Origin of the sequence: Enterobacter sp. RIT418, from assembly GCF_003057745.1 — a bacterium.
In the GTDB taxonomy this organism is placed as follows: Bacteria; Pseudomonadota; Gammaproteobacteria; order Enterobacterales; family Enterobacteriaceae; genus Enterobacter.
Window position 1 is genome coordinate 1 of sequence record NZ_QBJD02000019.1, and the last position, 57160, is coordinate 57160.

Genomic DNA, 57160 nt, shown 5'->3' on the forward strand with positions numbered 1-57160 from the left:
TGTAAGCCGTTGTTCCGTGTCAGTGGAGGCGCATTATAGGGAGTTATTCTGAAGTGACAAGCATAAAATACAAAAAACTTTTCATTCGCTTACTTTTCAAACATCGCGTTTATTTAACCCGCGAATCGATGGTTAAATGCGCGATTTCACGGGCAAAACTCGCGACCTGCGCCCAGTCGGTATAAACCACCTCTTTGCGCGTATCCGTTTCACCTCCCGTCATCTTCATAATCAGACGGATCATAAAGCGGTCATACCAGCGATAGCGTGGATAACGGAGCGCGCCTGCAAACACCGCGGACAGATCCGGCTGCCATGGCGAGTTCAGTAAAAACTTGCGCGTGTAGCTATTGGTCTGCGGAGTACGCTTCTCCGCTTTCCGCGCCACCAGGTTTACCGAAAAGAACGCGCCGGGTAGCGCATTCAGCACCGTCATGTGCTTTTTCACAAAACGATCCAGCGCTGGATGGAAATGCCCATAGCGAATAGATGCGCCAATAACGACGCGGTCATACTCCTGCCAGGCGATGTCTTCAGTGCGGTTCAGGTTCACCACGTCAGCATAAACGCCGAGCTCCTTTAATTCAGAAGCAATATAGGAGGCAATTTCACGCGTTTGCCCGTCTCGGGTAGAGAAAAGAATAAGTGTTTTCACCGACGTCTCCTTACTCGCGCCAGAATGTTGGGGTAAACAGCACCAGCAGCGTAAAGACCTCAAGGCGCCCAAACAGCATATTGGCGATTAAGATCCACTTCGCGACCGGGTTCATGCTGGCAAAGTTATCCGCTACTACGCCCAGCCCGGGGCCTAAGTTATTCAGCGTCGCTACCACAGAGGCAAACGCCGAGAAATCATCCACGCCGGTTGCGATAATGGCCAGCATGCTGACGATAAACACCAGCGCATACGCCGAGAAGAATCCCCATACCGCTTCCAGAATACGTTCCGGCAGCGCGCGGTTCCCAAGCTTGATGCTGTAAACCGCGTTCGGATGAACCAGACGCTTGAGCTCGCGATTCCCCTGCTTAAACAGCAGCAATATGCGAATCACCTTCAGACCACCGCCCGTCGACCCCGCACAGCCGCCAATAAACGCAGAGCAGAGAAGCAGAACCGGGAGGAACAGCGGCCAGCGCGCGATGCTGTCCGTGGTGAAGCCTGCGGTAGTGGCCATTGACACCACCTGGAAGAACGCCTGGTTTAGCGTGGTGACCGCAGAGCTGTAGACGTCATGGAACCACAGCACCAGAGTACAGATGATCACCAGCGTCAGCTGGACGCCAATAAACATGCGAAATTCTGGATCGCGCCAGTAAACCTTCAGGCTGCGCCCGCTCAGCAGGGAGAAGTGCAGGCCGTAGTTACAGCCGGAGATCAGCAGGAAAATAGCAATAATGGTGTTTATCGTCGGGCTATCAAAGTAGCCGACGCTGGCATCGTGAGTAGAAAACCCGCCGATGGCAATGGTCGCAAAGCTGTGCCCGATGGCGTCAAACGCGGGCATCCCGGCAAACCACAGCGCCAGCGCGCAGGCGACCGTCAGCAATACGTAGATGAGCCACAGCGTTTTTGCCGTCTCCGCGATGCGCGGGCGCATTTTGTTATCCTTCAGCGGGCCGGGCATTTCCGCGCGATAAAGCTGCATGCCGCCTACGCCCAGAATGGGCAGGATGGCCACGGCCAGGACGATGATCCCCATCCCGCCGAACCACTGCAGCATCTGGCGATAAAAGAGAATGGCGTGCGGGAGTGAATCCAGCCCCACCAGCGTCGTCGCGCCCGTGGTCGTTAACCCGGAGAAAGATTCAAAGAAAGCGTCGGTAATCGTCAGGTTCGGCTGCTCGGCAAAGATAAAGGGCAGCGCACCCACGCTTCCCAGCACCGTCCAGAACAGCACCACAATCAAAAAACCCTCGCGGGATTTGAGCTCTCCCTTTTCGCGGCGGTTGGGCCACCACAGCAGCGAACCGATGGCCAGCGCGACAAAAAACGTCTGGGTAAACGCACGCCCCGCACCGTCCCGGTAGATAAGCGCCACCAGCCCAGGGACAATCATCGTCCCGGAAAAGAGTATGACCAGCAGTCCAACGATTCGGGTTATGGCACGAAAATGCATCTCTGCCGCTTCCTTTGGTATTCAAAAAGTAAGGTGGGGATTATTCTTCAATCGGCAGCAATTGCAACGAACCGCGACTAAAATCCGCCAGTTTTGCTGAAAAAGCAGCCAGCTCAGCCTGAGGAAGCGCCACGCGTAATTGCACCATCGCCTGATATTCACTGTGCGCAATCACGCCGTTGAACTGTTTAAGCAACGATTCAATACCCGATAGCTGAGCGTAATCGCACAACAAAGTATATTCGGTCAGCGGCGTTTTGCGGACGGTATTAAGCAGATTGAGCGCCTGCTGGACACCTCCACCGTAGGCTTTGACCAGCCCGCCGGTCCCTAACAAAATACCGCCGTAGTAGCGAACCACCACGGCGGTAATTTCACCCACGCCGCTGCCCATTAGCTGGGAGAGCATGGGTTTACCGGCCGTGCCCGCCGGTTCACCATCATCGGAAAAACCCAGCTGCTGCGAGTCATTCGGCGGCCCGGCGACCCACGCCACGCAGTGGTGGCGCGCGTCAGGATGCTGCGCGCGAACCGATTCGACAAACGCTTTTGCTTGCTCAACGCCGTCTGTATGCGCCAACAGCGTGATAAAGCGGCTTTTCTTTATTTCCTCGACGAAGGTGACCGGTTCAGCCGGTATCAGCCAGCTTTCCATCAGGCCAGCTTCAGATCTCGCGTCATGTTCTCAACGCCGTTTTCGTGGATAACCACGTTATCTTCGATACGAATGCCGCCGAACGGCTTCAGCGCTTCAATTTTGTCCCAGTTGAAGTGCTTGCTGAACTCGCCTTCGCGCCACGGAGCCAGAAGAGATTCGATGAAGTAGATGCCCGGCTCGATGGTCAACACCATGCGCGGCGCAAGCACGCGGGTGCAGCGCAGGTAAGGATATTTAGACGGGGCCGCGAGGTGCGTCCCGGTATCATCCTGCATAAAGCCCGCGACGTCGTGAACCTGCAGGCCCAGCGGGTGACCAATGCCGTGCGGCATAAATGGCCCGGTCAGATTGTTCTCGACCATCGCCTCTTCGCTCATGTCCTTCACAATCTGATGCTTACGCAGCAGCTTGGCGATGCGCTGATGGAACTGGATGTGATAATCCACGTAGCTGGTTCCGGCTTTCATGGTGCCGATAAGCGCCAGCTGTTCGTCGTTCACGTCTTTAATCAGGTGGGCAAAATCGGTATCCGCATTTGCCGCCCAGGTGCGGGTGAGATCCGCCGCATAGCCGTTGTACTCTGCCCCCGCGTCCAGCAGGAAGCTGCGCATTTCGGACGGCACGTGGTGGTCGAGTTTGGTGTAGTGCAGAACGGAAGCATGCTCGTTCAGCGCGACGATGTTGCTGTAGGGCACATCGGTGTCGCGGTGTCCGGTTGCGGTCAGATAGGCCTGGTTGATATCGAACTCGCTCATCCCGGACTGGAACGCTTCGTGCGCCGCGCGATGGCCAATCACGGCCGTTTTTTGCGCTTCACGCATGCAGTACAGCTCGTAATCGGTTTTGTACGCGCGATAGTAGTGCAGGTAGTCCAGCACGCCTTTCGGGTTGAGCTTATCGGCAGGAATATCCAGCCCCAGCGCACGTTCGGCGACCGGGCCAATATAAGCGATGTTGCCGCGCGCAGCAGGCAGCTGGCCGCCAATGCCATCCGCTTTTGGCAGCGCAATAACGTCAATTTCTTCCGTCCAGAAAGAGGTCGGCAGAGGCTCCACGTTATGCCAGTAATCCACCGGCAGGTAGAACCACAGCTTCGGCTTGTTGACGCCGTCCACCAGCAGCCAGCAGTTAGGGACCTGCGTCACCGGCACCCAGGCTTTGAACTGGGGGTTCACCTTAAACGGGTAGGCATGGTCGTCCAGAAACGTGTTCATTAGCTCGCCGGAGTGAATTAATAGCGCATCCAGCTTAAAACGGGCCAACACGTCGCGGGTACGTTCCTGTAGGGTAACGATATGATTTTTATAGAGCGAAGCCAGTGAGTCCATCATTCTTCCTTTCGATTTTATGACCTCAAGTCCTCGCATCTTAGCACACCTCGCTCCGACTGCGTGATCTCCACCAACCGTGATCGGCGCAGCATTTTCTTAATGACTAATTTGCATTTCTTTAACATAAATTCCACACTCGGTCTCATCTGGTATGACCAGATCCCCTTGCTGGATTCAGGAGACTGACATGCTCTACAAAGGCGACACCCTGTACGTAGACTGGCTGGAAGATGGCATCGCCGAACTCGTGTTCGATGCGCCCGGCTCAGTGAACAAGCTTGATACCGCGACGGTGGCCAGCCTTGGCCATGCTCTGGACGTGCTTGAAAAGCAATCTGATTTAAAAGGGCTGCTGCTGCGCTCAAACAAAGCGGCCTTTATCGTCGGTGCCGACATCACCGAATTTCTTTCGCTGTTTCAGGTGCCTGAAGAACAGCTCAGCCAGTGGCTGCACTTTGCCAACAGCGTCTTTAATCGTCTGGAAGATCTGCCGGTTCCGACCCTCTCCGCGGTTAACGGCTACGCGCTGGGCGGCGGCTGCGAATGCGTCCTGGCAACGGATTACCGCCTGGCTACCCCCGACCTGCGCATCGGCCTGCCGGAAACCAAGCTGGGCATTATGCCGGGCTTTGGCGGTTCCGTGCGTATGCCGCGCATGCTGGGTGCCGATAGCGCCCTCGAAATCATTGCCGCAGGTAAAGACGTGGGCGCAGAACAGGCGCTGAAGATTGGCCTCGTCGACGGCGTCGTTAAGCCAGAAAAACTGGTCGAAGGTTCCCTCGCCATACTGCGCCAGGCGATCGATGGCGACCTCGACTGGAAAGCCAAACGCCAGCCGAAGCTTGAACCGCTCAAGCTCAGCAAAATTGAAGCCACCATGAGCTTCACCATCGCCAAAGGCATGGTGATGCAGACGGCGGGTAAACACTACCCGGCGCCCATTACCGCCGTTAAGACCATTGAAGCCGCGGCCCGCATGGGGCGCGATGACGCGTTGAAATTAGAAAACCAGAGCTTTGTTCCGCTGGCGCACACCAATGAAGCGCGCGCGCTGGTTGGTATCTTCCTTAACGATCAGTTCGTAAAAGGGAAAGCCAAACAGCTGACCAAAAGCGTTGAAACGCCAAAACACGCGGCGGTGCTCGGCGCGGGCATCATGGGCGGCGGCATTGCCTACCAGTCCGCCTGGAAAGGCGTCCCGGTGGTGATGAAGGACATCAGCGAAAAATCGCTGACGCTCGGCATGACCGAAGCGGCCAAGCTGCTGAATAAACAGCTTGAGCGCGGCAAGATTGACGGACTCAAGCTCGCTGGCGTGATCTCTACCATCCAGCCAACGCTGGAATATAGCGGTTTTGACCGCGTTGACGTGGTCGTCGAAGCGGTCGTTGAAAATCCGAAAGTTAAAAAAGCCGTGCTGGTCGAGACGGAAGATAAGGTTCGCCCGGGAACCGTTTTGGCCTCTAACACATCAACAATTCCTATCAGCGAGCTGGCAGGCGTGCTGAAGCGCCCGGAAAACTTCTGCGGCATGCACTTCTTTAACCCGGTGCACCGCATGCCGCTGGTTGAGGTGATTCGCGGGGAGAAAACCTCCGACGAGACCATTGCTAAAGTGGTGGCCTGGGCCAGCAAGATGGGCAAAACGCCAATCGTAGTAAATGATTGCCCTGGATTCTTCGTTAACCGCGTGCTGTTCCCGTACTTTGCCGGCTTCAGCCAGCTGCTGCGCGACGGCGCGGACTTCCGCAAGGTTGATAAAGTGATGGAGAAACAGTTCGGCTGGCCGATGGGCCCGGCCTATCTGCTGGACGTGGTCGGCATCGATACCGCGCACCACGCGCAGGCGGTGATGGCGGCGGGCTTCCCGCAGCGCATGCAGAAAGATTACCGCGACGCGATCGACGCGCTGTTCGACGCTAACCGCTTTGGCCAGAAAAACGGCCTCGGCTTCTGGCGCTATAAAGAAGACAGCAAAGGCAAACCGAAGAAAGAAGAAGACCCGGCTGTGGATAGCCTGCTGGCAGAGGTAAGCCAGCCGAAACGCGACTTCTCCGATGACGAAATTATTGCCCGCATGATGATCCCGATGATCAACGAGGTGGTGCGTTGTCTGGAAGAAGGCATTATCGCCAGCCCGGCAGAAGCGGATATGGCGCTGGTCTATGGCCTCGGTTTCCCTCCGTTCCACGGCGGCGCGTTCCGCTGGCTGGATACGCTCGGCAGCGCGCGCTATCTCGACATGGCCCAGCAGTATCAGCACCTTGGTCCGCTTTACGACGTGCCGGAAGGCCTGCGCAATAAAGCGCGCCATAACGAACCCTATTATCCAGCGGTTGAGCCAGCCCGTCCGGTTGGCGAGCTGAAAACGGCTTAAGGAGTCACAATGGAACACGTAGTCATTGTTGATGCGATTCGCACCCCGATGGGCCGTTCAAAGGGCGGCGCATTTCGCAACGTGCGCGCCGAAGATCTGTCCGCACACCTGATGCGCAGCCTGCTGGCGCGCAACCCGGCGCTTGACGCCGCCGCGATCGATGATATTTCCTGGGGCTGCGTACAGCAGACCCTGGAACAAGGCTTCAATATTGCCCGTAACGCCGCGCTGCTGGCGGAGGTGCCTCACTCCGTTCCGGCCGTTACCGTTAACCGTCTGTGCGGCTCGTCAATGCAGTCATTGCACGATGCGGCGAGGATGATCATGACCGGCGATGCGCAGGTCTGCATGATTGGCGGCGTAGAGCATATGGGCCACGTGCCGATGAGCCACGGCGTGGATTTCCATCCGGGCCTGAGCCGTAACGTCGCAAAGGCTGCCGGCATGATGGGGCTGACCGCCGAAATGCTCGCACGCATTCACGGTATTAGCCGCGAAATGCAGGATGCTTTCGGCGCGCGATCTCACGCTCGCGCCTGGGCAGCAACGCAGTCCGGCGCGTTTAAGAACGAGATCGTCCCCACCGACGGTCACGATGCTGACGGCGTGCTGAAGCAGTTTAGCTACGACGAGGTGATCCGCCCCGAAACCACCGTTGAAGCGCTTTCCACGCTGCGCCCGGCGTTTGACCCGGTGACCGGCACCGTTACGGCGGGGACATCCTCGGCGCTGTCCGACGGCGCCGCGGCGATGCTGCTGATGAGCGAAAGCCGCGCCCGCGAGCTGGGCCTCACGCCGCGCGCCCGCATTCGCTCAATGGCGGTTGTCGGCTGCGATCCGTCCATTATGGGTTACGGCCCGGTCCCGGCGTCGAAGCTGGCGCTGAAAAAAGCGGGATTAACCGCCGGCGACATTGATCTGTTCGAGATGAACGAAGCCTTCGCCGCGCAGATCCTGCCGTGCATTAAAGATCTGGGGCTGATGGAACAGATCGATGAGAAGATTAACCTCAACGGCGGCGCGATTGCGCTCGGCCACCCGCTGGGCTGCTCCGGGGCGCGTATCAGCACGACGCTGATTAATCTGATGGAGCGCAAAGACGCCCAGTTTGGCCTGGCAACGATGTGTATCGGTCTGGGGCAGGGGATCGCAACGGTGTTTGAAAGGGTGTAAATCAGTAAAAGTATCTCAAAGCCAATGACGTCAGAACAAGGCGGCAAGCGAGCGAATCCCGATGATCTTACTCAAGTAAGTGATTCGGGTGAGCGAGTGCAGCCAACGCGGTTATGGCGTCATTGGCGAAGAGAGACAGTTTAGTTGCCGTTCTTCCCGCCTGTCAGGGGCGGGTTTTTTATTTAGATAAACGCAAACGCATCGCCGAACAGGCGATCTTCACGCGCGCCGCGCTCGTTGCAGAACAGGTCGCGGGCAATTTTCGCCATCTCAAAACGTCCGGCAATATAGATATCGTGTCCCGCCAGCGTGCCGTGATCCTGCAGGACCGCCGTCAGCACCGTGCCGCTGCGGCCGCGCCAGCCCTCTTCCGGCTGTTCAACCACCGGCTCGATGCGCAGGTTCGAATGCGTCACGCTCAGCGCTTCCAGCTCGGACAGGTCATAGAGGTGTTTTTCCTCACGACCGCCCCAGTAGATGGTGATGTCCCGATTCGGATTGCGCGCCAGCGCCGTAAGCAGAATTGAGCGCACGTAAGAGAAGCCCGTGCCGCCAGCAATCAGGATCAGCGGGCGGTCTTCGTCATCGCGCAGCCAGGCTTCACCGTGAGGAATATCAACCACGATTTCACGATCTTTCAGAATGCGATCCATCACGGCCATCGCATAAAGATTAAGCTCAGACGCCCCAATATGAAGCTCAATAAATTCCTGCTCTGCTGGCGTAGAGGCCATAGAGAAAGGACGCTTATCACGCTCGTCCATCACCACCATCAAGTACTGGCCAGCGCGGAAAGAGAACGCCGCTTCTGGTACTAAACGGACGCGATATACGGTGTCGGTGATAGCATCTACCGAGGTCACTTTACAGCTTAAGGTTGTCATTCGCTCTCTCTGTCGGGAAGTCTATAGGGCTTAACGGTCAGTCTCTGGCTTACCGTTACTCATTATGGCCAACTCGTTCCAGATCGCGTCAATTCGCGCGGTCACGGCAGGATCTTTTTTGATCGGGCGGCCCCATTCACGTTCGGTTTCGCCTGGCCATTTGTTCGTGGCATCCAGTCCCATTTTTGAGCCAAGCCCGGAAACCGGCGAGGCAAAGTCCAGATAATCTATCGGCGTATTTTCGACTAACACCGTATCACGCGCCGGATCCATGCGCGTGGTGATAGCCCAAATGACATCGTTCCAGTCGCGGGCGTTGACGTCATCATCGCAGACAATAACAAATTTGGTATACATAAACTGGCGCAGGAAAGACCAGACGCCCATCATGACGCGTTTCGCGTGGCCCGCGTACTGCTTTTTCATCGTCACTACCGCCAGGCGATAGGAACATCCTTCCGGCGGCAGATAGAAATCAACAATTTCCGGGAACTGCTTTTGCAGAATCGGAACGAACACCTCGTTCAGCGCCACGCCCAGTACGGCCGGTTCATCCGGTGGGCGACCCGTATAGGTCGAATGGTAAATCGCATCTTCACGCTGGGTAATATGCGTAACGGTAAACACCGGGAAATTATCCACTTCATTGTAATAGCCCGTGTGGTCGCCGTAAGGCCCTTCCGGGGCAAGCTCGCCCTGTTCGATATAGCCTTCAAGGACGATTTCAGCGCTGGCAGGCACTTCAAGATCGTTAGAAACGCATTTTACCACTTCGGTTTTCGTGCCGCGCAGCAGCCCGGCAAAGGCATATTCGGAAAGGGTATCAGGAACCGGCGTGACCGCGCCCAGAATCGTTGCCGGGTCAGCGCCCAGCGCCACGGAGACGGGGAAACGCTCACCGGGATGCGCCGCGCACCACTCCTGGAAATCCAGCGCGCCGCCGCGATGCGACAGCCAGCGCATGATAAGTTTATTTTTACCGATCCGCTGCTGGCGATAGATGCCAAGATTCTGGCGCTCTTTGTGCGGACCGCGCGTCACGGTCAGGCCCCAGGTGATGAGCGGCGCAGCATCTTCAGGCCAGCACTGCATAATCGGGATTTTCGTCAGGTCGACCGCCTCGCCCTCCAGCACTTTTTGCTGGCACGGCGCGCCGCGCAGGCGTTTGGTGGGCATGTTCAACACCTGCTTAAACTGCGGCAGCTTGTCGAACAGATCGCGGAAGCCTTTAGGCGGCTCCGGCTCTTTCAGAAAGGCCAGCAGCTTGCCGACTTCACGTAACGCCGTGACATCCTCTTGCCCCATGCCCAACGCCACGCGCCGAGGCGTGCCAAACAGGTTGCACAGCACCGGCATTGAGTAGCCTTTGGGGTTTTCAAACAGCAGCGCCGGGCCACCGGCACGCAGGGTGCGGTCGGCTATTTCTGTCATTTCCAGATAGGGATCAACAGGTAGCGTAATGCGTTTGAGTTCGCCCTGCTTTTCCAGCAGCGTCAGGAAGTCGCGAAGATCGTGATATTTCATGCAGTTAGTCATGGCCTCTCTGTAAGCGCTTCATTATACGGCGTAAGGCGGCGTGATGCTGTAATTTTGTTAAATTAGCGTGAACTACCGCGGCTTACGGCCATTATAATCACCTTAGCGATCCCGCAGGGTTTTTGGTATGCTTGCGCCCCGAACAAAGGGAAAAAGTGATTATGCAGGCCTGGTATTTACTGTATTGCAAACGCGGCCAACTTCAGCGCGCGCAGGAACATCTTGAACGTCAGTCTGTAAATTGCCTGACGCCCGTTATCACGCTTGAAAAAATACAGCGTGGAAAGCGCACGACCGTCAGTGAACCGCTTTTTCCCAACTATCTGTTCGTCGAATTTGACCCGGAAGTTATCCACACCACAACCATCAGCGCAACGCGCGGCGTCAGCCATTTTGTGCGCTTTGGTGCGCAACCGGCGACGGTTCCGTCAAAGGTTATCCATCAGCTTTCTGTCTATCAACAGCCCGAAGACATCACCGACCCTGACACGCCTTATGAAGGCGACAGCGTGGTGATTACCGAAGGTGCGTTCGAAGGATTGCAGGCCATCTTCTCCGAGCCGGACGGCGAAGCGCGCTCTATGCTGCTGCTTAACCTGCTCAACAAGCAGGTGCTGCAGAGCGTCAAAAACACCGACTTCCGCAAAGTTTAAAATTGCACGCCGAACAGGCGGCGCACGTTTTCGTCCGTTTGCGCTGCCAGCTGCTGCACGTTTTCTCCGCGCCAGTGCGCGACGCGCTCAACAATATGCCCCAGATACGCCGGTTCATTGCGCCGGGATGCAGGCTTAGGCTTCATATCGCGCGGCAGCAGATAGGGTGCATCGGTTTCGACCAGCAGCCGCTCGGCCGGAATTGAGGGCAGCAGTTCTCGGAGTGCCAGCCCGCGGCGTTCGTCGCAGACCCAGCCCGTAATGCCCAGATAAAGCCCCCGCTTCAGGCAATCCTGCGCCTCCTGATATGAACCGGTGAAGCAGTGCAGCACCGCGCCGGGCAGTTTATCGAGCCACGGTTCCAGCAGCGCCAGAAAACGCTCGTGCGCGTCTCGGCAGTGCATAAACACCGGCATCCCCAGCTCTGCCGCCAGCGCAAGCTGCACGGTAAAGGCGTACTCCTGCTCCTGAGGCGTGGAGAAGTTGCGGTTAAAATCCAGCCCGCACTCGCCGATCGCCACTACTTCAGGCGTTTGTGCCAGCGCGCGGAGCGCTTCAGCGCTTTCATTGGTCCACTGGCTGCTGTCATGCGGATGCACGCCCGCGGTCGACCAGCATCGCGCGTAGCGATGCGCCATCTGCTGCGCCTGTTCACTTTCGTGAAGATTCGTACCGGTCAGTAACAGCCCCTTCACGCCTGCATCAAACGCGCGCGCCACAACCTCATCGCGATCTTTAGCAAACTGCGAGCTGGTCAGATTGAGCCCGATATCAAACATGCTGGTCCCCATGTAAAAACCGCCCTGACGGGCGGCTGGAATTATTCTTCGGTGGTCTTTTCAGACTCGTCGTCTTCGTCGTCCCGCCGACGTCCTTTACCCACGTAGAAACGGGAGAAGAAGACCCCCACCTCAAACAGGCAGTACATCGGAATGGCTAACAGCGTTTGCGAGAAAACGTCCGGCGGCGTGAGCAGCATACCGACCACGAACGCGCCAACCAGAATATACGGACGCTTTTTGCGCAGGTCTTCAGGCGTAGTCACGCCAACCCAGCAGAGCAGCACGATCGCTACCGGCACTTCAAACGCCACGCCGAACGCCATAAACAGCGCCATGACGAAGCTAAGGTAGCTTGCGATGTCGGTAGAGACCTGCACCCCAACCGGCGCGGTATGCGTCAGGAAGCCAAAGGCCAGCGGGAACACCACGAAATAGGCAAACGCCATGCCGATATAGAACAGCAGGGAGCTGGACACCAGCAGCGGGATAACCAGCTTGCGCTCGTGTCTGTACAGCGCGGGTGCCACAAACGCCCACACCTGGTACAGAATGACCGGGGCAGAGGCAATCAGTGACACCCAAAACGTCAGCTTAATCGGGGTAAAGAACGGTGAAGCAACATCCGTTGCAATCATCGTCGCACCCAGCGGCATCTGTTTGATCAGCGGCGCGGAGACAACCTGGTAGATATCGTTGGCGAAATAGACCAGGCACAGGAAAATGAGGAAAACCGCAATAATGCAGTTTAACAGGCGCTTACGCAGCTCAATAAGATGCGTAATAAGCGGTTGAGTATCATCTACTGCCATGGTTACGCTTTATCACTCGACGAGGGGGATGATTCGGAAACGGGCGCTGCGGGTTTGGCTTCAGCCGTTTTGCCGACGGCCTCTCCCGGCTGTACCTGTTTTTTGAGTTCAGATTCCTGCGGCGTCTGCTCCGGCGCATCGGCCTGATGCTCCGCGCTGGCAGGCGTGACGCCCTCTCGCTGCGCTTCGCTGTTCTTCACCACCGGATTATGGATAGTGTTAGCTTCATCGCTCGCTTTTTCAGGATCGTTAACGCTGTATGAGCGCTTCATAGATTCCGCCGCTTCGCGCAGTTCATCCATTGAGGCTTTCAGCTCCGGCGTCAGGTTGTCCATGCTCGCCTTCTCAACCTTTTTCAGGCTGTCCTGAAATTCCTGAAGCTTAAGCTCCTGCGCCAGCTCGTTCTGTACGGTGGTTGCCAGCGAGCGAAGCGCGCGCACCCAACCTACCACGGTTTTCACCGCAACAGGCAAACGCTGAGGCCCAAGCACAATCAGGCCAATCACGAAGACCAATAGCAGCTCACCAAAACCAATATCGAACACGAATTACACCTGCTCTTTATCGTGGCGTTTAGCGTCTTCCTTTTTGGCTTCTTCCTGCTTGTCGGCAATAGATTTAGCAGTGAAGTCAGCGTCCTGGCTGGATTTATCCTGCTTATTCTCATCATCGCTCATGGCTTTTTTGAAGCCTTTAATTGATGCACCAAGGTCGGAACCAATGGAACCGAGTTTCTTCGTGCCAAACAGCAGCACGACGATGACGGCAATAATGACCAATTGCCAGATACTGATACCACCCATACATATTCCTCAGTGATAGATGATTAATTAATCAGATCGCATTATACGTATGCGACCTGGTGATAGCGATGCAATTTCAGCGCGTTTTTCTCCAGCCCGCGAGCCAGACGACAACACCAGCGGCCATTAGCCAGGCGGGCATCATTTCCCAATCTGGCCGATTGATCAGCAGAAGCGTTCCGCTTAGCAGCAGCGTCGCGCCAATACCGAAGAGATAGCGCGACTGCCCCTGGCGAACGCGACTAGCCTGCAACTCGCTGGCGATTTTATCCATGCTGTGCTGAAGATTCTTGCTCTGACGCAAACTGTCGTAAACCAGTTCAGGTATTTCGGGCATTTTTTCGATCCAGAACGGTGCTTTCTCCTTAAACGAGCGCACCAGCGCCGGAATACCAACCTGATCCTTAATCCAGGATTCCAGGAATGGCTTTGCCGTTTTCCACAAGTCTAACTGAGGATAGAGCTGGCGGCCTACGCCCTCAACGTAAAGTAATGTTTTCTGAAGTAAAACTAATTGCGGCTGGACTTCCATATTGAAGCGGCGCGCGGTGTTGAACAGGTTCAGCAGAACGTGGCCAAAAGAGATCTCTGACAGCGGTTTTTCAAAAATGGGTTCACACACCGTACGAATAGCAAACTCAAACTCTTCAACGTTGGTATCAGGCGGAACCCAGCCGGAGTCAACGTGCAGCTCAGCCACCTTGCGGTAGTCGCGATTGAAGAAGGCGATAAAGTTCTCGGCGAGATAGCGCTTATCTTCTTTGTTCAGCGAGCCAACAATACCGCAGTCGATACCAATGTATTTTGGGTCTTCAGGATGTTCATAGCTGACGAAGATATTGCCCGGATGCATGTCCGCATGGAAAAAGCTGTCGCGGAACACCTGGGTAAAGAAGACCTGCACGCCGCGCTCGGCCAGCAGCTTCATGTTGGTACCCTGTTTTTCAAGCGCGGCCACGTCAGACACTGGAATACCGTAAATGCGTTCCATCACCATCATATTCTGGCTGCAGTAGTCTGAGTAGACTTCGGGGACGTACAGCATGGGGCTGTCTTCGAAGTTGCGTCGTAACTGAATAGCGTTCGCGGATTCACGCAGCAGGTTCAGCTCATCAATCAGCGTTTTTTCATATTCACGCACGACTTCCATAGGTCGCAGACGGCGTCCATCAGGCAGCAGGCGCGGCACCCAGCGGGCCAGGCGGTAAATTAGCTTCATGTCCGCTTTAATAACCGGCAGGATATCCGGGCGGATCACCTTGATGACGACCTCTTTGCCGTTCTCCTTCAGTCGAGCGGTGTGAACCTGGGCGATTGACGCGGATGCCAGCGGTTTAATATCAAAATCATCAAACCAGGTATCGACGGGAATGTTGCCCATCGCCTCTTCAATCTGTTTCTTCGCTCTCTCTCCGTCAAACGGGGCAACGCGGTCCTGCAGCATCGCAAGCTCATCGGCAATCAGCGGCGGGAAGAGATCGCGCCGGGTAGACAGCATCTGTCCAAACTTGATCCATACCGGGCCAAGCTCCTGCAGCGCAAGGCGCAGACGTTCACCTAACGGCTGATCTTTGTGGCGGTTTGGCATCCAGAATAACATCCGCCGCCAGATGCGAAGCGGCAGCGTGATACGCATTTTGGGGATAAGCTCGTCGAGCCCGTAACTCAAAAAGGTGCGGATGATAAAATAGAGGCGCCGAATTTCACCAGGCGTCATTTGCCCTCCAGTTTTTCCAGCCGTTTGGTCAATGCATCAACTGCGCGCTCAACGGCTGCGGTCTCTTCCGCAAACCATGCCATTTCAAGTGGCCCGGGCGCCATGCGCCACTCTTCGGTTAATACTTCAGCCGCGTAGCGCTGCTGGCGCTGCAGGCTTTTACGCAGGAACGTCGTACCGCCGTGGACCGCTTTGCTGATCCCTTCGGCGGCGATATCGCCGATATAGGGGGCAAGCAGCTCTGCCGGATCGAACTCCGCCAGATCGCCGAGCGCAACGAAGTTCTGTACCACCTGGATATCGCCCTCAACCTGCAATTCACCGCTGCGGATCAGCGCCGTCAGCTGCTGGCGATCGCGCAGTTTTGGCAGCACGCTCATGCGCGTGATAACAGAGCAGTCGGCTTCACCTTCCCACTCGCCCAGCACGTCGAGCTGGCGCTCGCTGAAGACCAGCACAAGCGGCGTTGAAAACTCGCTTAACGAAATGCGTAACACCTTTCCGTTGAGGCGCTGGCGCGCGGACTTTAACGCTGGCGCACGGTACAGGAAGGCATTAAGCACATTCTCGATGCCTGCGGTGACTAAGGGTTTAAAGGGCACAGGAGACCTCCACTCAGAACTTATAACCGCGATGCAGCGCAACGACACCCGCCGTCATGTTGAAATACTCAACGTTTTCAAATTCTGCATCCTGCATCATCGCTTTCAGGGTGTCCTGATCCGGGTGCATACGGATGGATTCCGCCAGATAGCGATAGCTCTCCGCGTCGTTTGCCACCAGCTCGCCAATGCGCGGAAGCACATGGAACGAATAAGCGTCGTAGGCTTTGCTCAGCGGATCGATAATCGGTTTTGAAAATTCCAGCACCAGCAGGCGTCCGCCGGGCTTAAGCACGCGGTACATGGAGCGCAGCGCTTTGTCTTTATCGGTAACGTTACGCAGGCCGAATGAGATGGTGATGCAGTCGAAGGTGTTATCCGGGAACGGCAGTGCTTCGGCGTTGGCCTGCACATACTCCACGTTGCCCACCACACCGATGTTACGCAGCTTTTCGCGTCCCATTTTCAGCATGGAATCGTTGATGTCGGCCAGAACAACGCGGCCGGTTTCGCCTACCAGACGGGAAAACTTCGCTGTCAAATCGCCCGTGCCGCCCGCCAAATCAAGTACCGTTTGCCCGCGACGCACGCCGCTGCAGTCGATGGTGAAGCGCTTCCACAAGCGATGAATGCCGAACGACATCAGGTCATTCATTACATCGTACTTCGCCGCCACGGAATGAAATACGTGGGCCACCATGTCTGCCTTCTGCGCCTTGGCGACAGTCTGAAAGCCAAAGTGCGTCGTGTCTTGTGAATCTTCAACCATCTCAGAGCCTGCTTATCAGTAAAATGTTTGTGAAGTGTAACAGATTGGGCGCGTTTGCCCTACGATTCAACCGCCGCGAACGTAACGTTCCGTTGACTCATCTGGTGGTAAATTCGCCGCTAAATCGTTGTCTCCACCGCCTGTTTTATGATTGTCAGAGGCTTCCCGGAGCCGGAACTCTTCATCCTGCGCCGTCGCCTGCTCCACCAGTTCCGGATTAATCTCGCGTTTTACTTCCACCCCCAGGCTACGAAATGCCTCAGCCTGCGCTAAAAGATTACCGCGCCCGGAAGAGAGCTTTTTCATTGCCTGCCGGTAGTTATCCTGCGCGCGATCCAGGCTTTGCCCAACGGAGGACATGTCGTCCACGAACAGGCGCATTTTGTCGTACAGCTTGCTGGCGCGATCGGCGATTTGCTGTGCGTTACGGCTCTGATGCTCGTAACGCCAGAGATTCGCAATGGTGCGCAAAGCCACCAGCAGCGTCGTCGGGCTAACCAGCATAATGTTATTTCTCAGCGCTTCGGTAATCAGTTCGGGCTGTCTGTCGAGCGCCAGCAGAAACGCGGGCTCTACCGGAATAAACATCAGCACGTAATCTAACGAGCGCAGCCCCGGAAGCTGTTGATAATCTTTTCTGCCCAGCAGGCGAATGTGGTTACGCACGGAGGCAATATGCTCCTGCAGCGCCGCCTCGCGGGTATAGTCGTCTTCCGCATTGAAATAGCGCTCGTAGGCCACCAGCGTCATTTTGGCATCGATCACCACGTCCTTGCCCTGTGGCAGGCGCACGATCACGTCAGGCTGCATACGCGAGCGGGCGTCGTTCTCAATGCTAACCTGTGTTTCGTATTCATATCCTTCACGCAGGCCGGACGCTTCGAGCACGCGCGTCAGCACCACCTCGCCCCAGTTGCCCTGCGTTTTATTGTCGCCCTTAAGCGCGCGCGTCAGGTTAACCGCCTCCTGCGCCATCTGCGCATTCAGCTGCTGGAGATTGCGGATCTCATGCGCCAGCGTGTGGCGCTCGCGCGCTTCCTGGCCAAAGCTGTCCTGCACCTGACGGCGAAAACCGTCCAGCTGCTCGCGCAGCGGCGTTAATAGCCCATTCAGGCTTTGCCTGTTTTGTTCGTCAACGCGCCGGTTGCTCTGCTCAAATATTCGGTTGGCGAGGTTCTCAAACTGCTCGCTCAGGCGCTGTTCGCTGTTGATCATCTGACGAATTTTGTCTTCGGCGTGCAGCTGCGTGGATTCGAGGCGGGTGGTGACTTCGCGGAGATCGGCCTCCAGCGAGGTGTTGATATCGCGAAGGTTTCGCAATTCGTTGTTGAGCAGTTCACACTCGTCGCGCCAGTGGGCACTTTGCGCAAGCTGTTGCTTTGTCGCGCTTAGCTCCGCAACGATCTCTTCGCGCTCTGCAAGCTGGTCGGCTTTTTGCTGCGCGTGTTGATAGCTGGAGATTAGCCAGCCAACGCCTGCGCCCACCAGCGCTATCACCGCATAAATCAGGAATGAGATGTCCACAATGCCCCCTGCATCAACGAATTACCCGCACAACATAGAATTGTGCTGTATAAACGTCCAGTTTGAAAGGGTTTTCCTGCGAGGCGTTACGCAAAAAAGAAAAGGCCGAACGTGTCGGCCTTTTGTCACTGAAGAGAGAACTAGATCAGGCGGCGAGCCGCTTCCACCACGATTTTCACCGCATGACTTTCGGTCTGCTTCATGGTTTCAGCGTTCGGGATCTCCTGCTGGGTACGGTTGACGATAACGCCCGCCACCATACCGGCACGCAGACCCTGGCTTGCGCACATGGTCAGCAGCGTTGCTGACTCCATTTCATAGTTCATAACGCCCATGGACTGCCACTCTTCCATAGAGCCTTTGAAGCGGCTGACCACGCGGCCAGAGAAGGTGTCGTAACGCTCCTGACCAGGATAGAAGGTATCGGAGGAGGCGGTTACGCCCACGTGGGTGGTTGCACCTACGGATTTCGCGGCTTCAACCAGCGCGGTTGTACAGGCGAAGTCCGCCACTGCCGGGAATTCCATCGGCGCGAAGTGCAGGCTTGCCCCGTCCAGACGCACGGATGCGGTCGTCACCAGCACGTCGCCCACGTTGATGTGCGGCTGAATAGCGCCCGTTGTACCGATACGCAGGAAAGTACGAATGCCCAGCTGCGCCAGTTCCTCAACGGCAATAGAGGTAGACGGGCCACCGATGCCGGTAGAACATACGATCACCGCTTTGCCATCCAGCTCTGCGCGCCAGGTGGTGAACTCGCGATGGGCTGCCAGCTTAACCGGCTTATCCATCAGCGCGGCGATCTTTTCCACACGCTCAGGATCGCCCGGGACGATAGCCAGCGTAGCCCCTTGTAGATCGTTTTTAGTGAGGCCGAGATGAAAAACATCAGACTTAGACATAGGTGACTCCTCTGTGGGTCGGTTAGTCAGAAGAAGCAAAACGGTACTTTACAGAAGCACTACGCACATTTTCGTGATGGATCTCACTGCAAGTGAAAATGATTGCAGTGATTTTCCATAAAAAGGTGATTCACATCACATTAACAAGTTATATCGTCGCGTGTTGCACAAAAGATAGACCGTTTCGGGCAGTGTGGGTTGTTATCTTGAGGTCTATATTTATATGCACTTACGGGTACGGAGAATACCATGATTCAGAAAACCAATTTTGCACCTGCCGCCGCCCCGCATGCTTCAACCATTGTTTCTACTTCTGAAGAAGCCATCGTGGCGGGTGAGACCTCCATTCCCTCGCAGGGGGAGAATATGCCTGCCTATCACGCGCGGCCAGAATCTGCCGACGGCCCGCTGCCGATCGTGATTGTGGTTCAGGAGATTTTCGGCGTTCATGAACACATCCGCGACCTCTGCCGCCGCCTGGCGAAGGAAGGCTATCTGGCCGTGGCGCCGGAGCTCTATTTCCGTCAGGGCGATCCGAATGATTACAGCGATATCCCCACCCTGTTCAGCAATCTGGTGAGCAAAGTGCCTGACGCGCAGGTGCTGGCGGATCTTGACCACGTAGCAAGCTGGGCGGCACGTAACGGCGGCGATCCGCACCGCTTAATGGTGACCGGCTTCTGCTGGGGCGGGCGCATTAGCTGGCTGTATGCTGCGCACAATCCGCAGCTAAAGGCCGCCGTTGCCTGGTACGGCAAGCTGGTGGGTGAAAAGACGCTGAACTCTCCTGAGCATCCTGTTGATATCGCAACCGATCTTAACGCGCCGGTTCTGGGGCTGTATGGCGGACAGGATACGGGCATTCCGCTCGACACCGTGGAAACCATGCGCCACGCGCTGCGCGCCGCTAACGCAAAGGCGGAAATAGTGGTTTATCCGGATGCCGGGCACGCGTTTAACGCCGACTACCGGCCAAGCTATCACGAAGAGTCGGCCAAAGACGGCTGGCAGAGGATGCTGGCGTGGTTTAGCCAGCACGGTGGCAAGAAAGCGTAATAGCAAAAAGCCCGGTGGCGGCAACGCCTTACCGGGCCTGCTGGTAGGCCGGGTAAGCGTTAGCGCCACCCGGCAGTCCACACTACTACGCCTGACGCAAATTCTGCGCCGCCTTGACCATGTTCGCCAGCGCGGCGCGCGTCTCCGGCCAGCCGCGGGTTTTGAGGCCGCAGTCCGGGTTCACCCACAGGCGTTCTGCGGGGATCCGCTGGGCAGCCTTCTGCAACAGCGCTTCGATCCACTCCACGCTTGGGACGTTCGGCGAGTGAATATCGTACACGCCCGGCCCGATTTCGTTCGGGTAGTCGAACTCCTCGAACGACTCCAGCAACTCCATGTCCGAGCGCGAGGTCTCGATGGTGATCACGTCGGCGTCCAGGGCGGCAATAGAATCCATGATGTCGTTAAACTCGCAGTAGCACATGTGGGTGTGGATCTGGGTATCGTCCTTCGCCACCGCGGCGTTGATGCGGAAGGCTTCCACGCCCCACTTCAGGTACGCATCCCAGTCGCTGCGGCGCAGCGGTAAACCTTCGCGCAGCGCCGGTTCGTCAATCTGAATGATGCCGATGCCCGCCGCCTCGAGGTCCGCCACTTCGTCACGCAGCGCGAGCGCGATTTGCTTCGCGATGGTTTCACGGCTGACGTCTTCACGCGGGAAAGACCAGCAAAGAATGGTCACCGGCCCGGTCAGCATGCCTTTCACCGGCTTGTCCGTCAGCGACTGGGCGTACTTCGCCCATTCGACGGTAATCGCTTCCGGGCGGCTCACGTCTCCAATAACCACCGGCGGCTTCACGCAGCGGGAGCCGTAGCTCTGCACCCAGCCGTTCTGGGTAAAGACGAAGCCGTCGAGATGCTCGCCAAAGTATTCCACCATGTCGTTACGCTCGGCTTCGCCGTGGACCAGTACGTCCAAGCCAAGACGCTCCTGCTCGATAATCGCCTGCTTGATGTGTTCGGCGATGCCGGTGCGGTAGTGATTGGCATCAAGGTTGCCCTTTTTAAAGTCCAGGCGCAGGCCGCGGATCTCGGTGGTCTGCGGGAAGGAACCTATGGTGGTGGTCGGCCACGCGGGCAGGTTAAAGCGAACGCGCTGGGCTTCGGCGCGCACCTCATACGGGCTCTGGCGCTGGCTGTCCCGGGCGGTGATGGCCGCCAGGCGTTTCTCGACCGCCGGGTTATGCACGCGCGCCGAGTGGCGACGTGCCTGAATCGGGGCGCTCCACTCGGCAATCGCCGCCGTGTCGCCCGAGTTCAGGGCGTCGCGCAGCAGCGCAAGCTCCTCACATTTTTGCAGGGCGAAGGCAAACCAGCTTTTCACTTCCGCATCCAGACGCGTTTCGACGCTCAGATCGATCGGGCTGTGCAGCAGCGAGCAGGAAGAGGCTACCCACAGCTCGCGCTTGTCGACGATCTCTTTAATTTGGCCATATTTTTCCGTGAGATCGGCGCGCCAGACGTTACGACCGTTGATCAGGCCAGCGGAGAGCAGCCAGTCCACGGGCAGGCGCTTGTGGAGTTCAGCCACATCATCTTTGCCGTGGACCAGGTCAACGTGCAGGCCCTGAACCGGCAGCGCGGTGAGGGTATCGAGGTTTGGCGTGACGCCCTCGAAATAGGTGGTCAGCAGCAGCTTCACCTGGCCGGTGAGCGCATCGTACGCCGGTTTGAAGGCATCAAGCCAGGCCTGGGGCAGCTCCAGCACCAGCGCCGGTTCGTCGACCTGTACCCACTGGATGCCGCGCTTGCCCAGCTCGCTCAACACCTGTTTGTAGACCGGCAGAATATCGTTTAGCAGGCTCAAACGGTCGAACTGTTCGCCTTTGACTTTGCCCAGCCACAGGTACGTTACCGGCCCCAGCAGCACCGGCTTTACCTGATGGCCCAGCGCCAGCGCTTCGTCCACCTCGTCCAGAAGCTGCGTCCAGGCCAGCCTGAACTGCTGCCCCTTTACGAACTCCGGCACCATATAGTGATAGTTAGTGTTAAACCACTTGGTCATTTCCGCCGCTGCAGCTGGCTCACCCGTCGGCGCACGGCCGCGGCCGATGCGGAAAAGGGTATCGATATCTACCGATCCATCTTTGTTCTGATGACGAGCCGGCACGTTGCCCAGCAGCAGGCTGGTCGTCAGAACATGGTCGTACCAGGCGAAATCGCCCACCGGCAGCAGGTCAATGCCCGCCTGCTTTTGCTGCTCCCAGTGGCGGGCGCGCAGCTCGCGGCCAACGGCCAGCAGCTCTTCGCGGGTAGCATTGCCCGCCCAGTAGCTTTCCTGTGCTTTTTTCAGCTCGCGGCGCAGGCCAACGCGAGGGAAACCGAGAGTGTGAGTGCGGATTGTCATGGTATGCCCCTTGTGAATTTTTACGTTTTAGACGTCCAGATGTTTACACTTCCATAATGTAAAGGTACTGTATATTCCTCAAGCGCAAAATGTTCATGGCGAAGTGAAGGACTTTCATGATCGAGATAAAACACCTGAAAACGCTACAAGCGTTGCGGAACAGCGGATCGCTCGCGGCGGCGGCGGCCACGCTGCACCAGACCCAGTCCGCCCTTTCCCACCAGTTCAGCGATCTGGAACAACGCCTTGGCTTTCGTCTATTTGTGCGTAAGAGCCAGCCGCTGCGCTTTACGCCGCAGGGCGAGATTCTTCTACAGCTGGCGAATCAGGTGCTGCCGCAGATTGCCAGCGCGCTGCAGTCGTGCAATGAGCCGCAGCAGACCAGGCTGCGTATCGCCATTGAGTGCCATAGCTGCATTCAGTGGCTGACGCCCGCGCTTGAGAACTTCCGCCAGAAGTGGCCGCAGGTGGAGATGGACTTTAAATCCGGCGTGACCTTTGACCCGCAGCCCTCGCTCCAGCAGGGCGAGCTGGACCTGGTGATGACGTCAGACATTCTGCCGCGCAGCGGCCTGCACTATTCGCCGATGTTTGATTTTGAAGTGCGCCTGGTGCTGGCGCCGGATCATCCGCTGGCGGCCAAAACGCGCATTACGCCAGAAGACCTGGCGACAGAATTGCTGCTGATTTATCCGGTACAGCGCAGCCGCCTGGATATCTGGCGCCACTTCCTGCAGCCGGCAGGCGTGAGCCCGCAGCTGAAAAGCGTGGATAACACCCTGCTGCTGATTCAGATGGTTGCTGCCAGAATGGGCATTGCGGCGCTGCCGCACTGGGTGGTAGAAAGCTTTGAGCGCCAGGGTCTGGTGGTCACCAAAACCCTGGGTGAAGGCCTGTGGAGCCGGCTGTACGCCGCCGTGCGCGACGGCGAGCAGCGCCAGGCCATTACGGAAGCGTTTATTCGCTCAGCGCGGAATCACGCCTGCGACCATCTTCCGTTTGTGCGGAGCGCGGAGCGACCCAGCGTCGATGCACCCACAGCGAAGCCAGAATCACCGCTCCCCCAATAAGGAAGCTCGGCCAGTGCGGCTGCTCCTGCCAGATGGCGAGGTTCACCAGCAGCCCCGCGGGCACATGTACGTTATTCATGATCCCCAGCGTACCGGCGTCGACCTGCGTCGCGCCGTAGTTCCACATGAAGTAACCCAGCCCTGAGGCCACCACGCCCAGCCAGACCAGAACGCCCCACTGTAGCGACGTGGTCGGTAGCTTCTGCGGGTTGCCGAGCATAAACCACGCCGCTACCGCAACGATCGCCGCGCCCATATAGAACCAGGCGAAGGCGTTGTGCTGAGGCATCGGGCGGGTTTCCATCAGGCGCTTATAGCCCACCATGCCGATGGCAAAGCTGATATTGGCAAGCTGGACGAACATCAGCCCGGTCCAGAAGTGATCGCTTACCTTGTCATAGCGAATAATCGCCGCGCCGATCACCGCCAGCGCGGCGCTCAGCAAATATCCCCAGCGCAGACGACGCCTGCTGAGCAGGTCGTATATCAGCGTGATATAGAGCGGCGTGAGCACGGTGAAAAGCAGAAACTCCGAGACGGACAGATAGACATAGGCCCGGAAGCTAAACAGATACATGATGCCGAGCTGCATCGCGCCCACCAGCATGTACAGCAGAATGGTTTTCAGCGACTGCCCGCGCGTACGCAGAAACGGCAGGAACACCAGCGCGGCCAGCCCCACGCGCATCAGCACCGAAAAGTAGCTGTCGACCGAACCCGCAAGGTATTCGCCAATCAGGCTAAAGGAGAAGGCCCACAGGATGGTGGTGATAATGAGTAGCGCCACAATGCTCGTCTCGCAAAAAGAAGGAGGAGCATTGTAGCGAACTCTTTAGTTGACAACTGAACGATAAATAACCGCTTGAGGATTATTCAAGGAACAGCTTGCGCAGATACTTCGGAACAGCGTTGTCGCCGTTGGTGCCGATCACTTCCAGCTCCGGGTGCAGGTCTTTCAAACGCTGGTGCGCGTTTTCCATGATGCAGCCTTTGCCCGCCATGGAGAGCATTTCGGCGTCGTTCATGCCGTCGCCGAAGGCGATGCAGTCCTTCAGCTCAAAGCCCAGACGCTTCGCGACGGCTTCCAGGGCGTGACCTTTCGACACGCCGCCCGCCATCACTTCCAGGCAGGTCAGCGTCGAGAAGCTCACGTTCACGCGATCGCCCCAGCGCGCGTTGATCGCCTGCTCCAACGGAAGAAGTTCCTCGTGGCTTTCACAGGTAAAGAACACTTTGCTGATCCCTTCCGGCTCCAGCAGGCCCGGCTCGTAGAGAGAATACTGAAAGACCGCCTCTTTGAAGAAGCGCATCTCATCCGGGCGGTGGCGGTTCATAAACCACTCGTCGTCGCGGTAAACGTTGGTGACGATCGCCGGGTTGTTATGCACCACGCCGAAGAGATCGGCGGCGATGTCGCGGTCGAGGTTATGGGTGAAAATCAGGTTACCGTCGGTATCGTGCACGCGTGCCCCGTTGGAGGTGATCATGTACGATTTGATCTCCAGATTATCGCGGATCTGCCCCACGTCTACGTGATGACGACCGGTGGCAAACACAAAATTCACGCCACGGGCAGTCAGGAGCTTTAGGGTCTCTTTCGCGTAAGGCGAGAGGGTGTGGTCGGGCGAAAGCAGCGTGCCATCTAAGTCAGATGCAACAACCTGGTACATAGGGATCTCAACCTCTGGTAAAAAAAATAATCAGTTATGCCTGTCGAAAAACTCGACGATGGCGTTCAGCGCGACTGAGCGCATAGCGTCCTTTTCGAAAAGGATCTCATGGTACGCGCCGTGGATGACCAGCGGTTTCTCCCCCTCACAGGGATGACCAGCGGCGGCGCGCAGTTCACAAAAACGGTCGTGCATGCGGTTATCCACCACACGCTCGTCTTCTGCCTGAATCAGAAGCGTCGGCGTGGCATCGTTTGCCACGCCGGCCAATACCTGCTCACCGGCTAAAACACCTTCACGCACCCAGTGCCAGGTAGGGCCGCCCACGCGCAGGCGCGGCTCATCGGCGTAAAAGCGCAGGTTGCGGCGATAGCGCTGTCGGCTGTGGGTGAGCACGTTGAGCGCAAACGGCAGCGCGCGCCAGCGGCCCGTGCCGATGGCATATCCTTCCCGGATGCGCTGATGGCCCTCAGCCCAGTCGAGAAGTGGACGTACCATCCAGTCTGGAAAACGGATCACGATGCCGTACATCGGTGCGGTCAGCGCGATGGCATCGCACTGATGCGCATGACGCTGCAGGAAAAGCGTGGCGATAGCGCCGCCCATCGAGTGCGCCAGGATGTAGCGCTTGCGCCACGGCCCCGGCTGAACCTCCTGCTGCCAGAAGGCGGCGAGATCGTCGACGTAATCGCTGAAATGATCCACGTGACCGCGGTGCGTATCCGACAGCATGCGCCCGGAAAGGCCTTGTCCGCGATGATCGATAATCAGGACATCAAAGCCCATGTGAACCAGGTCATACGCCAGCTCGGCGTATTTGACGTAGCTTTCGATACGGCCAGGGCAGACCACGATGACGCGGTCGTTTTGCTCGTTACGAAAACGAACAAAGCGCACCGGAACGTTATCGACGCCCGTAAACTCATCTTCCTCGCGCTGACGCCAGAAATCGGTCAGCGGCCCCATAGAGAAAGCAGCAAATGCGTTTTCTCGTGTTTCCCAGTCCTTTTTCTGCTGCAACATTGGGTTTCCACCCCTGTAAGCCAAGGAATATCGTTTTTTCTTAACCGGTCACAAAATGACTCAACAATAGCGTATTGTGGCATAAAAACAGACGATTCGGGAGCTTCAAATGACCTTCGAGTGGTGGTTCGCGTACCTGCTGACATCCATTATCCTCAGCCTTTCCCCCGGCTCTGGCGCCATCAACACCATGACCACCTCGATTAACCACGGGTATCGCGGGGCGGCGGCGTCGATTGCCGGTTTACAAACCGGGCTGGGCATCCACATCGTCCTGGTGGGGATTGGCCTCGGCACGCTGTTCTCACGCTCGGTGCTGGCGTTTGAGGTGCTGAAATGGGCCGGTGCGGCGTATCTGATTTGGCTCGGCATTCAGCAGTGGCGCGCGGCGGGCTCGATTGATCTCAATACCCTCGCCCACACGCAAACCCGCGGCCGCCTGTTTAAGCGCGCGGTGTTTGTGAACCTGACTAACCCGAAAAGCATTGTCTTTCTCGCCGCGCTGTTCCCACAGTTCATCGTTCCGCATCAGCCGCAGGTGATGCAGTACGTGGTCCTCGGCGCAACCACCATTATCGTCGATATTATTGTGATGATTGGCTACGCGACGCTGGCGCAGCGGATTGCGGCATGGATTAAAGGGCCTAAGCAGATGAAGGCCCTCAATAAGGTATTTGGTTCGCTGTTTATGCTGGTGGGCGCGCTGCTTGCGTCAGCGCGTCACGCTTAGCGAGAAATGATGAGGTGGATGCCGAAGCCCGCGAACAGCGCGCCGGCGAAGCCGTCGATCCACTTCGCAATGCGCTGGTAGCCGCGGCGCATCGCCGGTAAGGCAAACAGGCTGGCGACGACGGTGAACCAGGCAAAGGTTTCAACGACGATCAGCAGGAAGATGCCCCAGCGCGCGCCCGCGCCGACGCTATCGCCGACGAACAGAGAGAACACGGACCCGAAGTAAATAATCGCTTTCGGGTTCGCCAGGTTGGTCAACAGCCCTTTCACAAAGCTGCGGCCGCCCGTTGCCAGCTCCACCTGTGGCTCTTCCGCTTTTTTCTCTTCTTTCTTCAGCGCCCCGCGCAGCATCTGATAGCCCATCCAGCACAGATACAGGCCGCCGCCGACCATAATGATGTTATGCAGCCAGGCCATCTTCGCCAGAATCAGGTTCAGGCCAAGCAGCGCAACCGCCGCCCAGACCATTACGCCCATGGTAATGCCCAGCACGCCCATCATCGCCTCTTTACGAGAACGGCTGACGGCAGTTTGCGATACGAAGAAAAAGTCAGGGCCGGGGCTCATCAGCGCAACGATGTGCACTAACGCCACGGTAAGAAATAGCATCAACATAATTAACTCGCGGGGGAATAATTCAGTGAGTCACCATCCTGGCACTTTTTTGCCCGGCTGACTACTCCTCATCATCACCATCGGCGTGAGAGCGAATAAGCGCCATAAACTCCTTGCCGAAACGCTCGAGCTTGCGCGTGCCGACGCCGTTGACGCTGAGCATTTCGCTTGCGCTAAGCGGCATCTGCTCGGCCATCTCGATAAGCGTCGCGTCGTTGAACACCACGTACGGCGGAATGTTCTCTTCGTCGGCAATGGCCTTACGCAGCTTGCGCAGCTTGGCAAACAGCTTGCGATCGTAGTTGCCGCCGTAAGATTTTTGCATCACGCGCGGCTTGAGCGCGACCACGCGCGGAACGGCAAGCTTCAGTTCAACCTCACCGCGCAGCACCGGCCGCGCCGCTTCCGTCAGCTGAAGCGCAGAGTGTTGAGCAATGTTTTGCGTGGCAAAGCCAAGGTGGATCAGCTGGCGAATAATGCTGACCCAGTGCTCGTGGCTCTGCTCTTTACCTATGCCGTAGACGGGCAGCTTGTCGTGGCCCATATCGCGGATGCGCTGGTTATTGGCGCCGCGCAGCACTTCCACCACGTAGCCCATCCCGAAGCGTTGATTCACGCGACCAATGGTCGAGAGCGCTTTTCGCGCGTCCATCAGGCCATCGTACTGCTTTGGTGGGTCGAGGCAGATATCGCAGTTGCCGCACGGCTCCTGTCGTCCTTCGCCAAAGTAGTTGAGCAGCACCAGGCGGCGGCAGGTTTGCGCTTCGGCAAACGCGCCCATCGCGTTAAGCTTGTGGCGCTCGATATCCTGCAGCTGGCCCTGGGGCTTCTCTTCCAGACAGCGGCGCAGCCACGCCATATCGGCCGGATCGTAAAACAGCATCGCTTCCGCAGGCAGCCCGTCGCGCCCGGCGCGGCCCGTTTCCTGATAGTAGGATTCGATGTTGCGCGGAATGTCGAAATGCACCACAAAGCGCACGTTGGGCTTGTTGATCCCCATGCCGAACGCCACCGTGGCGACCACGATTTGCAGATCGTCGCGCTGGAATTTTTCCTGCACGTCGGCGCGGATGTGGTTTTCTAACCCGGCATGATAGGCCGCGGCGCTAAAGCCGCGGTTTTGCAGGCGCGCGGCGGTGTCTTCTACCTTCGCGCGGCTGTTGCAGTAGATGATGCCGGATTTGCCGCGCTGCTCCTGCACGTAGCGCAGAAGCTGATCCAGCGGCTTGAATTTTTCCATCAGCATGTAGCGGATGTTCGGGCGGTCAAAGCTGCTGACCTGGATAAACGGATCGTTCAGGCCCAGAAGCCGGACGATATCCTGACGCGTGGTGTCATCCGCCGTGGCGGTGAGCGCCATAAACGGCAGCTCGGGGAAGCGCTGGCGCAGCTGGCCTAGCGCGGCGTATTCCGGGCGGAAGTCGTGCCCCCACTGGGAAATACAGTGCGCTTCGTCCACCGCCAGCAGCACCGGATTCCAGTGCGACAGATGGTCGAGGAAGTTATCCAGCATCAGCCGTTCAGGCGCGATATACAGCAGGCGGACCTGCCCGGTGCGGCAGCCGGCCATCACCTCTTGCTGCTGCTCGCGGGTCTGGGTGGAGTTCAGGCAGGCCGCCGCTACGCCGTTGGCGAGCAGCTGATCGACCTGGTCCTTCATCAGGGAAATGAGGGGGGATACCACCACCGTCAGGCCGTTAAGCACCAGCGCGGGAACCTGATAGCACAGCGATTTCCCGCCGCCCGTCGGCATCACCACCAGACAATCACGGCCTTCCAGCACGGTTTCAATGATGGTTTCCTGGCCGGGGCGGAACTGCTGATAGCCAAAGGTTTCTTGCAAAACCTGTTTAGCCAGCGATTCCTGATTCAATACTTCCGCCTGCGCCACGTTAACCCCATATGCCAGAAATGAAACAGGCGCTATTTTCAGCGCCTGAGAGAGAAACTTCAACGTTTAACGCAAAAACATTCGACCAGCTTAGAGAATATCGTTCAGCATCACGCCGACACCGACACGGGTCTGGTTGAAGTTATAGTCGATCAGCGACTCGCCGTAACCGCTGTACACCTGCGTATACAGGCGCACGTGCTTCGTCACCGGGTAGCTCAGGCCCACTTCCGCACCACCGTAGCCGGTATTCCAGTTGTACTGACCTTTCGCACTCAGCACGGCGTCACCCAGCTGGTAGCCGACTTTGAGCTGGTAGTAACCCATATATTTGGTGATATCCGGATTATCGTCGGTGCTACCCACCACGTACCACGGCTTCACTTCCACCATGTAATTGCCGTTCTGCGCCATCAGGCGGGTATAGGCGCGGTTCCAGCTGCGCGAAGTGGGATCGGAGCGCCCGTTAGAGTCATGGTTAAAACCAACCTCGACGTCGCGCAGCGTCCAGCCGGCAAACTCGTAGTCCGTCGCGAAGCCCAGGAACAGCTGCGGCTCGTAGTTGGTCTCACGGAACGGTGAAGATTCACCGCTGTTCGAGAGCTGCCACCAGGATTTTTGCGTATACGATGCGCCGAGCACCGAGTTCGGCCCCAGGATCCCGCGCCAGAACGGAAACGCCAGGCTGAGCTGGTATTTCACCTCGTCCTTACGCGCATTCTCAGCCCAGTCATAGGAGCGAATCGCTTCTTTATTGAGATCGCTGGTCCAGGTGTAGAGCAAATAGTTGGTGTCGTACGGATAAAGCGTGAACGGATTGTCATGCTCCTGAAGCAGGTTCGCAATGATGCTGCCGCGCACGGCAGGCGTATCATGTACCTCGTTAACCGTTGCTTCCTGCGCATATGCTGTGAGGGGCAGCGAAACCGCCGCCAGTAACCAACCCAGATACGTCCGCATCGGTGGTGTTCTCCTGAGATTGTGACGTCTAATGAATAGTTTTGTAGACGCATTCTACATTTTTCCGCGCGAACTTCCCCTCCTGGTTTCTGAAAGTGGAATTTCTCCGTAGCGAAGCATAAAATCAACATTTTATTAACAACAAGGATGCTTTACCGATGTCAGCCATGCTTACCGCTGAAGAAGCGTTGAAACTCGTGGGCGAAATTTTTGTTTACCACATGCCGTTTAACCGCGCGCTGGGGCTGGAGCTGGAGCGTTACGAGAAGGACTTTGCGAAGCTTAACTTTAACAACCAGCCGATGATGGTAGGTAACTGGGCGCAAAGCATTCTGCACGGCGGCGTGATTGCCTCGGCGCTGGACGTTGCGGCCGGGCTGGTCTGCGTGGGCAGCACGCTGACGCGCCACGACACTATCAACGAGGACGAGCTGCGCCAGCGCCTGTCGCGGATGGGCACGATCGATTTACGCGTCGACTACCTGCGTCCCGGCCGTGGAAACCGCTTCACCTGCACCAGCAGCCTGCTGCGCGCGGGTAACAAAGTCGCCGTGGCGCGCGTTGAGCTGCACAACGAAGAGCAAGTTTATATCGCCAGCGCAACTGCCACTTATATGGTGGGTTAACGCGGTAAAAGCGGGTAAAATTGCCCCACACTTTTGTAATGGATTTTCCCGATGGATGCTAAACAGACGCGGCAGGGCGTTTTACTCGCCCTTGCCGCTTATTTTATTTGGGGCATCGCGCCTGCCTATTTCAAGCTGATCCACTACGTCCCCGCCGACGAGATCCTGACTCACCGCGTCATCTGGTCATTTTTCTTTATGATTGCGCTGATGAGCATCAGCCGGCAGTGGTCAGGCGTCAAAACGCTGCTGAAGACGCCGAAAAAGATTTTCCTGCTGGCGCTCTCGGCGGTGCTGATTGGCGGCAACTGGCTGCTGTTTATCTGGGCGGTGAATAATCACCATATGCTCGAAGCGAGCCTCGGCTACTTTATCAACCCGCTGGTGAATATCGTGCTGGGGATGATTTTCCTCGGCGAACGCTTCCGGCGCATGCAGTGGCTGGCGGTAATACTCGCCTTCTGTGGCGTACTGGTGCAGCTGTGGACGTTCGGCTCGCTGCCGATCATCGCCCTGGGGCTGGCGTTCAGCTTCGCGTTCTACGGCCTGGTGCGAAAGAAGATTGCCGTTGAAGCGCAAACCGGGATGCTGTTCGAAACCCTCTGGCTGCTCCCCGTTGCCGCCATTTACCTGTTTGGCATCGCCGACAGCGCCACCAGCCATATGGGCAGCAACCCGTGGTCGCTGAACGTGCTGCTGATGGCCGCGGGCGTGGTGACCACCATTCCCCTGCTGTGCTTCACCGGCGCGGCAACGCGCCTGCGCCTCTCGACGCTGGGGTTCTTCCAGTACATTGGCCCAACGCTGATGTTCCTGCTGGCGGTGATGTTCTACGGGGAAGTACCGGGCGCGGATAAGATGGTGACGTTCGCATTTATCTGGGTCGCACTGGCGATCTTCGTTGCGGATGCGATTTATACCCAGCGCAGGACGCGCAGAGGGTTGTAGAATTGTGATATTGCCCTCACCAAAGGGAGAAGGCGTTCGATCGTAGGGCGGGTAAGCGCAGCGCTACCCGCCCGATTTTTACAGCCAGTTCCGGCGCTTAAAGTACAGATACGGCGCCAGCCCGGCGAGGATCATAAAAATAATCGCGCCAGGGTAGCCAAAGCTCCACTTCAGCTCCGGCATAAACTCGAAGTTCATTCCATAGCTTGAGGCCACCAGCGTCGGCGGCAGGAACACCACGGATACCACCGAGAAGATCTTGATGATGCGGTTCTGCTCGATGTTAATAAAGCCCATCGCCGCCTGCATCAGGAAGTTCACCTTCTGGAAGAGGGACTCGTTGTGCGGCAGCAGGGATTCGATATCGCGCAGGATTTCACGCGCCTGCTCCAGCTGGCCGCCAGGCAGGCGGGCTTTACGCACCAGGAAGTTCAGCGCGCGCTGGGTATCCATCAGGCACAGGCGCACCTTCCAGCCGATATCTTCCTGTTCAGCCAGCGTCGAGAGCGCTTCGTCATACTCATCGCCCTGATGGCCTTCCATGATCACGCGGCTCAGCTTTTCCAGATCGCTGTAAATGTTTTCGATTTCATCCGCCAGCTGTTCAATTTTGGTTTCAAACAGGTCGAGCAGCAGTTCGTAGGCGTTGCCTTCCACCATCGCCTGGCTGCGGGCGCGCATGCGGTAAAGACGAAACGCGGGCAGCTCGCGCTCGCGCAGGGTAAACAGGCGGCCGTCGCGAATGGTAAACGCCACGGTGGAGTTACCGGCGTGATCGTCAGCATCTTCAAAAAAGAAGAAAGAGTGAATGTGCAGGCCGTCTTCGTCTTCAAAAAAACGCGCCGATGCCTCAATGTCTTCCAGTTCCGGACGGGTTGCCAGGCTTTGCCCCAGCTCTGATTGTACGCGAAGGCGCTCATCGTCGTCCGGCTCGACCAGATCCACCCATACGGCGTCACTGAGGGGCTGCGACTCTTCGGCTTCAAGCCGAATCAGTCGATTATTTTCGAGTTGAAATGCGCTCAACATGACCGGGACTCCCAATGCAAAAAATATCGGACAGTTCGGTGGGCACACAGAAACAAAATGGGTTTCAGACCATTAAAAGCCTGACTCAGCGCGACGGGAATAATGCAGGTCGCTGACAACCACTAAGGCCATCAGCAAGAGGAGATAGCCTTAGGAGTTGTTCCTGGATGACAGGGAATTGAGCCAGTATCTACTGGGTGTGTCCAAGGCGAATGTCCTCTTAGCGTAATCGTGCGCGCATGTTACGCCAGCATTAACGGCGGCGTCAACACGCAACGGAACGCTGAAGGGTAATAAATCACCTTCAATGTATAAGGCTAGCAGATTATTACAAAATAATGATATTTTTCTGAAAGTTACACAGTTTCCAGCTTGGCATATGCCGCCACCAGCCATTTGATCCCCTGCCCCTGAAACGCGACCTGAAGACGGCTGTGCTCGCCGCTGCCTTCCAGGTTGACGATGGTGCCTTCGCCGAATTTTGAGTGGCGAACGCGCTGGCCCAGCTTGTATCCGGTGTCGGTTTCCGCGATAGGCGAGCCCATGCGCTGATGGCTGACCGGGCGGCTGATGCTGGCGCGCAGGCGTACCTCTTCCACGCACTCCTCCGGCAGCTCGCCGATAAAGCGCGACGGACGGTGGTACACCTCTTTACCGTACAGGCGGCGGGTTTCGGCGTAGGTGAGCGTGAGTTTCTGCATCGCACGCGTCACGCCCACGTAGGCAAGACGACGCTCTTCTTCCAGACGCCCGCCTTCATCCAGCGACATCTGGCTCGGGAACATCCCCTCTTCCATCCCGACGATAAACACCTGCGGGAACTCCAGGCCTTTGGCGGAGTGCAGGGTCATCAGCTGCACCGCATCCTGCCAGGTGTCCGCCTGCCCTTCGCCCGCCTCCAGCGCGGCGTGGGAAAGGAACGCCTGCAGCGGCATCAGGTCTTCATCTTCTTCGTTGTAGCTGAACTGGCGCGTTGCCGTGACCAGCTCCTCTAAGTTCTCAATACGGGTCTGGCCCTTCTCGCCTTTTTCCTGCTCGTACATGGTGCGCAGGCCGGAATCTTTAATTACCCGGTCGGTCTGCACGTGCAGCGGCATATCGGCAGTTTCTTGCGCGAGCGCGTCGATAAGCTCCATAAAGCGCTGGAGCGCGCTGGCCGCACGTCCGGCGAGGGCTTTTTCCTGCAGCAGCTCGCGGCACGCCTGCCAGAGCGTCAGCTGACGATCGCGGGACGCCTGACGCACCACGTCCAGCGTGCGGTCGCCGATGCCGCGCGTTGGCGTATTCACCACGCGCTCGAACGCGGCGTCATCGTTACGGTTGGCGATCAGGCGCAGATACGAGAGCGCATCTTTGATTTCCTGACGTTCGAAGAAGCGCATGCCGCCGTAAATGCGGTACGGCATGCCCACCTGCAGGAGCGCCTCTTCCAGCACGCGCGACTGGGCGTTGCTGCGGTAGAGAATGGCGCACTGCTCCAGCGCGCCGCCGTTGTCCTGCCAGGTTTTGATGCGGTTCACCACGAAGCGCGCTTCGTCGAGTTCGTTGAACGCGCAGTAGATGGAGATCGGCTCGCCGTCGACTCCGTCGGTCCACAGCTTTTTACCCAGACGCCCGTTGTTATTCTCAATCAGGGCGTTGGCCGCGCTCAGGATGTTGCTGGTTGAGCGGTAGTTCTGCTCCAGACGAATGGTCTGCGCGCCGGGGAAGTCGTTCAGGAAGCGCTGGATGTTTTCCACCTGCGCCCCGCGCCAGCCGTAAATTGACTGGTCGTCATCGCCGACGATCATCACCTTGCCGGTGTCGCCCGCCAGCAGGCGGATCCACGCGTACTGAATGTTGTTGGTGTCCTGGAATTCGTCCACCAAAATGTTGGTGAAGCGCTCGCGGTAGTGCTGAAGAATGTGCGGCTTGTTAAGCCAGAGCTCGTGCGCGCGCAGCAGCAGCTCGGCAAAGTCCACCAGTCCGGCGCGGTCGCAGGCTTCCTGGTAAGCCTTGTAGACGTTCTGCCAGGTCTGCTCGACCGGGTTGCCGAAGCTTTGAATATGATGCGGGCGCAGCCCTTCATCTTTTTGACCGTTGATGTACCACATGGCCTGACGCGGCGGCCACTGCTTCTCGTCGAGGTTCATCGCCTTGATCAGGCGCTTAAGCAGGCGCAGCTGGTCTTCGCTGTCGAGGATCTGGAAATCCTGCGGCAGGTTGGCGTCCATGTGGTGCGCGCGCAGCAGGCGGTGCGCCAGGCCGTGGAAGGTGCCAACCCACATGCCGCCCTGGCTGGTACCCATCAGCTGTGCGATACGGTGGCGCATCTCCGCCGCCGCCTTGTTGGTAAAAGTCACCGCCATGATGGAATACGGGGAGCAGTTCTCCACGCTCTGCAGCCAGGCGATACGGTGAACCAGCACGCGCGTCTTACCGCTGCCCGCCCCAGCCAGCACCAGCATGTTGGTGCGCGAGGCGGCTACCGCGTCACGCTGTTTGTCATTAAGGCTGTCGAGCAGGTAAGAAACGTCCATTGGCACCGTCACGTCATGTCGGGCTGGCGAATATGACCCGCCAAAACCCTGTTAATTTATACAGAACAATTGATGATTATATCAGCGTCGTGAGGGATGCCAACCGCGAAATTTCCACGTGCGGCAGCAGGCGGCTGTCCTGCGCTGTCATCAGGTCGGCGCTTTCCGGCTTGATCCAGCACGCCTGCATGCCGCAGCGGATGGCACCGGCGACGTCCGTCGTCAGGTCGTCGCCCACGTGCAGGATCTGGCCGAGCGGCAGATTTAGCTTTTCGGCCGCCAGGTGGTACATATCGCTAAACGGCTTGGCGCGCCCGTGCGGACCCGCGCGGAGCACAAACTCAAAGTAGTCGCCCAGGCCAAACAGCTCCGGCTGCGCGTTGCCGTTGGTGATCGCGACCAGCGGCCACTTTTCGGCAAGCTTCGCCAGCGTCTCGTGGGTTGCCTGCGGCACGTCGATACGGCTGCGCCATTTGGCGAAGTTTTCCATTGACGCTTCGGCCCCGATCGCCGCGTCGCGCGCGCTCAGCCCGACGTTCAGCATCGCCTGCTCCACCGCGCGGCGGCGCCATTCGGTCACGTCGTGATAAATCTCCGGCTCGGTTTCGCGCAGGGACTGGCGCAGCTGCTGGAAATCCTTGTTCTGCATGGCCTTTAGCGCCGGGTGGTAGTTTTGCACAAACGCCAGCGACTCCTGCTCGGTGCGCAGGATCACCTGGCGGTTGTCATAAAGGGTGTCATCAAGGTCAAAGGTGATTGCGGAAATCTGGCCCAGTGGGCGGTAAAAACGCATTATTTCCCCCGTTTGGCGCGTGGATGCGCCGCGTCATACACCGAGGCAAGGTGTTGGAAGTCTAAGTGGGTATAAATTTGAGTCGTCGATAAATTCGCATGGCCGAGGAGCTCCTGCACGCCGCGCAGATCGCCGCTCGACTCCAGCATGTGGGTCGCAAAGGAGTGGCGCAGCTTGTGCGGATGCACGTGGCTGTTCAGCCCCTGCTTGATGCCCCACTCCGCAAAGCGCTTTTGCACGTTGCGCGCGGAGATACGCTTGCCGAGCTTCGACAGAAACAGCGCGTTCTCCTCAGCGCCAAACAGCCCGCGCAGATCCAGCCAGTGCTCAATCCACGAAACGGCGTTGCGGCCAATCGGCAGGCGGCGCTCCTTGCTGCCTTTCCCCATCACCCACACTTCGCCGGATTCCAGATCGAGATGCTTGAGATCGAGGTTGACCAGCTCGGAAAGACGCAGCCCGGCGCCGTACATCACCTCCAGCATCGCGCGATCGCGCACGGCCAGCGGATCGTTAAGATCGATATCCAGCAGGCGGTTCACGTCGTCAACGTCGATATTCTTGGGCAGATGGCGTGGGGCTTTAGGCGTGGCGATACCTTTTGCCGGATTGGCCTTGAGCGTGCCCTGGCTCACCAGCCAGTCGAAGAAGCTGCGCAGGGCCGAGAGCCGCAGCGCCAGGCTTGCCGGGCTGAGGTTTTTTTTACGGCTGCGCACGACAAAACCGCGCACCGTTGCCGCGTCGCAGCGCTCCCAGCTTTTCAGGCCGATCTCGTCGGCAATCTCCATAATGGCATCAAGCTGGCGCTGGTAATTCAGCAGCGTGAGGGGGCTAAGCTGGCGCTCAACGCCCAGATAGCGCAGGAACCGCGTAACGTCAGTTGAAAGCAGCGTGTCCGTCATATCCGTTCAATCCAGCGCTCCAGCAGCTCCGGCAGCATCAGCGCAAGCTCCTGCAAGAGGTGCGTGGCCTGGCCCGGCTCGTAATGATGCGCGTCGCGGCTGGTAAAGAGCATCACGCCCAGATCGCCGTCGCGACCCATCAGCGACATCGCCACCGAGCCAATCGCTTTGGCTTCCGGCAATACCACCAGCAGCTCAGGTCCGTTCAGCGGCCCGAGATAGTGGTGTTCATGCCCAAGACGCTGAATGCGCAGCGGTTCAAATGCCTGACGGCTGAGCGCCAGATGGGTAAACCCGGACGGTGCGCCAATGCGCCAGCGGTCAGGAAAGAGGCGAATCGTTGCGCCCGCCAGCCCAAGCTCGCGCGCCCAGCGGTGGAAGCGGTTGAGGAACTCTTCCAGGCTGTGCGCCGACGCCAGCCGCGCCTGTAGATTCAGCAGGCGATAAAACAGGCTCTCGTTGCTGCTGGCCTGCTCCATCAGCAGCGTCATGTTCTCTTCGAGCTGATGGATGTGGTTGCGCGAACGCGCCATGTGCCATTCGACCAGCGACACGGTGCCGCGCACCGGGTGCGGCACGCGCATCTGTTCGACCGCGCGCGCGTTGCGAATAAAGAACTCAGGATTGTTCAGCAGATAATCAACGACGGCCGCATCGTCCAGCGCCGTCACCGTTTCCTGCAGTTCTTCCCCTGGTTGTTTCATAGATGGATAAACCCGTCATAGACATGTGCCGCCGGGCCCGTCATATAGAGTGGATGACCCGGTCCTTTCCAGGCGATATCAAGCCGTCCGCCCGGTAACTCCACGCGCACCTCTTCTGCCAATAACCCTTGTGAGATACCTACCGCCACGGCCGCGCAGGCGCCGCTTCCGCAGGCCTGCGTTTCTCCCGCGCCGCGCTCGAACACGCGCAGGCGAATGTGCTCGCGCTTCACCACCTGCATAAAACCGATGTTTGCACGCTCGGGGAAGCGCTCGTGGCTTTCCAGCACCGGGCCGAGGGATTCAACCGCCGCGGTTTCCACATCATCAACCTGAATCACGCAGTGGGGGTTACCCATTGAGACGACGCCGCACAATACTGTCTGCTCGGCCACGCGCATGATATAGGTCTTTTCCGCTTTGTTGGCGCGAAACGGCACGGCGGAAGGATCGAAGTTGGGCTCGCCCATGTTCACGCGCACCAGCTCGTCGTCGGTGACGCTCAGCACCATGCGGCCATTGGCGGTGCTGACGCGAATATCGCGCTTGTTGGTCAGCCCTTTCAGGCGCACAAAGCGGGCAAAGCAGCGCGCGCCGTTACCGCACTGGGATACTTCGCTGCCGTCCGCGTTGAAGATGCGATAGTGGAAATCAAGGTCGGGATCGTAAGGCGGCTCAACCACCAGCAGCTGATCAAAGCCCACGCCAAGGTGGCGATCCGCCAGACGGCGGATCAGCTCCGGAGAGAAAAAGACATTCTGCGTTACCGCGTCGACGACCATAAAGTCATTGCCCAGGCCATGCATTTTAGAGAACTGCATCATTTGCTCCACTTCGCGGGTACAGAACGTAATTGTCAGTAATTCACCTGGGTCGGGCCGCCGTTGTCGCCGCGGTCGTTGGTGTCCGGCGTTGTGGAATCAATACCACTTTGCACAGGCTTGGTTGGCGGCGGCGCGTTTTTATCCGCTGGCGGGAAGTAGAGAGGTCCCTTGAGTCCGCAGCCGGTCAGGCTAAACAGAGTGACAAGAACGGCAAGCGCTCGGAAGACGTTTTTCATTATAAAGTTGCCCGTAAGTTCAAATCTGTTTCTATCATCGCAGGAGAAGACACAAAAGCAAGAGTTTGCCGCTTTCCTGCAACGGGAATTATTTAGCGTTATACTGCCGCCATCACGAAAAAAGGAACAAAACCATGAACGACAGTGAATTTCATCGCCTCGCCGACACCCTGTGGATGACCATTGAAGAGCGCCTGGACGACTGGGACGGCGACAGCGATATCGATTGTGAAATCAACGGTGGCATCCTGACCCTGAGCTTCGAAAACGGCAGCAAAATCATCATCAACCGTCAGGAGCCGCTGCACCAGGTGTGGCTGGCGGCCAAACAGGGCGGCTACCATTTCGATCTGAAAGGTGACGAGTGGGTATGCGACCGCAGCGGCGAAACGTTCTGGGATCTGCTGGAGCAGGCGGCGACGGCGCAGGCCGGTGAGACCGTCAGCTTCAGGTAGCTTTTTTGCCCGGTGGCGGCTGCGCCTTACCGGGCCTATGGCAGTTTAAATCAGGAGAAATACTGCTGCAGCAGCGGTGCGGTATCCTGATTTGCGGGAACCGGCGCGATAGTCTGGGTGCGGAACGGAATCACCTGCGCGCGCCCGTCCACGTTCACGATCTGGTAGAACTGCGGCAGGTTGAAGTTAATAAAGCTTGAGCCGTAGGTGAAGCGGTCGTGGGAAGAGGAGTAGAAGCGGCTGACGTCGCGCACCAGCTCCTCTTTGCTGCCCTCACAGTGGTGATAGACCTCGGCGCGGTTGGTCTCATCCAGAATATAAATGTTGAAACCGGCGTCGTCCCCCGACTCTTCAAAGAAGAACTGGATAATCCCTTCGCTCGCAAAGCCATCCACCACCTGCGGCAGCGTGACGTGGTTGGTTCCCACCTGCACCGACAGGCCGTGCAGCTTGTTGTGCGATATCGCGCCGTAAAACTCGATGGCGTTTTCCAGCTTCTGCACCGACACGTTCAGACGTTCGAAGAACAGGCCCCATGTCTGGCCGGAGACGCGCAGCGCCTTAAAGCGCCCGGTTTCCTGCCGGGTGCTGGAGAGGCGAAGCTCGATGCATTCCGACACCAGCTGCTGCACGCGGGTACGGATCAGGCCGCGCAGGTGCTGGCTATAGCAGAACACCTCCACGCTGTCCGGCGGCGCGGCATCCTGGTGCATCTTGCCGAGAATGGTTTTCAGCGCCTCAATCATCGCCTGCTCGCCGTTGAAGTGCAGGGTACGCACTTCGTTCCACGAGTTGCGGTACAGCAGATCGACGCTGCCCACCAGGCAGTTTTGCTGCTCGCCGAAGCTAAAGACGTCCAGCTTGCGGAAGTCAAAGTGGACCACCTGATTGCGGAAGGCCGCCGTCGGGTCGTATTCCAGGTTGACGATAATCGCCAGGTGGCGAATTTCACACGGGCTGTAGAGCGCTTTCGGCGTTGGCGCAGGCAGGCGCAGCGGGAAGTGGTGCGACACGTCCGCGACCATCTCCTGCAGCTTGGCTAAATCGACGACCTCGTTGCCCTTGATAAACAGGCGCGTGCGCGAGGTCAGCAGGCCGTTAAACCAGGCCCAGGCCACCAGCTTGTTCAGATAGCGGTTATATTCCAGCGGCTGATGGCTGATGATGGAATCCATGCTTGGCGCACGGTTGTAGAGATACCACCCGGTGCGGTTCGCGCGGCCCGGCGGCACAAAAATAAAGGTCAGGTTCGGTTCTGACAGGTCCGGCGAAATCTGCGGGTTCACCAGCGTGACTTTCCCCGGCAGCGCTTCGAACGCGGCGTACAGCTTACGGGTCAACACCCCGATGTCCTGCGGGCTGGCGGAAACGCTCAGGTTGTTGCGGCGCGCAAAGCGGATCAGGTTGCGGTAGCTTTGCATCATCGCATCGAGCAGTTCGTTGTGCGCTTCGCGCACCTGGTCGATTTTCCAGTTGGCGCGGTTGTCGAGCATCGCCAGGCGCTCTTCGTCCCAGCCCCACTCTTTCACGAGCTGGCTGACCACCTCACGACGCCAGCCCACGCAGGCGCGCTCGCGGCTCAGTTTTTCGCATACCTTGAGATAGAAACATCGACGCACGAGGTCAAGACGCGTGTGGTCATCAATGGCCTTCAGGTATTCGGTAACGCGCTCCAGCATCATGCAGTAGGCATCAAGCCCGTAGGAGACAATTTCGCCGTCGTGCAGGCGCTGTTTAATGTCTTTCGCCAGCAGGCGCGGCGTCGGGTATTCCCAGGAATAGGCTTCGAGCAGCAGCGTTTTGAGCACCGCTTTGTACGGCGAGTCGATGCTTTTATAAAGCTGCCACAGGCTCGCGCCAAAGTACTCTTCGGCGGACAGGGAGCTGAGGCCGCCCAGGTCCAGCCATTCGTTCGGCGTCAGAACGCCCTGCGAATAGAGCGACATCACGTAATCGTCGTAATGTTCTTCTTCATCGCACGGCACCATATTCCACAGAATACGCTTGCCGGCGAGACGTACCGCGGTACGGTAAAATTCATCCAGCAGCAGGATGTGCTGCGTCGAGCCGCAGTCTTCGCCACCCAGGCTGCCGCTTTCGTTGTGGCGGAAACGGTTTTCATCAATCAGGAAGAAGCTGACTTCCACGCCGAGCGACGCCGCCCAGCTCTCCAGCAGGCTGCATTTACGCTGCAGCAGCTGGCGCTCTTCGTTATCGAGCCAGGATTGATGGCAGACCCAGATGTCGAGATCAGACGAACAGCTTTGCCCTACCGATGAGGTACTCCCCATAGAGTAAACGCCGGTGATCGGCAGTTCACCTTTTGGTGAAACCTGTGGCGGCATACCGCGGTAGAGTTCAAGTTCGTTGAGATAATGCTGTTGGGTTTCATCAGGCGTGAAGAGGCAAATGCCCTGGGGAACGTTACCATCAAGGTAGCCCGGCATCAGCGGATGGTGATAGTGCAGTAATGTCGGCAGCAGACTGTAAACCTGTTGGAATGCAGGTCCCATGGCAGCAAGCGCGCGATCCACACGCAGTTGATTAATGGCATCCAGTCTCTGCTTTAGAGTCTCAATATAGAGGTACAAGACGTATCGCCTGATGTTTCCGGGCGTTACATGCTATTCCAGAATCGAATAACAGCAGGCCCGCAGTATTTCAAAAAGATAACCGTTACCCTTTTTCGCCCTTATCTTTATGGTGGTACAGACGAAAAAATGGTCTAAAACGTGATCAATTTAACACCTTGCCGGTTGACCGTAAAGAAAGATGCGCTACATACAAGTGTAGCACCGTTCTGTACGTGTAAATTCCTGAATACGGCTTTGGCTGACGAGAACGCCGCCCTGTCCCTCACTCGTCTCATCAACCGTAAAACTGCCATCCGAGAGTCAACAATGTTAGGATGGTTAGCGATTGATAATGACGGTAACAAGCATGTTAGACAATGTTTTGAGAATTGCCACACGCCAAAGCCCCCTTGCGCTCTGGCAGGCACATTATGTTAAGCAGCGCCTTGAAGCCTGCCACTCCGGACTGCGCGTCGAGCTGGTGCCGATGGTCACGCGCGGCGATGTGATTCTTGATACGCCGCTGGCAAAGGTGGGCGGAAAGGGCTTGTTCGTCAAAGAGCTTGAGCTGGCACTGCTTGATAAGCGTGCCGATATCGCCGTGCATTCTATGAAAGACGTGCCCGTTGAGTTTCCGGAAGGGCTGGGGCTGGTGACGATCTGCGAGCGCGAAGATCCGCGCGATGCATTTGTCTCAAACCATTATGATTCGCTGGATGCGTTGCCGCAGGGCAGCGTGGTTGGCACGTCGAGTTTACGCCGTCAGTGCCAGCTGGCCGAGCGCCGTCCGGATCTGGTGATTCGCTCGCTGCGCGGCAACGTCGGCACGCGCCTCGGCAAGCTGGATAACGGCGAATACGATGCCATTATCCTCGCGGTGGCGGGCCTGAAGCGCCTGGAGCTGGAGTCGCGCATTCGCGTGGCGTTGCCGCCGGAGCTCTCGCTACCGGCAGTGGGCCAGGGCGCCGTGGGTATCGAATGCCGTCTTGACGACGAACGCACCCGCGCGCTGCTTGCCCCGCTGAATCACGATGAGACCGCGATTCGCGTCAAAGCCGAGCGGGCGATGAATACCCGCCTCGAAGGCGGCTGCCAGGTGCCAATTGGCAGCTATGCTGAATTAACTAACGGCGAGCTGTGGCTGCGCGCGCTGGTCGGTGCGCCGGACGGCACGCAGATGGTGCGCGGTGAACGTCGCGGCAGGCCAGAAGAGGCCGAAACGCTTGGCGTATCGCTGGCTGAAGAGCTGCTTGATAACGGCGCTCGCGAGATTCTGGCCGAGGTTTATAACGGAGAACCCCCTGCATGAGCATTCTTGTCACCCGCCCTTCTCCCGCAGGAGAGCAATTAGTGAGCCGTCTGCGCGCACTGGGGCAGGTGGCCTGGAGTTTTCCGCTGATCGAATTTTCCCCCGGTCGGGAGCTCTTTGCGCTCACCGACCGTTTAAATGCCCTCCAGGAGGACGATCTCCTGTTCGCCCTGTCGCAGCATGCCGTGGATTTTGCCCATGCGCAGCTTCAGCAGGATGGGACGCGCTGGCCAACCGCTCCGCGCTATTTCGCCATCGGGCGGACGACGGCGCTGGCCCTGCATACCGTAAGCGGAATAGACGTTCGCTACCCGCTGGATCGGGAAATCAGCGAAGTCTTGCTACAATTACCTGAATTACAAACTCTTGTCGGCAAGCGCGCGCTGATCCTTCGCGGCAACGGCGGCCGCGAGCTGTTGGGCGAAACGCTGCGCGAGCGCGGCGCTGACGTGACGTTTTGCGAATGCTATCAGCGCTGTGCAAAACATTACGATGGCGCACAGGAGGCCATGCGCTGGCAGGCGCGCGGCATTTCAACTCTGGTGGTAACCAGCGGTGAAATGCTGCAACAGCTTTGGGCGCTCGTTCCGACATGGTATCGGGAAAACTGGTTACTCCGCTGTCGGCTTCTGGTCGTCAGCGAGCGTCTGGCGAACCTCGCCCGGGAACTGGGCTGGCAGGATATTCGGATCGCTGATAACGCCGACAACGATGCGCTGCTTCGCGCATTACAATAACTCTCAAATGGGAAGCCATAATGACGGAACACGAAAAATCCTCCGCCGTGGTTGAAGAGACCAGGGAAACTGTGGACATTACGCCGCAGCCAGAAACGACTGAGAAAACCGTTGAGAAGAAAAACGGCGGCAGTAAAACCAGCCTTGCGCTGAGTGCGATTGCCGTCGCCATTGCGCTGGCGGCAGGCGTCGGCCTGTATGGCCTGGTGAAGCAACAGGGCACCAACCAGACGGCGACCAGCGACGCGCTGGTCAACCAAATTACCGCCCTGCAGAAAGCGCAGGAGACGCAAAAATCCGAGCTGGAAGGCGTGATCAAGCAGCAGGCCGCCGAGCTGGCTGACGCGAACGCGAAGCAGCAATCGCTGGCGAAACAGCTCGACGAGGTGCAGCAAAAGGTTGCGACCATTTCCGGCACCGATGCGAAAACCTGGCTGCTCTCGCAGGCGGATTTTCTGGTTAAGCTTGCCGGACGCAAGCTCTGGAGCGATCAGGACGTTACCACTGCTGCCGCGCTGCTGAAAAGCGCCGACGCCAGCCTGGCGGATATGAACGATCCGAGCCTGATCAACGCGCGCCGCGCCATCACCGAAGATATCGCCAGCCTGTCTGCGGTTTCGCAGGTGGATTATGACGGCATCATCCTCAAGGTTAACCAGCTCTCGAACCAGATTGATAACCTCCAGCTGGCGGATAACAACGACGACGACTCCCCGATGGACTCTGACGGCACGGAGCTTTCCAGCTCGCTAAGCGAGTGGCGCATCAACCTGCAAAAAAGCTGGCAGAACTTTATGGACAGCTTCATCACGATCCGCCGCCGCGACGAGACCGCCGTGCCGCTGCTCGCGCCAAATCAGGATATCTATCTGCGCGAAAACATCCGCTCTCGCCTGCTTGTCGCCGCGCAGGCCGTGCCGCGCCATCAGGAAGAGACCTACAAGCAGGCGCTGGATAACGTCTCGACGTGGGTGCGCGCGTACTACAACACCGACGACGCCACCACGACCGCGTTCCTGGAAGATATTGACAAGCTGAGCCAGCAAAACATCACCATGAGCGTACCGGACAAGCTGGTCAGCCAGCCGATTCTGGAAAAGCTGATGCAGACACGCGTGCGTAACCTGCTGGCGCAGCCGGGCGTTCCGGCAGAGCCTCAGGCTACGGCGCCCGCCTCGGCACCTGAAGCGCCACAAGGAGAGTAACGATGCTTAAAGTTCTCTTCCTCTTTCTCTTGCTCATCGCCGGGATCGTCCTCGGCCCGATGCTTGCAGGCCACCAGGGCTACGTGCTGATCCAGACCGATAACTACAACATCGAAACCAGCGTGACGGGTTTGGTCATCGTTCTGATCCTCGGCGTGGTCGTGCTGTTTGCCATTGAGTGGATCTTGCGCCGCCTCTTCCGCACCGGCGCGCATACGCGCGGCTGGTTCGTGGGCCGCAAGCGTCGCCGCGCCCGCAAGCAGACCGAACAGGCGCTGCTGAAGCTGGCTGAAGGCGATTATCAGCAGGTTGAAAAGCTGATGTCGAAAAATGCCGACCATGCCGAGCAGCCGGTGGTGAACTATCTTTTGGCCGCAGAAGCCGCGCAGCAGCGGGGCGATGAAGCCCGCGCGAATCAGCACCTTGAGCGCGCGTCCGAGCTGTCCACGAAGGATCCGATTCCGGTTGAAATCACCCGCGTTCGCCTTCAGCTGGCGCGTAACGAAAACCACGCGGCGCGCCACGGCGTCGATCGTCTGCTGGAAATCACCCCGCGCCATCCGGAAGTGCTGCGCCTTGCCGAGCAGGCCTACATCCGCACCGGCGCCTGGGGCTCGCTGCTGGACGTCATTCCGTCCATGGCGAAAGCCGACGTGGGCGATGATGAGCACCGTGACGAGCTGCAGCGCATGGCGTGGATTGGCCTTATGGATCAGGCGCGAGCCGACCTGGGCAGCGACGGTTTGAAAACCTGGTGGAAGAATCAGAGCCGCAAAACGCGCCAGCAGGTTCCGCTGCAGGTGGCAATGGCGGAACATTTGATTGAATGTGACGATCATGACACCGCCCAGGAGATCGTTCTCGACGGCCTGAAGCGTCAGTACGACGATCGACTGGTAATGGTGATCCCGCGCCTGAAAACCAATAACCCAGAGCAAATCGAAAAAGCGCTGCGTCAGCAAATCAAAACCGTGGGCGACCGCCCGCTGCTGTGGAGCACGCTCGGCCAGTCGCTGATGAAGCACGGCGAATGGCAGGAGGCGAGCCTCGCCTTCCGCGCGGCGCTGAAGCAGCGTCCTGACGCGTACGATTACGCCTGGCTTGCGGATTCGCTGGATAAGCAGCACAAGCCCGAAGAGGCAGCCGCCATGCGGCGCGACGGGCTTCTGCTGACGTTGCAGAACAACGGCAATCAGCCGTAGATAAGAGGGAGGCCAGAAGGCCTCCTTTTTTTGCCCATAAAAAAACGCCTGCTATAAAAGCAGGCGTTAAAACAGGTCTTTAAGACAACATATTTGGTGCTTCACTCAACGTTGTGTCCATGTTGTCTGATGAGGCCGAAGCGACATCTGTCAGTGGACGATAAGCACCGTAAACGGCTCTGCGTCATTCCTGGGTTTATGAGGCACTAAGGCGAACATAAGAGATGGAATGAGCATCTACGCGTATATTATTGCACGTAACGTGCCAACATGACACGCAGAACTTTTACATCGCGCAACATTTTAAGATAAAAGGAAATTTCGCTGCTAAGCAGCGTCCTATGCGCATGGCCACGCCGTAAACCGCGTTCAAACGTCGCCATCTGGAGACAATAAACGCGCTTGCATAATATTTACTTCTGAATTAACAAGTTAAGTGTCACCGAAATGCGACATGTAGAGAGCGTGTTGTCGTGAGGAAACTACAAAGACAGGGAATCGCAGAAAACAAAAAACCCCGCCGAAGCGGGGTTCAAAATTGGTCGGCGAGAGAGGATTCGAACCTCCGACCCACTGGTCCCAAACCAGTTGCGCTACCAAGCTGCGCTACTCGCCGATGTACTGCTTTTTTGAATTTTTAGTTCAATTCATTTAAAAAGTCGTGGTGCGAGGGGGGGGACTTGAACCCCCACGTCCGTAAGAACACTAACACCTGAAGCTAGCGCGTCTACCAATTCCGCCACCTTCGCAATTCACAACTCTTTCAAATAATGGGGTGGCTAATGGGATTCGAACCCACGACAACTGGAATCACAATCCAGGGCTCTACCAACTGAGCTATAGCCACCACTGTATTCTTTCACGCGGTACTGACTACTTCTCAGACCACCGCAGCTCCAGCACCGGGTTAATGGTGCGCCCGACAGGATTCGAACCTGAGACCTCTGCCTCCGGAGGGCAGCGCTCTATCCAGCTGAGCTACGGGCGCTTAGCGCCGTTGCGGGGCTGGATATTACGTACCTCCGTCCCCGCTGTCTAGTGCTTTTTTGAAAAAAATGCGCGTTTGGTTATGGTTTGCACATTTTGCCGCTTAATCCTCCACTTTCTGCGTCGAGGCGCGGCGACCGAGGCCAAAAAGCTTGTACGCAGCCGTCACGGCGGCCAGGAAGATAATCCCGACAAACAGCGACATGCAGGTATCTTCATTAAAGTACATCCCGATTAATACGCAAATCAGGAAGGCCATCGTCATGTAGTTCGCATACGGGAATAAAATCGAGCGGAACGGGTGGCTGGCAATCGCCTGCCTGTGCGCCTGGCGAAAGCGCAGCTGGCTAATCAGGATCACGAACCACGGCACCATGCCCGGCAGCACGCTGGCGCTGTAGACGTATACAAACACGCGCTGCGGATTAGGAATGATGTAGTTCAGGCAGGAGCCGATCAGCAGAATGACAATCGATACCGCCACGCCCGCAACCGGGACACCCGCACGCGAGACTTTGCTCATTGCCGCCGGCAGCTGGTTGTTTTTGGAGAGCGCGTAGAGCATGCGCCCGCAGCTGTACATCCCGCTGTTACAGCCGGAAAGCGCGGCAGTCAGGACGACGAAGTTGATGATACCTGCCGCCGCGGTGATGCCAATCTTCGCGAAGGTGAGCACAAACGGGCTGCCGGTGGTGCCGATTTCGTTCCATGGGAAAATAGTGACGATAACGAAGATCGCGCCCACGTAGAAAATCAGGATGCGCCACAAGACTTTGCCCACCGCGCTGCGCAGCGTGACCTGCGGGTTCTTCGCTTCACCTGCGGTAATGCCGATCAGCTCGACGCCCTGATAGGAAGCCACCACGATGCACAGCGCGGTCAGGAAGCCCTTCCAGCCGCCCGCGAAGAAGCCGCCGTGCTCGGTCAGATTGCCAAAGCCAATCGAATGACCGCCGTTGCCAAAGCCGAAGAAGATCACGCCCAGGCCAACGATAATCATCACGATAATGGTGGTGACCTTAATCATCGCGAACCAGAACTCGATTTCGCCGTAAAGGCGAACCGCCGCGAGGTTTGCCAGCGCCACGAGCCCCACGGCGATAAGCGCGGGTATCCACTGGACCATGTCCGGGAACCAGAACTGAACGTAGACCCCTATGGCGGTGATTTCCGAAATCCCTACCGCCATCCACATAAACCAGTACGACCAGGCCGTGAGATAGCCAAAGAAGGGGCTCATATAGCGGTGCGCGTAAACGGCGAAAGAACCAGTAACTGGCTCCATAAACAGCATTTCGCCCATCGATCGCATAATGAAGAAAACGAACAGCCCGGCGATGATATACGCCAGTAAAACGGAAGGCCCTGCCCATTTGAGCGTGCTTGCGGAGCCCATAAACAGGCCCACGCCGATTGTGCCGCCCAGCGCGATCAATTCAATGTGTCGAGCTTCCAGACCACGCTGGAGCTCCGGTTTTTTCTCTGCCATAAATCCTCGGTTGTGTTTGCTGTTTACCGGCTTTTTGCCGGTTATTGTTTTTAGGGGTACTGAAATACGGAGCGAATGGTTTCTCAAAATCGGGCAAATGGCAAACGATGCATAAAAAAAATGAATGCATTGCACATAAACGCAGCAGTTTTGCAGGGGAGTTGCAGCGCGAATAGCAGATCGCGCTACATTTTGATTACATTTTTCCGGTGTAGTGCCAGCTGAGGTAGCGGAGCAGACGAATCTGTCGTTTGATTCGGGTCGGCTGGGACAGCAGACGATAGAGCCACTCCAGCCCCAGCTTTTGCCATACTTTCGGGGCGCGCTTAACGTGGCCGGTGAAAACATCATACGTGCCGCCAACGCCCATATAGAGCGCATTCGGGCTGACGAGACGACAGTCCCGCATCAGGATCTCCTGGCGCGGCGAGCCCATGGCCACGGTGACAATCTTCGCCCCGCTGTCGCGCACGCGTTCAAACAGCGCCTGCTTATCTTCCGGTTTGAAGTAACCGTCCTGGCTGCCCACGATGTTAACATTCCATTGACGACGCAGCTTCTCCTCGGTTTGAGCGAGCACGTCCGGCCTGCCGCCGATCAGGAAAACAGGCGTCCCTTCGGCCCCCGCGCGCGCCATCAGCTCTTCCCACAGGTCGGCTCCCGCCACGCGTGAAACATTAGCGCCGGGATACTTTTTGCGGATTGAGCGCACGACGCTAATGCCGTCCGCGTACTTAAACTCGGCCGCTTCAATCAGGCTTCGCACCTCGGCGTTATCTTCTACCGCCAGCATCTTTTCGGCATTGATCGCCACCAGCGTGCCCGATTTCATCTTTCCGTCGGCAAACAGATAGTCGAGCGCGTGCTGCATATCGCGCCAGCCAATAAGCTGCAGGCCGCGCAGCGCATAGCGCGGTGCGGAGGTTGTGTCAGTCATTACGATCCTTACTCAGACTTGCGACAGCGTTGTGCTGCCCCGTGGTTCGCGTCTGTGAATGAGCCCTGCGCTCTCAAACAGCCAGTACAGCAGCTTGGCGAGCAGCAGGCAGATACCGAAAACCACCATAAAGAAAACGACGCGCGAGACGAACGAATCCAGCCCCTCGCGCGCCAGAACGATCATATTGAAAATGGCACCGAAACAGAAACTGTGCAAAATCGCCGCCTTATAGCGATTCGTCTCCCGGTTGCCGAGCGCGTAGAGCCAATCGAACCATTTGATGATCAGGCCCACGGCAACGGCCCCCGGCAGGATAAACCAGGTGCCGCCCATGACCACCAGCGAGCCGATAAGCGTCGGCGAAATCGCCAGGCCGGAGTGGTTATTCAGCACTTCCCAGGTAAAGTAGTTCGCGGTGTTGAGCACTACGCCCGGACGGTCCGGCCACAGCCACGTCGGGATAAAGACATAGAAGTCGCGCACGATGGGCGCAAGCCCCTGGAAGTCAATTTTGTCGTAGTTTTGCAGCAGCAGCGCCAGGTTTTCCCATGGCGAGAACGTATCGCGCGTCAGGTACAGGAAGGTGTAGAACGCCTCGTCACCGGCCACGTTCAGGCCGTAGCGCTTCAGCGCCAGCCAGAACATCCCGACAATACCGAACACCCCCGCCGCTGCCAGCATCCATAAGGAGATCCAGCCGCGAATGATGCCGATAAACAGGAAAATGGCGAAGGCGATAATGATGTTGGCGCGCGTGCCGCCCACAATCATGTAGGTGAGGATGCCGAACGCAACGGTGCTGACCAGGAAAAAGAGCCAGGCCTTGCTGTCCTGCCGCAGGAAGAAGACCACCAGCATCGCCGGAATGAAGAAGTAGAAAAAGCGCTTGAGCGCCACGCCGGACACTTCGGCGGAGAAAATCTGGCTGTAAGACTGGAGCTTGAACAGCAGAAAACCGTTATGCATGAAGAACACGGCCACGCTTACCAGCGCGATGGTCATCAGCATCACCCACGTCAGGTGCGTCTCTACCCGGTTCATGGTGAACAGCGCCCTGCGAGGCGCCGTCTCTTTAACGGAACGCAGCCGCGTTTTATAGGTAACGTAGTACACCGCGTAGAAGCAGGTAGCGGACAGCAGCGCTTCCAGCAGGATTTCCGGCGGCGCAACGCCCACGTCAAAGCGGAATACCAGCACGCTGGTTAACGGGAAGCCGAAGTAAAAGGTGAGCAGAAACAGCAGCGAGAAGAAGACGTTGAAGTTAAAACGCACGCGGCGAAACTCAAACCACGTCAGCGTGGCGATAAACAGCGTGCTCAGCAGCCACACCACCAGCAGGCCGCTAAATTGCAACTGGCTCATGCTGTCTCTCCTGAGGCGATACGCAGCGCGCGGTGCCACGGCGTAAGGTAGTTCGGGCTGAAGAAGTCGATGGCGTTTTTATCCACCAGCGCCAGCTGACGCTGCGCTTCACGCACGACCTCAACGTTCAGCGCGTCGGACGTAAACAGCACCGGAATGTGCTGTTCAGCCATATCCTGCCAGAAGGGGTTTTCACGGTTCAAGACGCACGGCACGCCGGCCTGTATGAGCAGACACAGCGTGCCAATCCCCTGCTGGCGGGCAAAGATAAAATAGCCGAGATCGCACCTGCGCAGCAGCGCGAGGTAATCGTCAAACGCCAGCTTCTCCCGCAGAACGTTCACGTTCTCTTCGCTGAAAAGCGCCAACGCCTGCTGGCGCACGTCGTCGATATAGGCGTCGTTATTGGCCGGATAGCCCATCGGCACCACCACGTTTACCGTATCGCCAAACTGCTGATGAACCGCGCGGAGCGCCGCGACGTGTTCGTTGCTGCGATCGCCCGAGTTCCCTACCAGAATCGTCAGCTTACCCTCACGCTGCGACGCGTTCGCCATCGCGTTCAGCGCCGGATCCATGCGGGTCGGGAAATAGAGCAGCTCGCCGCGCACGCCCGGGTGCTGTTTCGCAAAGTAATTAAGATCGCCACGAGTGGCGAACACGCGGCCCACGCGCCCCTGCGCCAGGCGGCGCAGCGGATAGAAAAGGCGGAACTTCCAGCCGTGAGACACTTCGTACAGGTCCGCGCCCCAGATGTGCCAGCTGCACTGTGAAGGCTTAATTCCACCGCTCAGCAGCGCCAGCCACAGGCCGGTATTGAACTGGCCGTGGAAAAAGAAGCGCTGCGCCCGATTGGCTTTCGCCTTCGCGACAACCGCCTTCGCCAGCGCCGCTTTGTTCGGCCAGAAGGTGATATTCAGCGCCGGGCACGCCGCGCTCAGGCCGTTATCCTGGCCAACCACCATAAACTCGCGCGCATCAGACGAGCCGGACGCCAGCTCGTCGTTGAAGAACCGCAGCACGGTCTGGTTATGGTGTGGAATATCCGAACCCAGTATGTGAATCAGTGCAGTCATGCGCGTTTACGCCAAAGTAAAAATACGCCGCAGCAGGCAGCGAAATAAACGATATAGGTTGCCATGTAGGCCTGAGCGGCGCCCAGCGCGCCGTGCACCGGGATCAGCCAGTGGGCGAACGCCGTCAGCAGCGCAAACTGGCTCACCTCTGCGAGGATATACAGCCGCAGCGACGCTTTGGCAATCACCAGATAGCCGAAAACGTAAGCGCCTACTTTCAGTACATCCCCAACCAGCTGCCAGGCAAAGAGATCGCGCATGGCGGTAAACTTTGCCGAAAAGAGCAGCCAGATGGCGACGTCGCGCAGCAGCCAGACGGTAAAGCTCGCCACCGCCACAGCCGGTAAAACAAAGCGCAGGGAGCGGAGGATCTCGCGGGTGATGTCCTGCTTAGTAATAAGGCGCGATAGGGTCGGCAGCAGCCAGACGCTGAAGGACGCGGTGATAAACTGGAGGTAGGCGTCAGAAATGCTGCTTACGCCCTGCCAAATCCCCACCTCATCCCAGCTGTAGTGCGCCGCCAGCAGGTTTCGCATCATCACGTAGGCGACAGGCAGCGTGACGGACGTAATGAGCGCCATCAGGGTAAATTTACCCAGCTGCCCCGCCAGCACTTTGTCCCACTGCGGCTTGAGATAGCGCAGCGGGATATCGCCTCTGCGCATCAGCATAAACGCGGCGGGAATGACCACCAGCGCAGGCACCAGCGCCAGCCCCAGCAGCGCCCCTTCATAGCCGCCGAGGCGGTAGCAGAAGTAATAGGCGATCACGCCAATAACGCTGCCCAGAATCAGCGCCAGCGCGTTTCCGGCCGCGTCGCGGAAGCCTTTCATCAGCGCCAGCAGCAGGTTCGCCCACGCGATCCCCATCTGAACAAGCGCTACCAGCCGCACCAGGCCTTGATAGTGCGTATGGCCAAACAGCCCCTGGCTTATCGGCGCTGCCGCCAGCAAAAAGACCGCCGCCAGCAGCGTGGAAAAGCCCAGCACCATGGAGGATGACGTTCCCACGACGGCGCGGAGCTTTCCGGGATCGTCGTGATGCTGCGCCACATACTTGGTTACGCCGTTAAAGATACCGGCGCCTGCCAGAACGCCCAGCACCGTCACCAGCTGGCGAAAGTTACCCGCCAGCCCCACGCCGGATGGGCCAAACGAGACGGCCAACAGCTTGACGACCAGCAGTCCGGCCCCAATTTTGACGAGCGTGGACGCGGCGGTCCACACCGATGCTTTTGCCAGAGACATATCAGCCGAAGTAGCTCAGGAGGGTATTGATCACCGTGCGCTGGTTAACCGGCGCGAGGTTGTAGAACAGTGGCAACCTTAGTAAGCGCTCACTTTCTTTCGTGGTATACCGGTCTTCACCCGCAAACATGCCAAACTCTTCGCCCGCAGGGCTGGAGTGCAGCGGAATGTAGTGGAACACCGCCATAATCTCCGCTTCTTTCAGCCAGGCAATCAGCCTGCTGCGATCGTCGTTATCGCGCAGCTTGATATAAAACATGTGGGCGTTATGAACGCAGTCGGCCGGTACGGTAGGCAGTTCGATACGCCCGGCTTTCGCCAGCGGCTCCAGCGCGTCGTAGTAGGTATGCCACAGGGACAGGCGCTGAAGATTAATGCGCTCGGCGGCCTCCAGCTGCGCCCACAGGTACGCGGCCTGCAGGTCGGCCATTAGGTAGCTTGAGCCAATATCGCGCCAGGTGTATTTGTCCACCTGACCACGGAAGAACTGGCTGCGGTTCGTGCCCTTTTCGCGGATCACTTCCGCGCGCTCCACCAGCGCGCGGTCGTTAATCAGCGTCGCGCCGCCTTCGCCGCCCGCCGTGTAGTTTTTGGTTTCATGGAAGCTAAAGCAGCCGATGTGGCCAATGGAGCCCAGCGCGCGCCCTTTGTAGGTGGACATCACGCCCTGCGCGGCGTCTTCCACCACGAATAGGTTGTGCTTTTTGGCGATCGCCATAATGGTGTCCATTTCGCAGGCGACGCCCGCGTAGTGAACAGGCACGATGACCCGCGTTTTTTCGGTTATCGCCGCTTCAATCAGGGTCTCATCAATGTTCATGGTGTCCGGACGCACGTCCACGAACACGATTTTGGCTCCGCGCAGGACAAAGGCGTTCGCCGTGGAGACGAACGTGTAGCTGGGCATGATCACTTCATCGCCGGGCTGGACGTCCAGCAGCAGCGCCGCCATCTCCAGCGAAGCCGTACAGGACGGCGTCAGCAGCACCTTGGCGCTGTGAAAACGCTGCTCCATCCACTGCTGGCAGCGACGGGTAAATCCGCCGTCACCGCAGAGCTTGCCGCTGCCCATGGCTGACTGCATATAGTCGAGTTCTGTTCCCACAACGGGAGGCGCATTAAAGGGGATCATCTTGTCACCTGTATAACCAGTAGGCGGTGGCATCAACGTTGGCGCCACTCGCGATATAACGTTTAAGCGCGGCGGTATTGCCCATTTGGGTCGCCACCCGCAGCGTCGAAAGATGTTGCCGTTGCGCCCAGTGCAGCGCCGCCTGCATGAGCTTCTCGCCCATGCCGCGCCCGGCCAAAAGCCCAATGCGGGCTTCGCGGTCATTCAGCTTACGCAGAGTAACAAACCCGGTGATGCGGCTATCCTCTGCGCGAAAAACAAAACAGACGTGATCGAACGTGCCTTTAACCGCATTTTCTACCCACTGGGCGTAGAAGCGGCCGCTGTCATCAGGCGCATACCAGGGCGCGCGAAAGCGGCTCAGGGCAAACGCCTCTGCGGCCATCTGGCGCAGCACCGCGATGTCCTGCTCTTTAGCCATTTCCGCACCGGGCGACGCGTGACGGCCCACGGAAAGGGAGAGATCGACCTCTCCCTCAACCATCTGAAAGCCCCGCCGCTGGAGGGCGTCCAGCAGGTCGGCACGTCCGGCGGGGACTTTAGCCTGCACGCGCTGCCACGCCGAAAAGTCAGCTTGGGTAAGCGCGGGAGCCTCCTCGCGCAGGCGCACGATGGCCGAAGGAACCGCAAAAAAGGCGCTTTCCCACTGAAGGGGTTCCAGCACGCCGTTCAGCTCACTCAACGCCAGACGCCTTTGGTATCAACAACGTATTTCTGCGAAACGGCATCGGCAGGCGTTGCTTTAAACTCTTTGTGATCCACCAGCAGCACCAGAACATCCGCCGTCGCCAGCGCGTCGTCTAGCGCGGTAAGCGTGCACTTATCTGCCAGCGTCGCCGGAAGCGCATGGATATTCGGCTCAACCACCAGCGTTTCACCGCTGTGCCAGCCTGCGATTGCATCGGTAATTTCCATTGCCGGGCTTTCGCGCAGATCGTCGATGTTCGGCTTGAACGCCAAGCCGAAGCAGGCGATTTTCAGCTCGCTGGCACGCTTGCCGCTTTCGGCAAGGCAGTCCGCTACCGTGGCCTTAACCTGATTCAGCACCCAGTGCGGCTTGCTGTCGTTGACTTCGCGCGCGGTGCGGATCAGGCGAGCCTGCTCCGGGTTCTGCGCCACGATAAACCACGGGTCCACGGCGATGCAGTGTCCGCCCACGCCCGGGCCCGGCTGCAGGATGTTCACGCGCGGATGGCGGTTCGCCAGGCTAATCAGTTCCCAGACGTTAATTCCACGATCGGCACAAATTAGCGACAGTTCATTCGCAAAGGCGATGTTGACGTCGCGGAAGCTGTTTTCGGTCAGCTTGCACATTTCGGCGGTGCGGGAGTTTGTCACTACGCATTCGCCTTCGAGGAAAATCTTATATAGCTCGCTGGCGCGCGCGGAGCATACCGGCGTCATGCCGCCGATCACGCGGTCGTTCTTAATCAGCTCCACCATCACCTGGCCCGGCAGAACGCGCTCGGGGCAGTAGGCGATGTTGATATCAGCCTGTTCACCCGCCTGCTGCGGGAAGGTGAGGTCGGGACGCGCTTCGGACAGCCACTGCGCCATCTGCTCCGTCGCGCCTACCGGCGAGGTGGATTCCAGAATGACCAGCGCACCTTTCTTTAACACGGGCGCGATGGATTTTGCCGCGGCCTCAACGAAGGCCATATCGGGCTCATGGTCGCCTTTGAACGGCGTCGGGACCGCAATCAGGTAGGCATCCGCCTCTACCGGCACGGTGCTGGCGCGCAGGAATCCGCCGTCGACGGCCTCTTTTACCACGCGATCGAGATCCGGCTCCACGATATGAATTTCACCACGGTTGATGGTTTCCACCGCGCGCGCGTTGATATCCACGCCCACAACCTGCTTTTGACGTGAGGCGAAGGCCGCCGCGGTAGGCAGCCCAATGTAGCCAAGACCAATGACAGAGATGGTAGTAAAACTCATAGCGTTACCCGATTGTGTTTAAGTGCATGCAAAATACGCTCACAAGCCTGCCCATCGCCGTACGGGTTATGGGCCCGGCTCATCGCCTGGTACTCTTCGTCATCGTGCAGCAAGCGCGTCACTTCGTCGACGATACGCTGCTTATCCGTGCCCACCAGGCGTACCGTACCGGCTTTTACCGCCTCCGGGCGCTCCGTGGTTTCACGCATCACCAGCACCGGCTTGCCCAGAGAAGGTGCCTCCTCCTGAATGCCGCCGGAGTCCGTCAGGATCAGCCAGGCGTGGTTCATCAGCCAGACGAACGGCATGTAGTCCTGCGGTTCAATCAGCAGGACGTTCTCAACGTGCCCCAGAATGCGGTTGACCGGCTCGCTGACGTTAGGATTGAGGTGAACCGGATAGACGATTTGCACATCTTTATTGTCGGCAGCGATGTCCGCCAGCGCGTGGCAAATCTGTTCGAAGCCGCGGCCAAAGCTTTCGCGGCGGTGGCCCGTTACCAGGATCGTTTTTTTACCGTTGTTCAAAAACGGATAGCGTGCGGCAAGCTCGGCCTTAAGATCGTCGTTGGAGAGCACCCGGTCGCGCACCCAGATTAGCGCGTCGATTACCGTATTTCCGGTAACGAAAATTTGCTTGTCGGCGATATTTTCACGGAGCAAATTCTGGCGAGAATTTTCCGTTGGCGCGAAGTGGAACATCGCCAGATGGCCGGTGAGCGTGCGGTTGGCCTCTTCCGGCCACGGTGAATAGAGGTTGCCGGTGCGCAGGCCTGCTTCGACATGACCAACGGGAATGCGCTGGTAAAACGCGGCCAGACTGGTCGCCACGGTGGTGGTGGTATCACCATGCACCAGCACCACATCAGGCTTGAAGGATTCCAGAATCGGCTTGAGCTCTTGCAAAATACGGCAGGTGATCTC

General features: G+C 57.9%; 53 protein-coding genes and 4 tRNA genes (1 of these 57 cut by a window edge). 13 read left to right on the top strand and 44 right to left on the bottom strand.

What is annotated here, in order from left to right; all coding sequences use genetic code 11:
- Window positions 1-109: 109 nt before the first annotated feature.
- Genes hemG through pepQ form a run of 4 tightly spaced genes read right to left on the bottom strand, consistent with a single transcriptional unit; the run spans window position 110 to window position 4103 of the window.
- Window positions 110-655 carry a menaquinone-dependent protoporphyrinogen IX dehydrogenase gene (gene hemG, locus DBY73_RS18890; protein ID WP_112012589.1) on the bottom strand — a complete coding sequence of 182 codons (546 nt, stop codon included), beginning with the start codon at window positions 653-655 and terminating at the stop codon, window positions 110-112.
- A gap of 10 nt (window positions 656-665) precedes the next feature.
- A complete protein-coding gene (gene trkH, locus DBY73_RS18895) occupies window positions 666-2117 on the bottom strand; it encodes a Trk system potassium transporter TrkH (protein ID WP_112012590.1) in 1452 nt (483 codons plus the stop codon).
- A gap of 40 nt (window positions 2118-2157) precedes the next feature.
- Window positions 2158-2772 carry an IMPACT family protein gene (locus DBY73_RS18900; RefSeq protein WP_112012591.1) on the bottom strand — a complete coding sequence of 205 codons (615 nt, stop codon included), beginning with the start codon at window positions 2770-2772 and terminating at the stop codon, window positions 2158-2160.
- Window positions 2772-4103, bottom strand: coding sequence for a Xaa-Pro dipeptidase (gene pepQ, locus DBY73_RS18905; RefSeq protein ID WP_112012592.1), 1332 nt, complete (start codon window positions 4101-4103; stop codon window positions 2772-2774). Before pepQ ends, DBY73_RS18900 begins: the two co-directional genes overlap by 1 nt.
- 190 nt (window positions 4104-4293) lie before the next feature.
- On the opposite strand from pepQ, the gene fadB reads away from it, so the two are divergent.
- Together fadB and fadA are read left to right on the top strand one after the other, a co-directional pair.
- The gene (gene fadB, locus DBY73_RS18915; RefSeq protein ID WP_112012594.1) at window positions 4294-6483 is read left to right on the top strand and encodes a fatty acid oxidation complex subunit alpha FadB; all 2190 of its coding nucleotides are present in this window, start codon (window positions 4294-4296) and stop codon (window positions 6481-6483) included.
- Between the two features lie 9 nt (window positions 6484-6492).
- Window positions 6493-7656 (top strand): acetyl-CoA C-acyltransferase FadA, encoded by a 1164-nt coding sequence (gene fadA / locus DBY73_RS18920; RefSeq protein ID WP_112012595.1) that lies wholly within the window; start codon window positions 6493-6495, stop codon window positions 7654-7656.
- A 182-nt stretch (window positions 7657-7838) separates the two neighbouring features.
- Here fadA and fre read toward each other — a convergent pair whose 3' ends face one another.
- Complete coding sequence (gene fre / locus DBY73_RS18925; RefSeq protein WP_112012596.1) at window positions 7839-8540, bottom strand: NAD(P)H-flavin reductase; 702 nt, start codon at window positions 8538-8540, stop codon at window positions 7839-7841.
- A gap of 30 nt (window positions 8541-8570) precedes the next feature.
- A complete protein-coding gene (gene ubiD / locus DBY73_RS18930; RefSeq protein ID WP_181573262.1) occupies window positions 8571-10076 on the bottom strand; it encodes a 4-hydroxy-3-polyprenylbenzoate decarboxylase in 1506 nt (501 codons plus the stop codon).
- Window positions 10077-10237: 161 nt separating this feature from the next.
- On the opposite strand from ubiD, the gene rfaH reads away from it, so the two are divergent.
- On the top strand, window positions 10238-10729 hold the full coding sequence (gene rfaH / locus DBY73_RS18935) for a transcription/translation regulatory transformer protein RfaH (RefSeq protein ID WP_112012598.1): 492 nt from the start codon (window positions 10238-10240) through the stop codon (window positions 10727-10729).
- Here the strand turns inward: rfaH and tatD are convergent.
- The 9 genes from tatD to udp all read right to left on the bottom strand — a co-directional run bounded on the left by tatD (window position 10726) and on the right by udp (window position 18637).
- Window positions 10726-11508 (bottom strand): 3'-5' ssDNA/RNA exonuclease TatD, encoded by a 783-nt coding sequence (tatD, locus tag DBY73_RS18940; RefSeq protein ID WP_112012660.1) that lies wholly within the window; start codon window positions 11506-11508, stop codon window positions 10726-10728. The two genes, rfaH and tatD, sit on opposite strands and share 4 nt — an antisense overlap.
- 41 nt (window positions 11509-11549) lie before the next feature.
- Complete coding sequence (gene tatC, locus DBY73_RS18945) at window positions 11550-12320, bottom strand: Sec-independent protein translocase subunit TatC (protein ID WP_112012599.1); 771 nt, start codon at window positions 12318-12320, stop codon at window positions 11550-11552.
- Window positions 12321-12322: 2 nt separating this feature from the next.
- A complete protein-coding gene (gene tatB, locus DBY73_RS18950; RefSeq protein WP_112012600.1) occupies window positions 12323-12865 on the bottom strand; it encodes a Sec-independent protein translocase protein TatB in 543 nt (180 codons plus the stop codon).
- Between the two features lie 3 nt (window positions 12866-12868).
- Window positions 12869-13123: a Sec-independent protein translocase subunit TatA gene (gene tatA, locus DBY73_RS18955; RefSeq protein WP_112012601.1), complete on the bottom strand. Its 255-nt coding sequence runs from the start codon at window positions 13121-13123 to the stop codon at window positions 12869-12871.
- A 76-nt stretch (window positions 13124-13199) separates the two neighbouring features.
- Complete coding sequence (gene ubiB, locus DBY73_RS18960) at window positions 13200-14840, bottom strand: ubiquinone biosynthesis regulatory protein kinase UbiB (protein WP_112012602.1); 1641 nt, start codon at window positions 14838-14840, stop codon at window positions 13200-13202.
- Window positions 14837-15442 carry a ubiquinone biosynthesis protein UbiJ gene (gene ubiJ, locus DBY73_RS18965; protein ID WP_112012603.1) on the bottom strand — a complete coding sequence of 202 codons (606 nt, stop codon included), beginning with the start codon at window positions 15440-15442 and terminating at the stop codon, window positions 14837-14839. Before ubiJ ends, ubiB begins: the two co-directional genes overlap by 4 nt.
- Before the next feature lie 13 nt (window positions 15443-15455).
- On the bottom strand, window positions 15456-16211 hold the full coding sequence (gene ubiE / locus DBY73_RS18970) for a bifunctional demethylmenaquinone methyltransferase/2-methoxy-6-polyprenyl-1,4-benzoquinol methylase UbiE (RefSeq protein WP_112012604.1): 756 nt from the start codon (window positions 16209-16211) through the stop codon (window positions 15456-15458).
- 66 nt (window positions 16212-16277) lie between these two features.
- Window positions 16278-17735: a DNA recombination protein RmuC gene (rmuC, locus tag DBY73_RS18975; RefSeq protein ID WP_112012605.1), complete on the bottom strand. Its 1458-nt coding sequence runs from the start codon at window positions 17733-17735 to the stop codon at window positions 16278-16280.
- Between the two features lie 140 nt (window positions 17736-17875).
- A complete protein-coding gene (gene udp, locus DBY73_RS18980; RefSeq protein WP_112012606.1) occupies window positions 17876-18637 on the bottom strand; it encodes a uridine phosphorylase in 762 nt (253 codons plus the stop codon).
- Window positions 18638-18886: 249 nt separating this feature from the next.
- On the opposite strand from udp, the gene DBY73_RS18985 reads away from it, so the two are divergent.
- Window positions 18887-19693 (top strand): dienelactone hydrolase family protein, encoded by an 807-nt coding sequence (locus tag DBY73_RS18985; RefSeq protein ID WP_112012607.1) that lies wholly within the window; start codon window positions 18887-18889, stop codon window positions 19691-19693.
- A gap of 85 nt (window positions 19694-19778) precedes the next feature.
- Here the strand turns inward: DBY73_RS18985 and metE are convergent, their stop codons facing one another.
- On the bottom strand, window positions 19779-22040 hold the full coding sequence (gene metE / locus DBY73_RS18990; RefSeq protein WP_112012608.1) for a 5-methyltetrahydropteroyltriglutamate--homocysteine S-methyltransferase: 2262 nt from the start codon (window positions 22038-22040) through the stop codon (window positions 19779-19781).
- 116 nt (window positions 22041-22156) lie between these two features.
- Here metE and metR point away from each other — a divergent pair, with 116 nt between their 5' ends.
- Complete coding sequence (gene metR / locus DBY73_RS18995) at window positions 22157-23110, top strand: HTH-type transcriptional regulator MetR (RefSeq protein WP_112012609.1); 954 nt, start codon at window positions 22157-22159, stop codon at window positions 23108-23110.
- Here metR and DBY73_RS19000 read toward each other — a convergent pair.
- The 3 genes from DBY73_RS19000 to pldB form a co-directional block, all read right to left on the bottom strand.
- Window positions 22998-23897: a carboxylate/amino acid/amine transporter gene (locus DBY73_RS19000; protein WP_112012610.1), complete on the bottom strand. Its 900-nt coding sequence runs from the start codon at window positions 23895-23897 to the stop codon at window positions 22998-23000. The genes metR and DBY73_RS19000 overlap by 113 nt on opposite strands.
- An 82-nt stretch (window positions 23898-23979) precedes the next feature.
- Window positions 23980-24780, bottom strand: a complete 801-nt coding sequence (gene yigL / locus DBY73_RS19005) for a sugar/pyridoxal phosphate phosphatase YigL (RefSeq protein WP_112012611.1) — start codon at window positions 24778-24780, stop codon at window positions 23980-23982.
- Window positions 24781-24810: 30 nt separating this feature from the next.
- Window positions 24811-25803, bottom strand: a complete 993-nt coding sequence (gene pldB, locus DBY73_RS19010) for a lysophospholipase L2 (protein ID WP_112012612.1) — start codon at window positions 25801-25803, stop codon at window positions 24811-24813.
- Between the two features lie 109 nt (window positions 25804-25912).
- Between pldB and rhtB the strand changes: the two genes are divergently transcribed.
- The gene (gene rhtB, locus DBY73_RS19015) at window positions 25913-26533 is read left to right on the top strand and encodes a homoserine/homoserine lactone efflux protein (RefSeq protein WP_112012613.1); all 621 of its coding nucleotides are present in this window, start codon (window positions 25913-25915) and stop codon (window positions 26531-26533) included.
- On the opposite strand, the gene rhtC is transcribed toward rhtB, so the two are convergent.
- The 3 genes from rhtC to pldA form a co-directional block, all read right to left on the bottom strand.
- On the bottom strand, window positions 26530-27150 hold the full coding sequence (gene rhtC, locus DBY73_RS19020; RefSeq protein WP_112012614.1) for a threonine export protein RhtC: 621 nt from the start codon (window positions 27148-27150) through the stop codon (window positions 26530-26532). The two genes, rhtB and rhtC, sit on opposite strands and share 4 nt — an antisense overlap.
- A gap of 61 nt (window positions 27151-27211) precedes the next feature.
- Window positions 27212-29041, bottom strand: a complete 1830-nt coding sequence (gene recQ / locus DBY73_RS19025; protein WP_112012615.1) for an ATP-dependent DNA helicase RecQ — start codon at window positions 29039-29041, stop codon at window positions 27212-27214.
- A 90-nt stretch (window positions 29042-29131) separates the two neighbouring features.
- Complete coding sequence (gene pldA / locus DBY73_RS19030) at window positions 29132-30001, bottom strand: phospholipase A (RefSeq protein ID WP_112012616.1); 870 nt, start codon at window positions 29999-30001, stop codon at window positions 29132-29134.
- Between the two features lie 158 nt (window positions 30002-30159).
- On the opposite strand from pldA, the gene yigI reads away from it, so the two are divergent.
- Window positions 30160-30627, top strand: coding sequence for an acyl-CoA thioesterase YigI (gene yigI, locus DBY73_RS19035; RefSeq protein ID WP_112012617.1), 468 nt, complete (start codon window positions 30160-30162; stop codon window positions 30625-30627).
- Between the two features lie 51 nt (window positions 30628-30678).
- The gene (gene rarD, locus DBY73_RS19040) at window positions 30679-31575 is read left to right on the top strand and encodes an EamA family transporter RarD (RefSeq protein ID WP_112012618.1); all 897 of its coding nucleotides are present in this window, start codon (window positions 30679-30681) and stop codon (window positions 31573-31575) included.
- A 78-nt stretch (window positions 31576-31653) separates the two neighbouring features.
- Here rarD and corA read toward each other — a convergent pair whose 3' ends face one another.
- The 8 genes from corA to DBY73_RS19080 all read right to left on the bottom strand — a co-directional run bounded on the left by corA (window position 31654) and on the right by DBY73_RS19080 (window position 38582).
- On the bottom strand, window positions 31654-32604 hold the full coding sequence (gene corA / locus DBY73_RS19045) for a magnesium/cobalt transporter CorA (protein ID WP_112012619.1): 951 nt from the start codon (window positions 32602-32604) through the stop codon (window positions 31654-31656).
- Between the two features lie 150 nt (window positions 32605-32754).
- Complete coding sequence (gene ysgD, locus DBY73_RS22230) at window positions 32755-32811, bottom strand: YsgD/CorL family protein (RefSeq protein ID WP_212743980.1); 57 nt, start codon at window positions 32809-32811, stop codon at window positions 32755-32757.
- Window positions 32812-32960: 149 nt separating this feature from the next.
- Complete coding sequence (gene uvrD / locus DBY73_RS19055; protein WP_112012621.1) at window positions 32961-35123, bottom strand: DNA helicase II; 2163 nt, start codon at window positions 35121-35123, stop codon at window positions 32961-32963.
- A 76-nt stretch (window positions 35124-35199) separates the two neighbouring features.
- Window positions 35200-35916, bottom strand: a complete 717-nt coding sequence (yigB, locus tag DBY73_RS19060) for a 5-amino-6-(5-phospho-D-ribitylamino)uracil phosphatase YigB (RefSeq protein WP_112012622.1) — start codon at window positions 35914-35916, stop codon at window positions 35200-35202.
- The gene (gene xerC / locus DBY73_RS19065; RefSeq protein WP_112012623.1) at window positions 35916-36818 is read right to left on the bottom strand and encodes a tyrosine recombinase XerC; all 903 of its coding nucleotides are present in this window, start codon (window positions 36816-36818) and stop codon (window positions 35916-35918) included. Before xerC ends, yigB begins: the two co-directional genes overlap by 1 nt.
- Window positions 36815-37522: a DUF484 domain-containing protein gene (locus DBY73_RS19070; protein ID WP_112012624.1), complete on the bottom strand. Its 708-nt coding sequence runs from the start codon at window positions 37520-37522 to the stop codon at window positions 36815-36817. Before DBY73_RS19070 ends, xerC begins: the two co-directional genes overlap by 4 nt.
- Window positions 37519-38343 (bottom strand): diaminopimelate epimerase, encoded by an 825-nt coding sequence (gene dapF / locus DBY73_RS19075; protein ID WP_112012625.1) that lies wholly within the window; start codon window positions 38341-38343, stop codon window positions 37519-37521. Before dapF ends, DBY73_RS19070 begins: the two co-directional genes overlap by 4 nt.
- 35 nt (window positions 38344-38378) lie before the next feature.
- Window positions 38379-38582: a lipoprotein gene (locus DBY73_RS19080; protein ID WP_112012626.1), complete on the bottom strand. Its 204-nt coding sequence runs from the start codon at window positions 38580-38582 to the stop codon at window positions 38379-38381.
- A gap of 134 nt (window positions 38583-38716) precedes the next feature.
- Between DBY73_RS19080 and cyaY the strand changes: the two genes are divergently transcribed.
- A complete protein-coding gene (gene cyaY / locus DBY73_RS19085; RefSeq protein ID WP_006179235.1) occupies window positions 38717-39037 on the top strand; it encodes an iron donor protein CyaY in 321 nt (106 codons plus the stop codon).
- 50 nt (window positions 39038-39087) lie between these two features.
- On the opposite strand, the gene cyaA is transcribed toward cyaY, so the two are convergent.
- Window positions 39088-41628 carry a class I adenylate cyclase gene (gene cyaA / locus DBY73_RS19090; protein WP_112012627.1) on the bottom strand — a complete coding sequence of 847 codons (2541 nt, stop codon included), beginning with the start codon at window positions 41626-41628 and terminating at the stop codon, window positions 39088-39090.
- A 349-nt stretch (window positions 41629-41977) separates the two neighbouring features.
- Between cyaA and hemC the strand changes: the two genes are divergently transcribed.
- The 4 genes from hemC to hemY are packed head-to-tail and all read left to right on the top strand — an operon-like array spanning window position 41978 to window position 46063.
- Complete coding sequence (hemC, locus tag DBY73_RS19100; protein ID WP_146745795.1) at window positions 41978-42919, top strand: hydroxymethylbilane synthase; 942 nt, start codon at window positions 41978-41980, stop codon at window positions 42917-42919.
- Window positions 42916-43656: a uroporphyrinogen-III synthase gene (hemD, locus tag DBY73_RS19105; protein ID WP_112012629.1), complete on the top strand. Its 741-nt coding sequence runs from the start codon at window positions 42916-42918 to the stop codon at window positions 43654-43656. Before hemC ends, hemD begins: the two co-directional genes overlap by 4 nt.
- A 20-nt stretch (window positions 43657-43676) precedes the next feature.
- The gene (hemX, locus tag DBY73_RS19110) at window positions 43677-44861 is read left to right on the top strand and encodes a uroporphyrinogen-III C-methyltransferase (protein WP_112012630.1); all 1185 of its coding nucleotides are present in this window, start codon (window positions 43677-43679) and stop codon (window positions 44859-44861) included.
- 2 nt (window positions 44862-44863) lie between these two features.
- The gene (gene hemY, locus DBY73_RS19115; RefSeq protein WP_112012631.1) at window positions 44864-46063 is read left to right on the top strand and encodes a protoheme IX biogenesis protein HemY; all 1200 of its coding nucleotides are present in this window, start codon (window positions 44864-44866) and stop codon (window positions 46061-46063) included.
- Window positions 46064-46602: 539 nt separating this feature from the next.
- Here hemY and DBY73_RS19120 read toward each other — a convergent pair.
- The 13 genes from DBY73_RS19120 to wecB form a co-directional block, all read right to left on the bottom strand.
- Window positions 46603-46679, bottom strand: a tRNA-Pro gene (locus tag DBY73_RS19120).
- A 46-nt stretch (window positions 46680-46725) separates the two neighbouring features.
- A tRNA-Leu gene (locus tag DBY73_RS19125) sits at window positions 46726-46812 on the bottom strand.
- A gap of 22 nt (window positions 46813-46834) precedes the next feature.
- A tRNA-His gene (locus tag DBY73_RS19130) sits at window positions 46835-46910 on the bottom strand.
- A gap of 64 nt (window positions 46911-46974) precedes the next feature.
- Window positions 46975-47051, bottom strand: a tRNA-Arg gene (locus tag DBY73_RS19135).
- Window positions 47052-47153: 102 nt separating this feature from the next.
- Window positions 47154-48539, bottom strand: a complete 1386-nt coding sequence (locus DBY73_RS19140; protein WP_112012632.1) for an amino acid permease — start codon at window positions 48537-48539, stop codon at window positions 47154-47156.
- 196 nt (window positions 48540-48735) lie between these two features.
- Window positions 48736-49476 (bottom strand): lipopolysaccharide N-acetylmannosaminouronosyltransferase, encoded by a 741-nt coding sequence (gene wecG / locus DBY73_RS19145; RefSeq protein ID WP_112012633.1) that lies wholly within the window; start codon window positions 49474-49476, stop codon window positions 48736-48738.
- Between the two features lie 12 nt (window positions 49477-49488).
- Window positions 49489-50841 (bottom strand): ECA oligosaccharide polymerase, encoded by a 1353-nt coding sequence (wzyE, locus tag DBY73_RS19150; protein ID WP_112012634.1) that lies wholly within the window; start codon window positions 50839-50841, stop codon window positions 49489-49491.
- Window positions 50838-51917, bottom strand: coding sequence for a TDP-N-acetylfucosamine:lipid II N-acetylfucosaminyltransferase (locus tag DBY73_RS19155; protein WP_112012635.1), 1080 nt, complete (start codon window positions 51915-51917; stop codon window positions 50838-50840). Before DBY73_RS19155 ends, wzyE begins: the two co-directional genes overlap by 4 nt.
- Entirely contained in the window at window positions 51914-53164 is a 1251-nt protein-coding gene (wzxE, locus tag DBY73_RS19160) for a lipid III flippase WzxE (RefSeq protein WP_112012636.1), read from the bottom strand. Before wzxE ends, DBY73_RS19155 begins: the two co-directional genes overlap by 4 nt.
- A 1-nt stretch (window position 53165) precedes the next feature.
- A complete protein-coding gene (rffA, locus tag DBY73_RS19165) occupies window positions 53166-54296 on the bottom strand; it encodes a dTDP-4-amino-4,6-dideoxygalactose transaminase (RefSeq protein ID WP_112012637.1) in 1131 nt (376 codons plus the stop codon).
- A gap of 4 nt (window positions 54297-54300) precedes the next feature.
- Window positions 54301-54978 (bottom strand): dTDP-4-amino-4,6-dideoxy-D-galactose acyltransferase, encoded by a 678-nt coding sequence (rffC, locus tag DBY73_RS19170; protein ID WP_112012638.1) that lies wholly within the window; start codon window positions 54976-54978, stop codon window positions 54301-54303.
- On the bottom strand, window positions 54975-56237 hold the full coding sequence (gene wecC, locus DBY73_RS19175) for a UDP-N-acetyl-D-mannosamine dehydrogenase (RefSeq protein ID WP_112012639.1): 1263 nt from the start codon (window positions 56235-56237) through the stop codon (window positions 54975-54977). The genes rffC and wecC overlap by 4 nt, the downstream gene beginning before the upstream one ends.
- Window positions 56234-57160: the 3' portion of a UDP-N-acetylglucosamine 2-epimerase (non-hydrolyzing) gene (gene wecB / locus DBY73_RS19180; RefSeq protein ID WP_112012640.1), read on the bottom strand. It continues 204 nt past the right edge of the window; the window shows 927 of its 1131 coding nt (coding positions 205-1131); its start codon lies off the right edge, out of view; the stop codon is at window positions 56234-56236. Before wecB ends, wecC begins: the two co-directional genes overlap by 4 nt.

What these genes read in the sequence shown, in the direction of transcription:
- corA (WP_112012619.1), bottom strand. Translation starts at nt 32,604, where the DNA reads ATGTTGAGCGCATTTCAACTCGAAAATAATCGACTGATTCGGCTTGAA.
- wzxE (WP_112012636.1), bottom strand. Translation starts at nt 53,164, where the DNA reads ATGTCTCTGGCAAAAGCATCGGTGTGGACCGCCGCGTCCACGCTCGTC.
- hemX (WP_112012630.1), top strand. Translation starts at nt 43,677, where the DNA reads ATGACGGAACACGAAAAATCCTCCGCCGTGGTTGAAGAGACCAGGGAA.
- rarD (WP_112012618.1), top strand. Translation starts at nt 30,679, where the DNA reads ATGGATGCTAAACAGACGCGGCAGGGCGTTTTACTCGCCCTTGCCGCT.
- uvrD (WP_112012621.1), bottom strand. Translation starts at nt 35,123, where the DNA reads ATGGACGTTTCTTACCTGCTCGACAGCCTTAATGACAAACAGCGTGAC.
- hemC (WP_146745795.1), top strand. Translation starts at nt 41,978, where the DNA reads ATGTTAGACAATGTTTTGAGAATTGCCACACGCCAAAGCCCCCTTGCG.
- xerC (WP_112012623.1), bottom strand. Translation starts at nt 36,818, where the DNA reads ATGACGGACACGCTGCTTTCAACTGACGTTACGCGGTTCCTGCGCTAT.
- wzyE (WP_112012634.1), bottom strand. Translation starts at nt 50,841, where the DNA reads ATGAGCCAGTTGCAATTTAGCGGCCTGCTGGTGGTGTGGCTGCTGAGC.
- metR (WP_112012609.1), top strand. Translation starts at nt 22,157, where the DNA reads ATGATCGAGATAAAACACCTGAAAACGCTACAAGCGTTGCGGAACAGC.
- DBY73_RS18900 (WP_112012591.1), bottom strand. Translation starts at nt 2,772, where the DNA reads ATGGAAAGCTGGCTGATACCGGCTGAACCGGTCACCTTCGTCGAGGAA.
- wecC (WP_112012639.1), bottom strand. Translation starts at nt 56,237, where the DNA reads ATGAGTTTTACTACCATCTCTGTCATTGGTCTTGGCTACATTGGGCTG.
- tatD (WP_112012660.1), bottom strand. Translation starts at nt 11,508, where the DNA reads ATGTTTGATATCGGGCTCAATCTGACCAGCTCGCAGTTTGCTAAAGAT.
- DBY73_RS19155 (WP_112012635.1), bottom strand. Translation starts at nt 51,917, where the DNA reads ATGACTGCACTGATTCACATACTGGGTTCGGATATTCCACACCATAAC.
- dapF (WP_112012625.1), bottom strand. Translation starts at nt 38,343, where the DNA reads ATGCAGTTCTCTAAAATGCATGGCCTGGGCAATGACTTTATGGTCGTC.
- trkH (WP_112012590.1), bottom strand. Translation starts at nt 2,117, where the DNA reads ATGCATTTTCGTGCCATAACCCGAATCGTTGGACTGCTGGTCATACTC.
- rffA (WP_112012637.1), bottom strand. Translation starts at nt 54,296, where the DNA reads ATGATCCCCTTTAATGCGCCTCCCGTTGTGGGAACAGAACTCGACTAT.
- cyaY (WP_006179235.1), top strand. Translation starts at nt 38,717, where the DNA reads ATGAACGACAGTGAATTTCATCGCCTCGCCGACACCCTGTGGATGACC.
- pldB (WP_112012612.1), bottom strand. Translation starts at nt 25,803, where the DNA reads ATGTTGCAGCAGAAAAAGGACTGGGAAACACGAGAAAACGCATTTGCT.
- udp (WP_112012606.1), bottom strand. Translation starts at nt 18,637, where the DNA reads ATGTCTAAGTCTGATGTTTTTCATCTCGGCCTCACTAAAAACGATCTA.
- hemD (WP_112012629.1), top strand. Translation starts at nt 42,916, where the DNA reads ATGAGCATTCTTGTCACCCGCCCTTCTCCCGCAGGAGAGCAATTAGTG.
- ubiD (WP_181573262.1), bottom strand. Translation starts at nt 10,076, where the DNA reads ATGACTAACTGCATGAAATATCACGATCTTCGCGACTTCCTGACGCTG.
- metE (WP_112012608.1), bottom strand. Translation starts at nt 22,040, where the DNA reads ATGACAATCCGCACTCACACTCTCGGTTTCCCTCGCGTTGGCCTGCGC.
- DBY73_RS19140 (WP_112012632.1), bottom strand. Translation starts at nt 48,539, where the DNA reads ATGGCAGAGAAAAAACCGGAGCTCCAGCGTGGTCTGGAAGCTCGACAC.
- tatA (WP_112012601.1), bottom strand. Translation starts at nt 13,123, where the DNA reads ATGGGTGGTATCAGTATCTGGCAATTGGTCATTATTGCCGTCATCGTC.
- pldA (WP_112012616.1), bottom strand. Translation starts at nt 30,001, where the DNA reads ATGCGGACGTATCTGGGTTGGTTACTGGCGGCGGTTTCGCTGCCCCTC.
- DBY73_RS19080 (WP_112012626.1), bottom strand. Translation starts at nt 38,582, where the DNA reads ATGAAAAACGTCTTCCGAGCGCTTGCCGTTCTTGTCACTCTGTTTAGC.
- DBY73_RS19070 (WP_112012624.1), bottom strand. Translation starts at nt 37,522, where the DNA reads ATGAAACAACCAGGGGAAGAACTGCAGGAAACGGTGACGGCGCTGGAC.
- yigL (WP_112012611.1), bottom strand. Translation starts at nt 24,780, where the DNA reads ATGTACCAGGTTGTTGCATCTGACTTAGATGGCACGCTGCTTTCGCCC.
- hemY (WP_112012631.1), top strand. Translation starts at nt 44,864, where the DNA reads ATGCTTAAAGTTCTCTTCCTCTTTCTCTTGCTCATCGCCGGGATCGTC.
- fre (WP_112012596.1), bottom strand. Translation starts at nt 8,540, where the DNA reads ATGACAACCTTAAGCTGTAAAGTGACCTCGGTAGATGCTATCACCGAC.
- yigI (WP_112012617.1), top strand. Translation starts at nt 30,160, where the DNA reads ATGTCAGCCATGCTTACCGCTGAAGAAGCGTTGAAACTCGTGGGCGAA.
- rfaH (WP_112012598.1), top strand. Translation starts at nt 10,238, where the DNA reads ATGCAGGCCTGGTATTTACTGTATTGCAAACGCGGCCAACTTCAGCGC.
- pepQ (WP_112012592.1), bottom strand. Translation starts at nt 4,103, where the DNA reads ATGGACTCACTGGCTTCGCTCTATAAAAATCATATCGTTACCCTACAG.
- yigB (WP_112012622.1), bottom strand. Translation starts at nt 35,916, where the DNA reads ATGCGTTTTTACCGCCCACTGGGCCAGATTTCCGCAATCACCTTTGAC.
- ubiB (WP_112012602.1), bottom strand. Translation starts at nt 14,840, where the DNA reads ATGACGCCTGGTGAAATTCGGCGCCTCTATTTTATCATCCGCACCTTT.
- wecG (WP_112012633.1), bottom strand. Translation starts at nt 49,476, where the DNA reads ATGACTGACACAACCTCCGCACCGCGCTATGCGCTGCGCGGCCTGCAG.
- rhtC (WP_112012614.1), bottom strand. Translation starts at nt 27,150, where the DNA reads ATGTTGATGCTATTTCTTACCGTGGCGTTAGTGCACATCGTTGCGCTG.
- fadB (WP_112012594.1), top strand. Translation starts at nt 4,294, where the DNA reads ATGCTCTACAAAGGCGACACCCTGTACGTAGACTGGCTGGAAGATGGC.
- rhtB (WP_112012613.1), top strand. Translation starts at nt 25,913, where the DNA reads ATGACCTTCGAGTGGTGGTTCGCGTACCTGCTGACATCCATTATCCTC.
- ubiE (WP_112012604.1), bottom strand. Translation starts at nt 16,211, where the DNA reads ATGGTTGAAGATTCACAAGACACGACGCACTTTGGCTTTCAGACTGTC.
- DBY73_RS18985 (WP_112012607.1), top strand. Translation starts at nt 18,887, where the DNA reads ATGATTCAGAAAACCAATTTTGCACCTGCCGCCGCCCCGCATGCTTCA.
- tatC (WP_112012599.1), bottom strand. Translation starts at nt 12,320, where the DNA reads ATGGCAGTAGATGATACTCAACCGCTTATTACGCATCTTATTGAGCTG.
- fadA (WP_112012595.1), top strand. Translation starts at nt 6,493, where the DNA reads ATGGAACACGTAGTCATTGTTGATGCGATTCGCACCCCGATGGGCCGT.